At 64.4% G+C, this 57671-nt stretch carries 49 protein-coding genes and 1 tRNA gene (2 of these 50 cut by a window edge); 32 read left to right on the top strand and 18 right to left on the bottom strand.

The window, feature by feature from the left end; genetic code table 11:
* Together moaA and moeA are read left to right on the top strand one after the other, a co-directional pair.
* Positions 1-476: the final stretch of a GTP 3',8-cyclase MoaA gene (moaA, locus tag AC1RMD_RS21455; protein WP_492929185.1), read on the top strand. It extends 646 nt beyond the left edge of the window; the window shows 476 of its 1122 coding nt (coding positions 647-1122); its start codon lies beyond the left edge, outside the window; its stop codon occupies positions 474-476.
* A 1-nt stretch (position 477) separates the two neighbouring features.
* Positions 478-2364 carry a molybdopterin molybdotransferase MoeA gene (gene moeA, locus AC1RMD_RS21450; protein WP_492929183.1) on the top strand — a complete coding sequence of 629 codons (1887 nt, stop codon included), beginning with the start codon at positions 478-480 and terminating at the stop codon, positions 2362-2364.
* A 35-nt stretch (positions 2365-2399) separates the two neighbouring features.
* Here the strand turns inward: moeA and AC1RMD_RS21445 are convergent, their stop codons facing one another.
* From AC1RMD_RS21445 to cqsA, 6 genes are all read right to left on the bottom strand, one after another.
* Positions 2400-3563 carry an MFS transporter gene (locus AC1RMD_RS21445; RefSeq protein ID WP_492929180.1) on the bottom strand — a complete coding sequence of 388 codons (1164 nt, stop codon included), beginning with the start codon at positions 3561-3563 and terminating at the stop codon, positions 2400-2402.
* Positions 3563-4339, bottom strand: coding sequence for a DeoR/GlpR family DNA-binding transcription regulator (locus AC1RMD_RS21440; RefSeq protein WP_492929178.1), 777 nt, complete (start codon positions 4337-4339; stop codon positions 3563-3565). The genes AC1RMD_RS21445 and AC1RMD_RS21440 overlap by 1 nt, the downstream gene beginning before the upstream one ends.
* A 67-nt stretch (positions 4340-4406) precedes the next feature.
* The gene (locus AC1RMD_RS21435) at positions 4407-6365 is read right to left on the bottom strand and encodes an acyl CoA:acetate/3-ketoacid CoA transferase (protein WP_492929176.1); all 1959 of its coding nucleotides are present in this window, start codon (positions 6363-6365) and stop codon (positions 4407-4409) included.
* Between the two features lie 13 nt (positions 6366-6378).
* Positions 6379-7689, bottom strand: a complete 1311-nt coding sequence (locus AC1RMD_RS21430; protein ID WP_492929174.1) for a DNA recombination protein RmuC — start codon at positions 7687-7689, stop codon at positions 6379-6381.
* Between the two features lie 4 nt (positions 7690-7693).
* A complete protein-coding gene (locus AC1RMD_RS21425; RefSeq protein WP_492929172.1) occupies positions 7694-8092 on the bottom strand; it encodes a group II truncated hemoglobin in 399 nt (132 codons plus the stop codon).
* Positions 8093-8122: 30 nt separating this feature from the next.
* On the bottom strand, positions 8123-9382 hold the full coding sequence (cqsA, locus tag AC1RMD_RS21420) for an alpha-hydroxyketone-type quorum-sensing autoinducer synthase (RefSeq protein WP_492929169.1): 1260 nt from the start codon (positions 9380-9382) through the stop codon (positions 8123-8125).
* A 170-nt stretch (positions 9383-9552) separates the two neighbouring features.
* Between cqsA and AC1RMD_RS21415 the strand changes: the two genes are divergently transcribed.
* The gene (locus AC1RMD_RS21415; RefSeq protein WP_492929167.1) at positions 9553-10833 is read left to right on the top strand and encodes a sensor histidine kinase; all 1281 of its coding nucleotides are present in this window, start codon (positions 9553-9555) and stop codon (positions 10831-10833) included.
* A 4-nt stretch (positions 10834-10837) separates the two neighbouring features.
* Entirely contained in the window at positions 10838-11848 is a 1011-nt protein-coding gene (locus tag AC1RMD_RS21410; RefSeq protein WP_492929165.1) for a response regulator, read from the top strand.
* Positions 11849-11914: 66 nt separating this feature from the next.
* Here AC1RMD_RS21410 and AC1RMD_RS21405 read toward each other — a convergent pair whose 3' ends face one another.
* Genes AC1RMD_RS21405 through AC1RMD_RS21395 form a run of 3 tightly spaced genes read right to left on the bottom strand, consistent with a single transcriptional unit; the run spans position 11915 to position 15960 of the window.
* Positions 11915-14452 carry an ABC transporter permease gene (locus AC1RMD_RS21405; protein ID WP_492929163.1) on the bottom strand — a complete coding sequence of 846 codons (2538 nt, stop codon included), beginning with the start codon at positions 14450-14452 and terminating at the stop codon, positions 11915-11917.
* 9 nt (positions 14453-14461) lie between these two features.
* Complete coding sequence (locus AC1RMD_RS21400; protein ID WP_492929161.1) at positions 14462-15469, bottom strand: adenosine deaminase; 1008 nt, start codon at positions 15467-15469, stop codon at positions 14462-14464.
* Positions 15469-15960 carry a hypothetical protein gene (locus AC1RMD_RS21395; RefSeq protein WP_492929159.1) on the bottom strand — a complete coding sequence of 164 codons (492 nt, stop codon included), beginning with the start codon at positions 15958-15960 and terminating at the stop codon, positions 15469-15471. Before AC1RMD_RS21395 ends, AC1RMD_RS21400 begins: the two co-directional genes overlap by 1 nt.
* Before the next feature lie 4 nt (positions 15961-15964).
* Here AC1RMD_RS21395 and AC1RMD_RS21390 point away from each other — a divergent pair, with 4 nt between their 5' ends.
* The 15 genes from AC1RMD_RS21390 to AC1RMD_RS21320 all read left to right on the top strand — a co-directional run bounded on the left by AC1RMD_RS21390 (position 15965) and on the right by AC1RMD_RS21320 (position 33040).
* Positions 15965-17887 carry a PrkA family serine protein kinase gene (locus AC1RMD_RS21390; RefSeq protein WP_492929157.1) on the top strand — a complete coding sequence of 641 codons (1923 nt, stop codon included), beginning with the start codon at positions 15965-15967 and terminating at the stop codon, positions 17885-17887.
* Positions 17888-17957: 70 nt separating this feature from the next.
* Positions 17958-19226 carry a YeaH/YhbH family protein gene (locus AC1RMD_RS21385; protein ID WP_492929155.1) on the top strand — a complete coding sequence of 423 codons (1269 nt, stop codon included), beginning with the start codon at positions 17958-17960 and terminating at the stop codon, positions 19224-19226.
* Between the two features lie 13 nt (positions 19227-19239).
* Complete coding sequence (locus tag AC1RMD_RS21380) at positions 19240-20790, top strand: SpoVR family protein (protein WP_492929153.1); 1551 nt, start codon at positions 19240-19242, stop codon at positions 20788-20790.
* 506 nt (positions 20791-21296) lie between these two features.
* Positions 21297-21956, top strand: a complete 660-nt coding sequence (locus tag AC1RMD_RS21375) for an energy transducer TonB (RefSeq protein ID WP_492929152.1) — start codon at positions 21297-21299, stop codon at positions 21954-21956.
* Positions 21957-22039: 83 nt separating this feature from the next.
* Positions 22040-22942, top strand: a complete 903-nt coding sequence (locus AC1RMD_RS21370) for a MotA/TolQ/ExbB proton channel family protein (RefSeq protein WP_492929151.1) — start codon at positions 22040-22042, stop codon at positions 22940-22942.
* Positions 22943-22948: 6 nt separating this feature from the next.
* The gene (locus tag AC1RMD_RS21365; RefSeq protein ID WP_492929149.1) at positions 22949-23377 is read left to right on the top strand and encodes an ExbD/TolR family protein; all 429 of its coding nucleotides are present in this window, start codon (positions 22949-22951) and stop codon (positions 23375-23377) included.
* A 60-nt stretch (positions 23378-23437) separates the two neighbouring features.
* The gene (locus AC1RMD_RS21360; RefSeq protein ID WP_492929147.1) at positions 23438-23866 is read left to right on the top strand and encodes an ExbD/TolR family protein; all 429 of its coding nucleotides are present in this window, start codon (positions 23438-23440) and stop codon (positions 23864-23866) included.
* A gap of 71 nt (positions 23867-23937) precedes the next feature.
* Positions 23938-25161 carry a tetratricopeptide repeat protein gene (locus AC1RMD_RS21355; RefSeq protein ID WP_492929145.1) on the top strand — a complete coding sequence of 408 codons (1224 nt, stop codon included), beginning with the start codon at positions 23938-23940 and terminating at the stop codon, positions 25159-25161.
* A 164-nt stretch (positions 25162-25325) separates the two neighbouring features.
* Positions 25326-26309, top strand: coding sequence for a bifunctional riboflavin kinase/FAD synthetase (locus AC1RMD_RS21350; RefSeq protein WP_492929144.1), 984 nt, complete (start codon positions 25326-25328; stop codon positions 26307-26309).
* 65 nt (positions 26310-26374) lie between these two features.
* Complete coding sequence (ileS, locus tag AC1RMD_RS21345) at positions 26375-29242, top strand: isoleucine--tRNA ligase (protein ID WP_492929142.1); 2868 nt, start codon at positions 26375-26377, stop codon at positions 29240-29242.
* 63 nt (positions 29243-29305) lie between these two features.
* Positions 29306-29809, top strand: coding sequence for a signal peptidase II (gene lspA, locus AC1RMD_RS21340; protein ID WP_492929140.1), 504 nt, complete (start codon positions 29306-29308; stop codon positions 29807-29809).
* Positions 29810-29835: 26 nt separating this feature from the next.
* Positions 29836-31059, top strand: a complete 1224-nt coding sequence (coaBC, locus tag AC1RMD_RS21335) for a bifunctional phosphopantothenoylcysteine decarboxylase/phosphopantothenate--cysteine ligase CoaBC (RefSeq protein WP_492929255.1) — start codon at positions 29836-29838, stop codon at positions 31057-31059.
* On the top strand, positions 31060-31509 hold the full coding sequence (gene dut, locus AC1RMD_RS21330) for a dUTP diphosphatase (RefSeq protein ID WP_445232716.1): 450 nt from the start codon (positions 31060-31062) through the stop codon (positions 31507-31509).
* Between the two features lie 22 nt (positions 31510-31531).
* Positions 31532-32632, top strand: a complete 1101-nt coding sequence (locus AC1RMD_RS21325; RefSeq protein ID WP_492929138.1) for a M48 family metalloprotease — start codon at positions 31532-31534, stop codon at positions 32630-32632.
* A 15-nt stretch (positions 32633-32647) separates the two neighbouring features.
* Entirely contained in the window at positions 32648-33040 is a 393-nt protein-coding gene (locus tag AC1RMD_RS21320) for a surface-adhesin E family protein (protein ID WP_492929136.1), read from the top strand.
* A gap of 14 nt (positions 33041-33054) precedes the next feature.
* On the opposite strand, the gene AC1RMD_RS21315 is transcribed toward AC1RMD_RS21320, so the two are convergent.
* Positions 33055-33186: a hypothetical protein gene (locus AC1RMD_RS21315; RefSeq protein WP_020701555.1), complete on the bottom strand. Its 132-nt coding sequence runs from the start codon at positions 33184-33186 to the stop codon at positions 33055-33057.
* Between the two features lie 43 nt (positions 33187-33229).
* On the opposite strand from AC1RMD_RS21315, the gene AC1RMD_RS21310 reads away from it, so the two are divergent.
* The 3 genes from AC1RMD_RS21310 (at position 33230) to AC1RMD_RS21300 (ending at position 36153) form a co-directional block, all read left to right on the top strand.
* Positions 33230-34252 carry an XdhC family protein gene (locus AC1RMD_RS21310; RefSeq protein WP_492929134.1) on the top strand — a complete coding sequence of 341 codons (1023 nt, stop codon included), beginning with the start codon at positions 33230-33232 and terminating at the stop codon, positions 34250-34252.
* A gap of 96 nt (positions 34253-34348) precedes the next feature.
* Positions 34349-35239: a DMT family transporter gene (locus tag AC1RMD_RS21305; protein ID WP_492929132.1), complete on the top strand. Its 891-nt coding sequence runs from the start codon at positions 34349-34351 to the stop codon at positions 35237-35239.
* A complete protein-coding gene (locus AC1RMD_RS21300; protein WP_492929130.1) occupies positions 35236-36153 on the top strand; it encodes a DNA-3-methyladenine glycosylase family protein in 918 nt (305 codons plus the stop codon). Before AC1RMD_RS21305 ends, AC1RMD_RS21300 begins: the two co-directional genes overlap by 4 nt.
* Here the strand turns inward: AC1RMD_RS21300 and AC1RMD_RS21295 are convergent.
* A complete protein-coding gene (locus AC1RMD_RS21295; protein ID WP_492929129.1) occupies positions 36150-38387 on the bottom strand; it encodes a putative bifunctional diguanylate cyclase/phosphodiesterase in 2238 nt (745 codons plus the stop codon). The two genes, AC1RMD_RS21300 and AC1RMD_RS21295, sit on opposite strands and share 4 nt — an antisense overlap.
* Before the next feature lie 275 nt (positions 38388-38662).
* On the opposite strand from AC1RMD_RS21295, the gene accD reads away from it, so the two are divergent.
* The 4 genes from accD (at position 38663) to pepA (ending at position 44592) form a co-directional block, all read left to right on the top strand.
* A complete protein-coding gene (gene accD / locus AC1RMD_RS21290; protein ID WP_492929127.1) occupies positions 38663-39532 on the top strand; it encodes an acetyl-CoA carboxylase, carboxyltransferase subunit beta in 870 nt (289 codons plus the stop codon).
* Between the two features lie 29 nt (positions 39533-39561).
* Positions 39562-40602, top strand: coding sequence for a MerR family transcriptional regulator (locus AC1RMD_RS21285; RefSeq protein WP_492929125.1), 1041 nt, complete (start codon positions 39562-39564; stop codon positions 40600-40602).
* A 70-nt stretch (positions 40603-40672) separates the two neighbouring features.
* A complete protein-coding gene (prsT, locus tag AC1RMD_RS21280; protein ID WP_492929123.1) occupies positions 40673-43462 on the top strand; it encodes an XrtA/PEP-CTERM system TPR-repeat protein PrsT in 2790 nt (929 codons plus the stop codon).
* A gap of 221 nt (positions 43463-43683) precedes the next feature.
* A complete protein-coding gene (gene pepA, locus AC1RMD_RS21275) occupies positions 43684-44592 on the top strand; it encodes a flocculation-associated PEP-CTERM protein PepA (protein ID WP_492929121.1) in 909 nt (302 codons plus the stop codon).
* 71 nt (positions 44593-44663) lie between these two features.
* On the opposite strand, the gene AC1RMD_RS21270 is transcribed toward pepA, so the two are convergent.
* Together AC1RMD_RS21270 and AC1RMD_RS21265 are read right to left on the bottom strand one after the other, a co-directional pair.
* On the bottom strand, positions 44664-45323 hold the full coding sequence (locus tag AC1RMD_RS21270) for an acyltransferase (protein WP_492929119.1): 660 nt from the start codon (positions 45321-45323) through the stop codon (positions 44664-44666).
* Between the two features lie 104 nt (positions 45324-45427).
* A tRNA-Met gene (locus tag AC1RMD_RS21265) sits at positions 45428-45504 on the bottom strand.
* Positions 45505-45675: 171 nt separating this feature from the next.
* Between AC1RMD_RS21265 and AC1RMD_RS21260 the strand changes: the two genes are divergently transcribed.
* The 3 genes from AC1RMD_RS21260 (at position 45676) to AC1RMD_RS21250 (ending at position 47801) form a co-directional block, all read left to right on the top strand.
* Positions 45676-46248, top strand: a complete 573-nt coding sequence (locus AC1RMD_RS21260; protein ID WP_492929117.1) for an NUDIX hydrolase — start codon at positions 45676-45678, stop codon at positions 46246-46248.
* Between the two features lie 18 nt (positions 46249-46266).
* Positions 46267-46995, top strand: coding sequence for a leucyl/phenylalanyl-tRNA--protein transferase (gene aat, locus AC1RMD_RS21255; protein WP_492929114.1), 729 nt, complete (start codon positions 46267-46269; stop codon positions 46993-46995).
* A gap of 74 nt (positions 46996-47069) precedes the next feature.
* The gene (locus AC1RMD_RS21250) at positions 47070-47801 is read left to right on the top strand and encodes an arginyltransferase (RefSeq protein WP_492929112.1); all 732 of its coding nucleotides are present in this window, start codon (positions 47070-47072) and stop codon (positions 47799-47801) included.
* Between the two features lie 117 nt (positions 47802-47918).
* On the opposite strand, the gene AC1RMD_RS21245 is transcribed toward AC1RMD_RS21250, so the two are convergent.
* Entirely contained in the window at positions 47919-49082 is a 1164-nt protein-coding gene (locus AC1RMD_RS21245; RefSeq protein WP_492929110.1) for an RNA-guided endonuclease InsQ/TnpB family protein, read from the bottom strand.
* A 150-nt stretch (positions 49083-49232) separates the two neighbouring features.
* Between AC1RMD_RS21245 and AC1RMD_RS21240 the strand changes: the two genes are divergently transcribed.
* From AC1RMD_RS21240 to AC1RMD_RS21230, 3 genes are all read left to right on the top strand, one after another.
* Positions 49233-50273 carry a quinone-dependent dihydroorotate dehydrogenase gene (locus AC1RMD_RS21240; protein WP_492929108.1) on the top strand — a complete coding sequence of 347 codons (1041 nt, stop codon included), beginning with the start codon at positions 49233-49235 and terminating at the stop codon, positions 50271-50273.
* A 10-nt stretch (positions 50274-50283) separates the two neighbouring features.
* Complete coding sequence (locus tag AC1RMD_RS21235) at positions 50284-51330, top strand: aldo/keto reductase (protein WP_492929106.1); 1047 nt, start codon at positions 50284-50286, stop codon at positions 51328-51330.
* 219 nt (positions 51331-51549) lie between these two features.
* Complete coding sequence (locus AC1RMD_RS21230) at positions 51550-53931, top strand: TonB-dependent receptor plug domain-containing protein (protein ID WP_492929105.1); 2382 nt, start codon at positions 51550-51552, stop codon at positions 53929-53931.
* Positions 53932-53980: 49 nt separating this feature from the next.
* On the opposite strand, the gene AC1RMD_RS21225 is transcribed toward AC1RMD_RS21230, so the two are convergent.
* The 4 genes in view from AC1RMD_RS21225 to cysT are tightly spaced (at most 4 nt apart) and all read right to left on the bottom strand, a layout consistent with a single transcriptional unit that may run on beyond the window.
* Positions 53981-54913 carry a CysB family HTH-type transcriptional regulator gene (locus AC1RMD_RS21225; RefSeq protein WP_492929103.1) on the bottom strand — a complete coding sequence of 311 codons (933 nt, stop codon included), beginning with the start codon at positions 54911-54913 and terminating at the stop codon, positions 53981-53983.
* Positions 54910-55980, bottom strand: coding sequence for a sulfate/molybdate ABC transporter ATP-binding protein (locus AC1RMD_RS21220; RefSeq protein WP_492929101.1), 1071 nt, complete (start codon positions 55978-55980; stop codon positions 54910-54912). The genes AC1RMD_RS21225 and AC1RMD_RS21220 overlap by 4 nt, the downstream gene beginning before the upstream one ends.
* Before the next feature lie 4 nt (positions 55981-55984).
* The gene (gene cysW / locus AC1RMD_RS21215) at positions 55985-56875 is read right to left on the bottom strand and encodes a sulfate ABC transporter permease subunit CysW (RefSeq protein ID WP_492929099.1); all 891 of its coding nucleotides are present in this window, start codon (positions 56873-56875) and stop codon (positions 55985-55987) included.
* Positions 56875-57671, bottom strand: partial view of a sulfate ABC transporter permease subunit CysT gene (cysT, locus tag AC1RMD_RS21210; RefSeq protein ID WP_492929253.1) — the 3' portion only. 10 nt of this gene lie beyond the right edge of the window; 797 of the gene's 807 nt are visible here — the last part of the coding sequence; the start codon falls outside the window, past its right edge; the stop codon is at positions 56875-56877. Before cysT ends, cysW begins: the two co-directional genes overlap by 1 nt.

Below are 57671 nucleotides of genomic sequence, written 5' to 3'. Positions count from 1 at the left end.
CGCCCTACATCCTGCGCTTCATCGAATACATGGACGTCGGCGCCTCCAACGGCTGGAAGATGGACGAGGTGATCCCGTCGGCCGAAGTGGTGCGCCGCATCCACGCCGAGATGCCGCTCGAGCCGCTGTCCGCCAACTACACCGGCGAAACCGCCGCCCGCTGGCGCTATATCGACAACGACGGCGACGGCAGCGGCGAGATCGGCCTGATCTCCAGCGTATCCCACGCATTCTGCGGCGACTGTACCCGCGCGCGCCTGTCGACCGAGGGCAAGCTGTACACCTGCCTGTTCGCCAGCAGCGGCCACGATCTGCGCGCCCTGCTGCGCGACGGCCGCAGCGACGCGGAAATCAGCACCGTGCTGGCGCAGCTGTGGCGCGCGCGCACGGACCGTTACTCGGAACTGCGCACCAATCACACCGACGGCCTGCAACGCCGCGCCAACAAAGTAGAAATGTCTTACATCGGAGGGTAGTTTGTCTTTGAAGAACAAGGTCACCGGACTGATACTGGCGGGCGGGCGCGGCACGCGCATGGGCCGCGTCGACAAGGGTTTGCAGCCGTTCCGCGGCGCCACGCTGGTGGAGCACGTGATGCGCCGGCTGGCGCCGCAAGCGGCCAGCGTCGTCATCAACGCCAACCGCAACCTGCCGCAGTACCAGGCCGTGGCGGGCCAGGCGCCGGTGCTGCCGGACTACCTGGACGGCTTCGAAGGTCCGCTGGCCGGCCTGCAGATCGGCCTCCAGTACTGCCCCACCGAACTGCTGCTGACCGCCCCCTGCGACTCGCCCTTCCTGCCTGAAGACCTGGCCGAACGCCTGTACGCGGCGATGCAGGCGCAGGACGCCGACGTCGCGCTGGCCGTGACCATGGAATCCGAGGCCGGCGCCGAACCGCATCGCCAGCCGCATCCCGTGTTCGCGCTGCTCAAAGCCAGCCTGCTGCCGCAGCTGGACGCCTACCTGGACACCGGCGCGCGCCGCATGGAAAGCTGGTTCAAATCGCTGCGCGTGGCCGAGGTGATGTTCGACCACGCCGACGCCTTCCGCAACATCAACACGCTGGCCGAGCTGCAGCAGCACGAACGCGCACCCGCGCCCGCCGCCACTGTCCGCGCGGCCGATCCCGGCGCACTACCCGTATCCGAAGCCCAGCGCATCATCTGCGAACGCGTGACGCCGGTCGCCGCCACCGAGCGGCTCGCGCTGCGCGACGCCCTCGACCGCGTGCTGGCCGAAGACATCGTCTCGCCGATCAACGTGCCGGCCTACGACAACTCGGCGATGGACGGCTACGCGCTGCGCGGCGCCGACCTGCCCCCGGCCGGCGCGCCCGACGCCACGTTCAAGGTGATCGGCATCGCCTACGCCGGCCGCCCGTGCGCGCAAGCGCCGCAGGCCGGCGAGTGCATCCGCATCATGACCGGCGCCGCCATCCCGCCCGGCTGCAACAGCGTGCTGCCGCAGGAACTGGCCGCGCACATCGGCGACGACACGGTCACCATCGGCCACGGCGCCATCCGCACCGGCGCCAACCGCCGCTTCGCCGGCGAAGACCTGAAGGCCGGCGGCGTCGCGCTGGCCCAGGGCAAGATCATGCGCCCCGCCGACCTGGGCCTGGTGGCCTCGCTCGGCATCGGCGAAGTCGCCGTGCGGCGCAAGCTGCGCGTGGCCTTCTTCTCCACCGGCGACGAACTGCGCTCGCTGGGCGAGCCGCTCGACGACGGCTGCGTCTACGACAGCAACCGCTACACGCTGTTCGGCATGCTGACGCGGCTGGGCTGCGACGTCATCGACATGGGCATCGTGCGCGACGATCCGGCCGCGCTGGAAGCGGCGCTGCTCGACGCCTGCGCCAACGCCGACGCCATCCTCACCTCCGGCGGCGTCTCCGAGGGCGCGGCCGACTACACCCGCGACATCCTCGGCCGCATCGGCGAGGTCGCCTTCTGGAAGCTGGCGATGCGCCCGGGCCGCCCGCTCGCCTTCGGCCAGATCCGCAGCGAGGCAGACAGCGCCTGGCTGTTTGGCCTGCCCGGCAATCCGGTGGCGGTGATGGTGTCGTTCTACATGTTCGCCCGGCCGGCGCTGCTGCGCATGATGGGCACGCAGGCGACGCAACAGGCGATGCAGGCCCGCACCACCGAAGCGATCCGCAAACGCCCCGGCCGCACCGAATACCAGCGCGCCATCGTCAGCGCCGGCGCCGACGGCGCGCCGCAAGTACGCCTCACCGGCGCGCAGGGCTCCGGCATCCTGAGTTCGATGACGGAGGCGAACTGCATCGTCGTGCTGCACGAGGCGCAGGCGGACATCGCCGCCGGCGAGATGGTCGAGGTGCTGCCGTTCGATGGCTTGATCTGAGCAGATGATCCAGCCCGACGGAACCTGGCCAGCCGCTAGCTGGCGCTCCGCAGCGAGGCCACACCCATGCGGGCGCTGGCCGCCACCAGCAGCATGCCGCAGGCCAGTCCGGCGAAAGCCAGCTGCAATCCGAACGCGTGGGCCACAAACCCTATCAGCCCCGGGCCGGCCAAAATACCAGCATAACCGATGGTGGTGATGGCGCTGATGGCCAGGCTAGCTGGCATGTCCTTCTGGCTTCCGGCTGCGCTGAACAGCACCGGCACGATGTTCGATGCACCAGTGCCGATCAACGCAAAACCGGCCAGCGCGATCCACGGCGACGGTGCCAGCACCACGCTCAGGAATCCCAGCGCTGCGCACAAACCACCAATTAGCAGCAGTCGCGCGCCTCCCCAGCGCTGCACCAGTTTGTCGCCATTGAGCCGTCCCACCGTCATCGCAATGGCGAAGGCAGCATAACCAAGTCCGCCCTGCCCGGCCGTGAAGCCGCCGCCGCTGGTCAGGAACACCGCGCTCCAGTCCAGCACCGCACCTTCGGCAAGGAACACCAGCGAGCATAAGGCGCCGATCAATATCACCGCGCCGCGCGGCATGGCGAACAAGGGTGCATCGCGTTCCGACGGCGCCGGGTCGCGCAGCAAGTGCGGGCCGGCGTAGACCAGCACCAGCCCAACGGCGCCCGCCAGCACCAGCGACGATGCGACCAGCTCCAGTCCCGCCCACAGCATCAGCGTCATGCCGCCGGCGCCGACGATGCCGCCCACGCTGAACAACCCATGAAAGCCCGACATCAGCGCGCCGTCGTATTCCTTCTCGACGATCACGGCCTGGATATTCATCGCCACATCCAGCGTGCCTATCGTCGCACCGAACAGGAACAGCACCAGCGCCAGCAACCACGCCGTCGGCGCGATCGCCAGGAAGGGGAACACCAGGCAGCATCCTAGGCCGGACAGCAGGATGATGCGGCGGCAGCCGAAGCGCGCGGCCAGCACGCCGGTCACCGGCATCGCCAGCAGCGAGCCGATGCCCAGGCAAAGCAGCAGCAAACCAAGCTGGCCTGGCGCCACGCCGGTGCGCGCCTGCGCAAACGGCACCAGCGGCGCCCAGGCCGACATCGCCATGCCCGCCGCCAGGAAGGCCAGGCGGGTTGAAACACGTTGTTGCAAGCCGGTGCTCACAGCGTCCGCTTTCATTATTCGGCGCGCAGCAGGCGGGTGCCGGCTGCGGAATAGGTATCCATCAACTGCGCATCGGTATCCTGTTCGACCACCAGATGGGTCAATTGGGCAATCGGCAGCACCAGGAAGGACGCGACCGCGCCCAGTTTCTCGGCGGTAGCGACGACGGCGGTGGCCTTGCTGTGCGCGGCCAGGCGGCGCTTGAATTCGGCCTCCTCGAAATCGACGGCGGTGATGCCGGCATGCAGATCGACGCCGCAGGCGCCGATGAAATACAGGTCGGGCCGCAGCAGCTCCACCTCGCGCAGCGCGGTCGCGCCAACGCTGCCGCCCAGGCCCTGCTTGACGCGGCCGCCGATCATGATCAGTTCAACGTGGGGATTATCCAGCAGCCGCGCCGCAATCGTTGGCGCGTTGGTCAGCACCGTCAGCGGAACCTCCGGCAAAGCCTCGGCGATGGCCAGGTTGCTGGAGCCGGCATCGAGGAAGATCACGCTGCCCGGCTTCACCAGCATGGCGGCGGCGACAGCCAGGCGCGATTTGCCGGACTGCTGGCGGCCAAGACGCTGGGTCAGCGTGCCGGAGTCCGGCGCGGCGGCGATGCGCACGGCGCCGCCATACACTTTCTGGCACAAGCCGGCGGCGGCCAAGTCGCGCAGGTCGCGCCGTATCGTGTCTTCGGTGACGTTAAGGTCCAGGGCCAGCACGGCGGCAATCACGCGGCCGTCGGTCTCCAATTGCTTCAATATCAGGTCATGGCGCTCTTGCAGCAGGAGGTTTTCACGTTTCATGCGCAAAAGTCTACACACTCAAGCACAAAGTGTAAACAAATACGCATAAACAAGCACAAGTACGTAATCAAGGTTCCTGCAAACGCAGCAGCGCCTCGGCCGAGTTGGCGAACAGCGCCGCGTCCTTCTCGATGCGGCGGAAGGCGCGCCCCAGGCTGGCGCGCATGAAGGTGCTGTGCGCATAGCGCGTGACCTTGCTGTAGTAGCGCTCCGCCAGCTGGTCCACCGCCGCCACGTATTGGTCCATCAAATCCGGCGCGATCGAGAAGTTGTCGTAGTTGATCACCGCCGGCACCTTGCGGCCCAGCGGCGCCAGCCGTTCCGCCACCATCGCGCAGATGGTGGCGATGGTCTCGGCGTCGCTGATTTCGAAGCCTTCGAAGTTGACGAAGAAAAGCTGCTGCTGCGCGTCGTACACCAGCCGCTGCTCCAGCGGCAGCGCCAGGAAGTCGGCGCGCCAGTTCATTGCCAGCGGCGCGAAGATGCGCGCGTCCATCAGCTTCAGCTGCGCGCTGATCGCCGGCTTGAAATCCATGTGCGCCAGGATGTCGCGCTCGAGGTCCAGGCCGGGCGCGATCTCGATCAGCTCCAGCCCGGACATGCCGCCGTCCAGCACCAGCCGCATCACGCAGCGCTCGGTGATGAACAAGGCTTCCTGTCCGCGCCGCGCCGCATACTCGCCGCTGTAGGTGCGGTGCTCGACCTCGTTGATGAACTTGCGGGTCGCGCCCTTGTCGGCCGTGAAGGTGCCGACAAACACCACCTTGCGCGCGTTCTGGCTGATGTTGATGAAGCCGCCGGCGCCGGCCAGCTTGCTGCCGAATTTGCTGACGTTCAGATTGCCGTGGCGGTCGGCCTGCGCCAGCCCGAGCACCGCCACATCCAGCCCGCCGCCGTCGTAGAAGTCGAACTGGTAGGGCTGGTCGATGACCGCGTCGGCGTTGGTGGCGGCGCCGAAGTTCAAGCCGCCGGCCGGCATGCCGCCGATCACGCCCGGCTCCGCCGTCAGCGTCACCAGATCCAGCAGCTTCTCTTCCGCCGCCACCGCCGCCACGCCTTCCGGCATGCCGATGCCGAGGTTGACGACGTGGTTCGGCCGCAGCTCCATCAGCGCGCGGCGGGCGATGATCTTCCGCTCCGACATGGCCATCGGCGCCACCGCCGACAAGGGCACGCGCAGCTCGCCCGAGTAGGCCGGGTTGTACGGCTCGGCGAAAGTCTGCATATGGTATTCGGGCTTCTCCGCCACCACCACGCAATCGACCAGGATGCCGGGGATCTTGACCTGGCGCGGATTGAGCGTGCCGCGCTCGGCGATGCGCTCGACCTGCACGATGACGATGCCGCCCGAATTGTGCGCGGCCATCGCGATCGCCAGCGCCTCCAAGGTCAGCGCCTCGCGCTCCATGGTGATATTGCCCAGCGCGTCCGCCGTGGTGCCGCGGATGATCCCCACGTGCACCGGCTGCGATTTGTAGAACAGGTATTCCTTGCCGCCCAGCGTCAGCAGCTCGACCAGCTCCTCGGTGGTGCGGGCGTTGATCTTGCCGCCGCCGTGGCGCGGATCGACAAAGGTGCCGAGGCCGACGTGCGTGATCAAGCCGGGCTTGCCGGCGGCGGTGTCGCGGAACAGCTGGCTGATCACGCCTTGCGGCAGGTTGTAGGCTTCGATCTTGCCGCTCATGGCCAGCTGCTGCAGCTTGGGCACCAGGCTCCAGTGGCCGCCGATCACGCGCTTGAGCAGGCCCTCGTGGCCGAAGTGATTCAGGCCGCGCTCCTTGCCGTCGCCCTGCCCCGCCGCGTAGAGCAGGGTCAGGTCGCGCGGATGGCCGCCGCTGTCGGCCGACAGGAAGCGCCGCTCCAGCGCCACCGCGATATTCTCCGCGAAGCCGACGCCGACAAAGCCGCCGGTGGCGATGGTGTCGCCGTCGCGTATCAGGCCGACCGCGTCGGCCGCGCTGACGATCTTGTTGCGCTGGACGGCGGTGGCGCCGACCGTGGAAAAATCGGGCGTGCGAGCGGGCATGGCGGTCTCCGTTCTATTCTAAGTCGAGATCATTCTTGTCGATTTCAGGCCCCAGCAACAGCTGCGCCGCTTCGCTCGGCAGCGCCTCCACCGACTTCAGCTTGCGCGCCATCTGGCGGCTGCGGGTCTCGGCCGATTCGATATTCTTGGCGGCCCGCTCCAGCGCCAGCTTGGTGGCCGACAGCACGTCGCCGAACTTGCCGAACTCCGTCTTCACCGCGCCCAGCACCTGCCACACTTCCGACGAGCGCTGCTCCAGCGCCAGCGTGCGGAAGCCCATCTGCAAACTGTTGAGCAGCGCCGACAAGGTCGACGGCCCGGCGATGCTGATGCGGTGCAGGCGTTGCAGCTCGTCGGCCAGGCCGGGACGCCGCATCACTTCCGCGTACAGGCCTTCGGTCGGCAGGAACAGGATGGCGAAATCGGTGGTGTGCGGCGGCGACACGTACTTCTCCGAGATGGTCTTGGCCTCGCCGCGCACCGCGCGTTCCAGCTCGCGGCCGGCCAGCGCCACGCCTTCCGCGTCGGCGCGGTCGGCGGCGTCCAGCAGGCGCTCGTACTGCTCCTTGGGGAACTTGGCGTCGATCGGCATCCACACCGGCGCCCCGCCCTCGACCTGGCCCGGCAGCTTGAGCGCGAACTCCACCCGCGCGCCGCTGCCGGCGATGGTCTCGACGTTCTTGGCATACTGCTCCGGCGTCAGCACCTGCTCCAGCAGCATCTCCAGCTGCACCTCGCCCCAGGTGCCGCGCGTCTTCACATTGGTCAGCACCCGTTTCAGGTCGCCCACGCCCAGCGCCAGCTGCTGCATCTCGCCCAACCCCTGGTGCACCCGCTCCAGCCGCTCGGACACCTGCTGGAACGAGGCGCTCAGGCGCGCCTCCAGCGTCGCGTGCAGTTTTTCGTCGACGGTCTTGCGCATCTCTTCCAGCCGGGCGCCGTTGTCCGCTTGCAGATCCTTGATCTTGGCCTCCAGCGTGGCGCGCACTTCCTGCATGCGCGCGGCGTTCGATTCGGTCAGCCGCGCCAGCGTTTGATTCATGCTGTCGGCGAACTGCTTCAGGCTGCGGCCCTGCTCGTCGCGGCCGACCAGCCCTTGCGCCTCCAGCTGGCGACGCAAGGCCTCGAACTGCTGCACGCTGGCCGCGTGCGTGGCTTGCGCCGTGGTCTGCAACTGCATCCGCACTTCGCGCTCGACGCGCTCGATGCGTTCGGCCAGGCCGTCGCCGCCGGCCGGGCCGCGCGCGCGCAGCAGCGCCAGCGCCTGCAAGGCCAGCACCACCACCAGCGCGGCCAGCAGCACATAGAATTCGATCTGGTTCATGGGTTCAATCCGGCTTGTTGCGCATCCAGTCGGCGGTTTGATAGAAGGACTCCATCAACCGCAAGCGCAGCGCCTCGGCGATGCCGACATCCTCCATCGCCCACGCCATCGCGCGCAGCCACTGGTCGCGCTCCTGGGTGCCGATGGCGAACGGCATGTGCCGCATGCGCAGGCGCGGATGGCCGTGCGCTTCGATGTACAGGTCCGGCCCGCCCATCCAGCCGCTCAGGAACATGAACAGGCGCTCGCGCGCGTTGTCCAGCGTGGGCGGATGGGCGGCGCGCAGCAGCGCAAACTCCGGCTCCAGTTCCATCAGGTCATAAAAACGGTCGACCATGTCGCGCACGCGCACTTCGCCGCCGATCACTTCGTAGAGAGTTTGGGATTCAGTCATAAGCTCCATGATAGCGTACCGGGCGGCGAAGCGCGGGGCTCACACCAACGCCAGCCGGCGCATGCGCCGGGTCGAGGACCAGTTCTCCAGGTCGGCCTGGTCGCGGATGTCGTCGCAGGCCTGGATGATGCGCGACAACTGCGTCCGGTCCAGGCCCGAGTTCAGCGTCAGCCGCACCAGCGAGCGGTTCTTCGGCGTGGCCGGCGCGCAAAACATGGCGCCGTAGACGCCGTGCCGCTCCAGCAGCTTGCGCAGCGCCAGCGTCTTCGGCTCCGGGCCGGGCTCGAGCGCGATGATCTGCTCGCTGCCGTCGCTGACGTTGTAACCCAGCGCGCTCAACTCCTCGCGCACCTCGACCGCATGCGCGCGCAACGCGGCGCGGCGGTCGTCGGCGGCGGCGACAAAATCGATGGCGGCGTCGAACCACGCCAGCTCATGCCCCAGCAGGCAGGAGCTGAAGATGGCCGGACGCGACTCCGACAGGAAGTAACCCTTGAACTTGCTGGAACAGGTGATGAAGCCGGCGCGCCCGGCAAACGCCTTGGCCAGCGACGCCGTGCGGAAATGCACCCGCTCGCTCAAGCCCAGCGCCGCCACCAGCCCGGCGCCGCGCGGGCCGTGCGTGCCCAGCGAATGCGACTCGTCGACGATCAGCAGGCAGCCGCCACGCTCGGCGATCTCCACCAGCTGGCGCAACGGCGCCACGCTGCCGTTGGTGCTGTACAAGGCATCGACCACGATCAGGCCGCGTCCGTGGCGCGCCAGCTGCTTTTGCAGATGCTCCAGGTCGTTGTGCAGGAAGGGCACCGGCAGCGCGCCGGCCGACTGCACCCCTTCCCACAGCGAGGCGTGGGCCTGCATGTCGAGGTAGACCGGAATGCCGGGCGCCGCCAGCGTCTGCACCAGGCCGACGTTGGCGGCCCAGCCGGACTGCGCCAGGATGCCGTCCTGCGCCCCCATGAAGCGGGCGAACTTGCGCTCCAGCCGGTGCTGCGCGCTGCCCTCCTGCAAGTACACGGCCGACATCAGCAGCTCGCCCTGGCTGTGCGCCAGCGCCGCCATCTGCGCCTGCATCAGCGACGGCTCGCCGGCCAGGCACAGATAGTCATTACCGGCCAGAAACACCGCGCCGGCCGGCGTCGGTTGCCAGGCGTGCGGATGCTCGCCGCCCAACAGTAGCTCGATGCGGGTGACGTAGTGTTCATCCATGCGCCGGGTGACAAAATCGGGCATGTGCTGTTCGGCCGGCAAGCCATGAATCCGGGGCTGGGCATGATCCAGAGCAATCGCGTTGGACATTTTTTGACTCCTTTCGTTGTATCGGAATGGTTGTTTTTTTATGAATCCGATGCCAACCTTGAGGCCAAAAAAACAAGAGGTGATTGATGCCGATCAATTAATGAATTGATATGCGTGAGCGCGTTGCAATTTAAGGCGATCATGGCACCTTGATAAAAGTCAATTTGCCTATGACGCCACCACTGCAAGAACGTTGGAAACACTGGCAGCACGGCAAAGTCCAGTCGCTGTTGCTCTACCATGGCCGCGAGGACCATGCGACGGTGCGCGTGCTATTGCTGGCCAGCATAGGCACGGTGGGCATGCCGCTGTACTACGTGATCTGGCAGAACTTCTTTCCGCAAGAATACGAAAGTCTGCCGCTGCGCCTGCTTGGCATCCTGCTGTGCGCGCTGGGCCTGTTCGCCCGCCAGTTCAGCCGCCGCATGCTGCATGTATACCTGCTGATCACGCTCAGCTACATCTTCCCGTTCTTCTTCACCTTCATGTTCCTGATGAACCACGGTTCGGGCGTGTGGAGCGAGTCGCTGCTGATCGGTCTGGTGGTGTTGTTCCACTTCGACACCAGCCTGGCCGTCAAGGCCTACCTGGCCGGCACCACCGCGGCCTGCCTGGCCGCCGCCGCGCTGGGCGAAGGCGCGGCCCTGCTGAGCCGGCCGGTGCTGCTGCAACTGCCGATCCACCTGTTCACCATCGCCGCGCTGTCGGCCGCCAAGATCAGCCGCCACGTGCTGGCCCAGGAAAAACTGGCCGGCCTGGGCGCCGGCCTGGCCACCGTGGCGCACGAGCTGCGCACGCCGCTCACCAGCGTCGACGCCAACGTGCGCGGCCTGCTGCGCATGTACACCGACACCGGCAACCGCTCCAAGGAAGACCGCCTGAGCGCCGTCGACGCGCTGGCGCGCATCCAGTTCGAGGTGCGCCATATGAACCACATGATCGACCTGTTCCTGCTCAGCGCCACGGCGGTGCGGCAGAACCTGCGGCCGGTGGAACAGGTGGCGATGGAGGGCGTGGTGGAGGCGGTGCTCAGGCGCTACCCCTTCGCCAACGCCACCCAGCAAAAACTGGTGACGCTGGAAATGCGGCGCGACTTCAGCTTCGCCGGCCAGACCGAGTTGTCGGTGGTGATCCTGCTGAACCTGCTGCGCAACGCGCTCAAGGCGGTGCAGCGCGCCGGCAAGGGCCGGGTGCGCATCGTGGTCGACGGCGCGCACCGGCCGCCGCGCCTGCTGTTCATCGACACCGCCTGCGGCATCCCGGCGCAGCAGATGCCGCTGATCTTCCGCCGCTTTTATTCCCATCCGCCGCACAACGGCGCCGGCATCGGCCTGGCCTTGTGCGAGGAGATCATGCAGGCCTGGAACGCCAGCATCCGGTGCGTGTCGCGCGAGGGCGCCTACGCCATCTTTATCCTTGAATTCCCCCAGCAGCAGCCCATCCAGAGGTGACCCCATGCATTTGCCAGTCTATTCCCATCCCACACTGACCGTACTGGTCGACGACAGCGATTCCTTCCTGCGCAGCCTGTCGTTCCAGCTCGACCCCAGGCTGGCCAGCCAGACCTTCCACGACACCACCACCGCGCTGCAATGGCTGCGCAAGGAGCCGCAGTCGGGCTGCGTGCCGCTGCACGTCAACTTCGACACCCACAACCTGCCGGCCGACCAGTGCAACGTGGCGCTGGACCTGGAACGCATCTACCGCATCGGCGAGCAGCGCCATCGCTTCGCCACGCCGTCGGTGCTGGTGGTCGATTATTCGATGCCGCAGATGAATGGGCTGGAGTTCTGCGAAGCGGTGGCGCACCTGCCCTGCAAGAAGATCCTGTTCACCGGCACGGCCGACGAGAAGATCGCCGTCAGCGCCTTCAACCGCGGCCTGATCGACCGCTACATCAAGAAGAGCGACGACCACGCGCTCGACATCCTGGAGCTGGAAATCGCGGCGCTGCAACGCGACTACTTCGACACCCAGTCGGAAACGCTGCGCGAGCTGGTGCTGCTGCACAACTACAACTTCCTGGGCGATCCGGCGCTGGCGCGGCTGGTGCAGGAACTGAGCGCCAGCATGGGTTTTGTGGAGCACTACATCTTCCCGAATCCGACCGGCATCCTGTTCCTCGACAAGCACGGCAAGGCCAGCCTGATGATGATAGAAACCGAGCAGGGCATGTATGCGCAGTACGAGATCGCGCGCGACAGCGACGCGCCGCCGTCGTTGATGGACGCGCTGCTGGAGCGGCGGGTGCTGCCGTTCTTCTCCGATCCGGACGGCGACGGCATGTACTCGCGCCGGGTCGGCGACAACTGGCACCGCTACTGCGCGGCGCCGCGCGTGTGCCAGGGCCGCGAGACTTATTACTGGGCGCTGTTCGACCTGCCGCCGCACTATTTCGACCAGAAGCCGCATTCCTACGCCGACTTCCTCAAGGAGCGGGCGGCGCAGGAAAGCGTCGCCGCCTAGTGCGGCTGTTTCAAACCGCCCGCAGCGAGGCGCTGCAACGAAGCTGCGGGCGGTTTGAAGCGGCCGCTAGGCTTCGCGCAGCGTTTGCAGTGGCGGTTGGCGCAGCACGTTGCGCAGGCCAAGCCAGCCGCCGGCGATGGCGCACAGCGCGCCCGCCACCAGGCCGACCAGCCACACCACCGGGCTGAAACTCCAGGCGAACTTGAACTGGTAGGTGGCCAGCGCCCAGCCCATGCCCGCCGCGCCGGTCGCCGCCAGCACGCCGGACAAGGCGCCCACCAGCGAGAACTCGATCAGCTGCGCCTGCGACAGCTGCTTGCGGGTCGCGCCGAGCGCGCGCAGCAGGCCGGCTTCGCGGGTGCGCTCGTCCTGCGATCCCATCAGCGCCGCGTACAGCACCAGCACGCCGGAGGCCAGCGTGAACACGAACAGGAACTCCACCGCCGTCACCACCTGGTCCAGCACCGACTGCACCTGACGCAGCAGGCCGCCGACGTCGACGATGGTCAGGTTGGGATAGTCGCGCGTCAGCGCGTTCATCAACGCGCCCTGCCCTGGCGGCAGGTGGAAGGCGGTGATCCAGCTCTGCGACACTTCGGCCATCGCCGCCGGGTTGATGATGACGAAGAAGTTGACCCGCATCGAGCCCCATTCCAGCTTGCGCAGGCTGGTGATGGTGGCGTCCACCGGCGTGCCGGCGATATCGAAGCGCAGCTTGTCGCCCAGCTTCCATTTGAGCGTCTTGGCGATGCCCTCTTCCACCGAGGCTTCCGGCGCGCCCGGCTGGTTTGCGAACCACCGGCCGGCGCTGATCTTGTTCTCGGCCTGCATGCGCGCCATGGTCGACAGGTTGAATTCGCGGTCGGCCAGGCCCTTGGCGCGGTCGTCGGTGTAGGTCTCGGCGGTGACCGGCTTGCCGTTCACCGCGGTCAGGCGGCCGCGTATCATCGGATACTGCGGCGCGTAGCGCACGCCCGCCGCCTGCAGGCGCCGGCCGATGTCGGCCGCCTGCTCCGGCTGGATGTTGATGATGAAGCGGTTCGGCGCGTCCGGCGGCGTGGCGTTGCGCCAGGCCGTCATCAGGTCGCCGCGCACCACGGTCAACACCAGCAGCGCCATCATGCCCAGCGCCAGCGAGACGATCTGCACCACCGTCGCGCCGGGCCGCCGCTGCAAGGAGGTGATGGCGAAGCGCCAGCTTTGATGGTCGATCGCGCGCCGCAGCGGCTTGAGCGCGGCCAGCGCGCCCCAGCCCACCAGGCCAAACAGCGCGAAGGCGCCGAGGAAGCCGAGCGCCGTGTACAAGGCCAGCTGCGCGTCGCCCGCCTGCCACAGCAGCAGCGCGACAAAGCCGGCCAGGCCCAGGCCGTAGGTGGCCAGCGCGCTCACCTGCGGCGGCTCCTGCTCGCGGCGGATCACGCGGTTGTGCGGCACTTTGCGCAGCTGCAGTATCGGCGGCAGCGCGAAGGCAGCCAGCAGCAGCATGCCGGTGGCCACGCCTTGCAGCGCCGGGGAAATGGTCGGCGCCGGCAGGCTGGCCGAGACCAGCTTGCCCAGCACCTCCAGCAGCACGTAATGGCCGCCGAAGCCGACCGCCACGCCCATCAGGCTACCGGCCAGGCCGACCATCAGGAATTCGATCAGGTACATCAGCGTGACTTCGTTCTGCGTCAGGCCCAGGCAGCGCAGCATGGCGCAGGCGTCCAGGTGGCGCTGCATGAAGCGGCGCGCCGCCATCGCCACGGCCACCGCCGCCAGCATCGCCGACAGCAGGCCGACCAGCGACAGGAAACGGTCGGCGCGGTCCAGCGTGGCGCGCATTTCGGGCCGGCCGTTTTCCAGCGACTCGACCCGCACGCCCTTGATATTGTTTTGCTTGATCTGCGCCTGCAGCCATTGTTCGTAGGCGCTGGCGACCGCCGCGCCGTTGGCCAGCGACGCCGGCGCCGCCAGCAGCAGGCGGTAGGACACGCGCGAGCCGGGCTGGATCAGATTGGTGGCCTCGACGTCGCCCAGCGCGAACATCACGCGCGGCGCGAAGGCCAGGAAGTTGGCGCCGCGGTCAGGCTCGGAGGCGATCAGCTGCGCCACCGTGAAACTCTGGTCGCCCAGCTTGATCTGGCCGCCGATGGCAGTCTTCAGGCTGCCCAGCAGGCCGGCGTCGATCCACACGGTGCCGGGCGCGGGCACGCTGTTGGCGGCCGTGCCGTAGCTTTGCTCGGCCTGTTCCGGATGGGTGGTGATCTTCAGCTGGCCGCGCAGCGGATAGCCGGGGCCGACCGCCTTCAACGACGCCAGCAACGACGTCGATTGCTCGCCCTCGCCCGCCTGCGCCATGCTGGGGAAGCTGACGGTGTCGGTCATCAGCAGGCCGCGCTTGGCGGCCTCCGCGCGCCAGGCCGGGTTGACCGGCAGGTCGGCGCTGACGACGACGTCGGCGCCCAGCAGCTGGTGGGCGTCGCGATCGAGCCCGCTGCGCAAGCGGTCGATGAAGAAACCGGTGGCGGACAAGGCGGCCACCGCCACCGTCAGCGCGATCAGCAGAAAGCGCAACTGGCCGGCGCGCCAGTCGCGCGCCGTCATCTTCAAGGCGAGTTTGAGCATGGGGATTTTCTAGAGTGCGGCGAAATACGCGTCGACTTCATCGAGGAACTTCTGCTTCTGCGCCGCCGGCAGGAAGGCCGCCGAGAAGCTGTTGCGCGCCAGCCGCTGCGCGTGCGACAGGCCCAGTGGCAAAGCCTCGAAGGTGGCGACGAAGTTGGCGTTCATGTAGCCGCCGAAGTAGGCCGGATCGTCCGAGTTGACGGTGGCGACGATGCCGGCGTCCAGCAGCTCCAGCAGATTGTGCTGCTCCATGCGCTCGAACACGCACAGCTTGACGTTCGACAGCGGACACACCGTCAGCGCGATCTGCTCGCGCGCCAGGCGCTGCGTCAGCGCCGCGTCTTCCAGGCAGCGCACGCCGTGGTCGATGCGCTCGACCTTCAGCACATCGAGCGCGGTTTCGATATACGCCGGCGGGCCTTCCTCGCCCGCATGCGCGACCAGGTGGAAGCCCAGCTCGCGGCATTTGGCGAACACGCGCGCGAACTTCTCCGGCGGATTGCCGACCTCCGACGAATCGAGTCCGATGCCCATGAATTTGTCGCGGTAAGGCAGCGCCTGTTCCAGCGTGGCGAAGGCGTCTTCTTCCGACAGGTGGCGCAGGAAGCTGAGGATCAGCGTGGCGCTGACCGGGCTGTCCTGGCAGGCGCGGTGGATGCCGTCGATCACGGTCTTGATCGGCACGCCGCGCGCGGTGTGCGTCTGCGGATCGAAGAAGATCTCGGTGTGGCGCACATGGTCTTGCTCGGCGCGCTTGAGGTAGGCGGCGGTCATGTCGTAGAAGTCCTGCTCCTGCAACAGCACGCTGGCGCCGGCGTAGTAGATGTCGAGGAAGGATTGCAGGTCGGTGAACGCGTACGCCGCGCGCAACTCTTCCACCGAAGCGTAGGCCAGCTTGACCTGGTTGCGCTGGGCCAGCGCGAAGATCAGTTCCGGCTCCAACGAGCCTTCGATGTGGATGTGCAGTTCGGCTTTGGGCATCTGCTGCACCACCGTGCGCAATTGTTCGTTCAACATTATTCTTTTTTCCTGTGACAGTTGGCTGGATCATCGCATCTTAGCGCATGCTGCGAGAGTGCGACAGCGGCGGCCAAGTTGCGGCAAAATTTATCTGTTTGAGGCACGATCAGCACAGCGCTGACAGGCGTGATACTGTGGCATAAAGCAGCGCGAAAAAATGCCCGGAAACCCACGAAAAATACACAAAATTTCTCAAATTTAATCTTATTAATCAATAAGTTACGAAAGAGTATTAACCATATTACGACATATCTTTTGACTTCCGGCACCAATAGCGCAATAATCAATTTCATAGACGTAAGAAGCGTTACGACCAACACATAAAAGCCGCCAACCGGCCATAAAGCCAGCTCACCGGCACGGGCAATCCGTGCCACCAAAAGAAGCTGGACATAAGAAGAAAAACAGAGAAGGGGTATGCACGGACCAGGGCCAGGGCAGGCGAACTGCCGGTGACCCGTGACAAGCAGGTTTACATTAAAGGACATCCAAATGACCATTTTTGACAACTACGCCGCACGGTACGAACGGACCAAAGAAGAAGAGATGTCCATGAAGGAATATCTCGAACTTTGCAAAAAAGATCGACTCACCTACGCCAGCGCCCCAGAGCGCATGTTGGCCGCCATCGGCGAACCGACGTTGGTCGATACCCGCAACGACACCCGGCTGTCACGCATCTTCGCGAACAAGGTCATCAAGTTGTATCCGGCATTCCGCGAGTTCTACGGCACCGAGGAAGTGATCGAACAGGTGGTCTCCTACTTCCGCCACGCCGCGCAGGGGCTGGAGGAACGCAAGCAGATCCTGTATCTGCTGGGTCCGGTGGGCGGCGGCAAATCGTCGATCGCCGAGAAGCTCAAGTCGCTGATGGAGCACGTGCCCTTCTATTGCCTGAAGGGCTCGCCGGTCAACGAATCGCCGCTCGGCCTGTTCAACGAGGAAGAGGACGGCGTAATCCTGGAAGAGGATTACGGCATCCCGCGCCGCTATCTGCGCAACATCCCCAGCCCATGGGCGGTCAAGCGCCTGCACGAGTTCAACGGCGACATCAACCAGTTCCGCGTGGTCAAGCGCTACCCGTCGGTGCTCAAGCAGGTCGCCATCTCCAAGACCGAGCCGGGCGACGAGAACAATCAGGATATTTCCTCGCTGGTCGGCAAGGTCGACATCCGCAAGCTGGAGGATTATTCGCAGGACGATCCGGACGCCTACAGCTATTCGGGCGGCCTGTGCCTGGCCAACCAGGGCTTGATGGAATTCGTCGAGATGTTCAAGGCGCCGATCAAGGTGCTGCACCCGCTGCTGACCGCCACGCAGGAAGGCAACTACAAGGGCACCGAGGGCTTCGGCGCGATCCCGTTCGACGGCATCATCCTGGCCCACTCGAACGAGTCGGAGTGGAAGACCTTCAAGAACAACCGCAACAACGAGGCTTTCCTCGATCGTATCTACATCGTCAAGGTGCCGTACTGCCTGCGCGTGACCGACGAGATCAAGATCTACGACAAGCTGGTGGCCAACTCCTCGCTGTACCAGGCCCCGTGCGCGCCCGGAACCCTGAAGATGATGGCGCAGTTCGCGATCCTGTCGCGCCTGAAGGATCCGGAGAACTCCAGCATCTTCAGCAAGATGCTGGTCTACGATGGCGAGAACCTGAAGGACACCGATCCCAAGGCCAAGTCCATGCACGAGTACGTCGACTACGCGGGCGTCGACGAGGGCATGAACGGACTGTCCACGCGCTTCGCCTTCAAGATCCTGTCCAAGGTGTTCAACTTCGACAACACCGAAGTGGCGGCCAATCCAGTGCACCTGTTGTATGTGCTGGAGCAGCAGGTCGAGCGCGAGCAGTTCCCGCCTGAAACCGAACAGAAGTACTTCTCGTATATCAAGGAACACCTGGCGCAGAAGTACGTCGAGTTCATCGGCAAGGAAATCCAGACCGCCTACCTGGAATCGTATTCGGAATACGGCCAGAACATTTTCGACCGCTACGTGACCTTTGCCGACTTCTGGATCCAGGACCAGGAATACCGCGATCCGGACACCGGCGAGAGCTTCGACCGCGAGTCGCTGAACAACGAGCTGGAAAAGATCGAGAAGCCGGCCGGGATTTCCAATCCCAAGGATTTCCGCAACGAGATCGTCAACTTCGGTCTGCGCGCGCGCGCCAACAACGGCGGCAAGAATCCGGCCTGGACCAGCTACGAGAAGTTCCGCACCGTGATCGAGAAGAAGATGTTCTCCAACACCGAGGAACTGCTGCCGGTGATTTCGTTCAACGCCAAGGCCAGCGCCGAAGACGCCAACAAGCACGCCGACTTCGTCGCCCGCATGGTGGAGAAAGGCTATACGGCCAAGCAGGTCCGCTTGCTGTGCGAATGGTATTTGCGTGTGAGGAAGTCGTCTTAGTAGTATTGCGCGCCGCCCCGCATCAGGCGGTGGCGGCGCGGCGCCGACCAATTGCAGCAGGAGGCATCTTTTGACTTACCTCATCGACCGACGTTTGCAGGGCAAGAACAAGTCTGCGGTCAACCGCGAGCGCTTCTTGCGGCGCTACAAGGCCCAGATCAAGGACGCGGTGGGACGTGCCATCAAGGGCCGCTCCATCACCGACATTGAGAATGGCGAAAAAGTCTCGATCCCGGTCAAGGACGTGGGCGAGCCCTCGTTCGGCCACGCCCATGGCGGCGTGTGGGAAACCATCAACCCCGGCAACCAGGAATACCTCAAGGGCGACCTGATCAATCGTCCCAAGGGCGGCGGCGGGGCCGGCCGCGGCAAGGCCGGCAATAGCGACCAGATGACCGAGGACGATTTCATCTTCGAGCTGTCGCGCGAAGAATTCATGAACTACTTCTTCGAGGACCTGGAGCTGCCCAACCTGGTCAAGACCCAGCTGACCGCCACCACCGAGTTCAAGAACCAGCGCGCCGGCTACAATATGTCGGGCACGCCGTCCAACATCCACGTGCTGCGCTCCTTGCGCGGCGCGCTGGGACGGCGCATCGCGGTCGGCGGCAGCTCGCGCAAGCGCGTCATCGAAGCCGAGCGCGAGCTGGAGGAACTGCTGCTGGACGGCGCGCCGCTGGACGCGCCGCGCGTGGTGGAGCTGAAAAAGCTGATCCACCATCTGCACACGCGGCTGCTGGCCATCCCCTTCATCGACCCGTTCGACCTGCGCTACAGCAACCGCATCAAGGTGCCCAAGCCGATGACGCAGGCGGTGATGTTCTGCATCATGGACGTCTCCGGCTCGATGGACGAAACCCGCAAGGACACGGCCAAGCGCTTCTTCATCCTGCTGTACCTGTTCCTCAAGCGCGCCTACGACAAGATCGAGGTGGTGTTCATCCGCCACCACACCGCCGCGGCCGAGGTCAGCGAGGAGGAATTCTTCCACTCGCGCGAGTCGGGCGGCACCGTGGTGTCGTCGGCGCTGCACCTGCTGGACAAGATCATCGACGAGCGCTACGGCGCCGGCAGCTGGAACAGCTATGTCGCCCAGGCTTCCGACGGCGACAACTGGGACAACGATTCGGTGCTGTGCCGGCAACTGCTGGTCAACACCATCATGCCCAAGGTGCAGTACTACACCTACGTCGAGATCACCGACGGGCCGCCGCAAAACCTGTGGGAGCAATACTCGCAGATCCCCGACCACCACCCGCATTTCGCCATGCAAAAAATAGTCACGCCGGCCGATATCTATCCGGTGTTCCGCGAACTGTTCAAGAAACAGCCTAAATAGGCGGGCCGAAATAATGAACGATATGACGCATGCCCCTGCCCCCAAGCCGCGCCATCCGCGCGCCCTGCCCGAACAGTCCGAGTGGACGTTTGAACTGATCGAGCAGGCCCACCAGGAAATCCGCCGCGTCGCCGAAGCCTTCGGGCTCGATACGTATCCGAATCAACTGGAGATCATCACCGCCGAGCAGATGATGGACGCCTACACCTCGGTCGGCATGCCGGTGTCCTACAACCACTGGTCGTTCGGCAAGCATTTCCTGTCGACCGAAAAAGGCTACAAGCGCGGCCAGATGGGCCTGGCCTACGAGATCGTCATCAACTCCAATCCCTGCATCGCCTACCTGATGGAGGAGAACAGCCTGACCATGCAGGCGCTGGTGATCGCGCACGCGGCCTACGGCCACAACTCCTTCTTCAAGGGCAACTACCTGTTCCGCACCTGGACCGACGCCGACGCCATCGTCGACTACATGGTGTTCGCCAAGAACTACATCGCCGAGTGCGAGCAGCGCCACGGCATCGACGCGGTCGAGCTGCTGCTCGATTCCTGCCACGCGATCCAGAACTACGGCGTCGACCGCTACAAGCGGCCGGCCAAGCTGTCGATGATGGAAGAGCGCGCGCGGCAGAAGGAACGCGAGGCCTATGTGCAGTCGCAGATCAACGACCTGTGGCGCACCCTGCCGCGGCGCGAGGAAGAGGAAGAGGAAAAGGCCGCGCCGCGCTTCCCGCCCGAGCCGGAAGAGAACCTGCTGTACTTCATCGAGAAGTACGCGCCGCTGCTGGAGCCGTGGCAGCGCGAGATGGTGCGCATCGTGCGCAAGATTTCGCAGTACTTCTACCCGCAGCGCCAGACCCAGGTGATGAACGAGGGCTGGGCCACGTTCTGGCACTACACCATCCTCAACCAGTTGTACGACGAGGGCGTGGTGGCCGACGGCTTCATGATGGAGTTTTTGAAGAGCCACACCAACGTGGTCTACCAGCCGCCGGTCAACAGCCCGTATTACAGCGGCATCAATCCGTACGCGCTGGGCTTCGCCATGATGACCGACATCCGCCGCATCTGCGAACATCCGACCGACGAGGACCGCGAATGGTTCCCCGACATCGCCGGCAGCGACTGGCGCAAGACCCTGGACTTCGCGATGCGCAATTTCAAGGACGAAAGCTTCATCGCCCAGTACCTGTCGCCCAAGCTGATCCGCGAATTTCATTTCTTTGCTGTACTGGACGACGACAATAACGAAAAGCTGGCAATCTCCGCCATACACGACGACCTGGGCTACCGCTACGTCCGCCAGCAGCTGGCCGAGCAGTACAACCTGGGCAACCGCGAACCGAACATCCAGGTGTGGTCGGTCAACACCCGCGACGACCGCGCGCTGACCCTGCGCCACACGCAGTTCCAGCGGCGGCCGCTGAACCAGCAGGCCGGCGAGGTGCTCAAGCATGTGGCGCGGCTGTGGGGCTTCGACGTGCACCTGGAAACCGTGGGCCCGAACGGCGAAATCATCAGTTCGCTGGAGGTGAAACGGGAGAAACGGGCGCGCGGCAGTTGAGCGATATATATATAGAGCTTTTTCCGATCCCGGGCATGGCTCTTGCAAGGGATAGATCGGGGTCAGAGGCATTGCTCTGGCCCCGGTTTTTTTGGCCAAGGCATGCCGCCAGGCAGAAGTCAACAGCTTTCGTCACCTGGCGGCTAAGTGTTTCCCGCAAGAATTTCGTAAAAGAAACTTTTGCGGCCAAATTATCAACTGTACGTAGTAAAATTACGCGCATAATATTCCGTTTTTGGGCTTAAGGGAAAACTAAGTAATGTCGTGGTGCGTTCCGCCCCAAAATTGCGCCGGAGAAGCTTGCAAATTGAGCTAGAACGGTGCAAAGAGAGCGCTATCACATAGGAAAACCCTATGAAATTTAACCGGTTTTAGGGATGAAAATTCTATGTAAAATCAAGAATTCGTATGTATAATTCGCCGACGTCCCGGATGCGGCTGTTGTTTTGTGTCGCCATTTTGGGGTTTAGTAGCAACAAAAAGAGTTGGTATTGGAGAAAGCAGGCATGAATTTCACGCACAACGAGAAAAGCACCGGGAAGAACTTTACAGGCATTACCATTGTCGTTTTGTTGCACCTCCTGGTTGCTTATGGGATCGTGACGGGCTTGGGTAAACGTCTGGTGAGCAAGATGATCGCACCAGTGGAGACCAAGATCATCGAGGAGGTAAAACCTCCTCCACCGAAAGAACTCCCCCCGCCACCACCTCCGCCAGAGATGAAAGCGCCACCGCCGCCTTTCATCCCCCCAGTTGAGGTGAATGTGCAGCAGCCTCCGCCGCCGCAAAACACGATCGCTAACGCGACCAACGTGAAACCTGCGACGACTGAGATCCAGAGAACGCCACCGGCTCCGCCGGCAGCGACTCCAGGTCCGGCAAAGTCGGTGCATACGCCAGCCGTTGCTGACATGAGCACCTGCGCCAAGCCTGATTATCCGAAAACCTCGCTGCGCAATGAAGAAACCGGTGTCACCACCGTATCGTTCCTGATTGGCATCGATGGTTCTGTGATGGATTCCAAGGTCACGAAGTCTTCGGGCTTCCGCGACTTGGACAAGGCGGCTCAAAATGCCTTGGGTAAGTGCCGGTTCAAGCCAGCCATGATCGATGGCAAGCCGGAACAGCAGTGGCAGCCAGTGCAATATGTCTGGTCGCTGGATTAAACCGAGACCGAGTCTTCAGTCTCATATTTGTGATTTCGTTGTCAAATAGTTCAGCGATCTTATTTTATCAATTTGGAGGAAGCATGTTTAAGAATACCCGTTTGTCCGCTGTACTGGCCGCTGTGCTGTTTTCCGTGACCGCAGCCACCGCCCTGGTTAGCGCCCCAGCTTTCGCTGACGCGCCAGCCTCGGCCGCCGCTTCGGCACCAGCAGCCGCTCCAGCAGCGGATGCGGCAGCCGCACCAGCAGCAGCAGAAGCTCCAGCTGCCAAAGGCGGCAAAGAAGAAGTGGACAATCCTTACGGCTTCGAAGCTGTCTGGAACGGTGGTTTCGTCTCGCGCGGCACCCTGATCATCCTGTCGCTGATGTCCATGGGTTCGTGGTACATCATCGTCACCAAGCTGATCGACCAGATGAAAATCTTCAAGCAGTCGAAAGAAACCTCGGCCAAGTTCTGGAAAGCATCGTCGATCGCTGCCGGTTCGGCAGCCCTGAAAGAAGGTTCGCCTTTCCGTTTCATCGCTGAAACCGGCACCAAGGCCACCGTGCACCACGACGGCGCCCTGCTGGAACAAATCGACCTGTCGACCTGGGTGACGATGTCGATCCAGCGCGCTGTCGATAAAGTTCAATCGCGTCTGCAAGACGGCCTGTCGTTCCTGGCGACCGTTGGTTCGACCGCACCGTTCATCGGTCTGTTCGGTACCGTTTGGGGTATTTACAATGCACTGATCGCCATCGGCATGTCGGGTAACGCATCGATCGACAAGGTTGCAGGTCCAGTCGGTGAAGCGCTGATCATGACCGCTTTCGGTCTGTTCGTCGCGGTTCCTGCCGTTCTGGGTTACAACTGGCTGGTACGTCGTAACAAGGCCGCAATGGAAGACGTGCGTTCGTTCTCCGCCGACGTGCACTCGGTACTGATCTCGGGCGCCATGTCCACCAGCGAAGCTGGCCGTGCCGCCGGCGCTAAAAAGATTGGATAATTAATCATGTCGATGTCCGTAGGCTCCGATAGCGGAGACGAAGATCAAGTCATGTCAGAAATCAACACGACGCCCCTGGTGGACATCATGTTGGTTCTGCTGATTATCTTCCTGATCACGAGCCCGGTTGTTCTGAAGCTGATCAAGATCAAGCTGCCAGAAGAAACCAACCAGGTTATTCAGACCAAGCCGGAAGATGTCAACATCGTTGTAAGCAAGGATGGCGACATCTACTGGAATCAGAAGAAAATGCGCGACGCGAATGAGTTGTTCGATTTTCTGAAGGTGGAAGCAGTGAAGTTGCCTCAGCCAGAAGTGCATGTTCGTGGCGACCAAGAAACTCGCTACGAGGCAATCGGCAAGGTTATTTACACTACCCAGCGCGCTGGTATTCAGAAGGTCGGCTTCATCACCGAACCGCCTGATAAGGGTTAATCCCCGAATAGTGCATCGCAGGCCTGGAATCCGGGCCTGCCCTTCTTAAAAGGAAACACCATGAGTATGAATGTCGGCTCCCCAAGCGGTGGCGCGGATCCGGAACCAATGATGGAAATGAACATGACGCCCCTCATCGATGTGATGCTGGTGCTGATTATCATGATGATCATTACGATTCCAAGGGCCAACCACTCGGTCAACCTGAACATGCCGGTCGGCACCCCGCCTCCGCCTGTGAAGGAACCTGTGGTGATCACGATTGACGTCGACTTCGACGGTACGATTCTGTGGGATAACGCTGTCGTTGCTGACCGCGGTACCCTGGAAGCGAAACTGACCGATGTCGCAGCGCAAGCTGACCAGCCGGAAGTGCATCTGCGTCCGAACAAGCTGGTATCGTACAAAGTCGTGGCAGGCGTGATGGCTGCGGCCCAACGTCTGGGCGTGACCAAGATTGGCCTGGTCGGCAACGAGCAGTTCCAATAATCAGTTCTATGTTCAACGATAGGCAGGACCGTTCCTGCCTATTTCGCATTTTGAAGAAAGAAAACTTACCCATGACCAAGTTTCGTCTCGCTCATCTCGGCCTGGTAATGGCCGCTATTGGTTTCACAGCAGCAGCTCCTCTGGCAGGTTTTTCCTCGGTTGCCCACGCGGCCGACGCGGTGCGCGCTGAGATCGGCAAGCCATTGCAGGAAGCACAGAAACTGGCTGCGGCAGGCAAGAACAAAGAAGCACTGGCCAAACTGAAAGAAGCCGACGCCGTCGGTGGCAAGACCCCGAATGAAACGTATCTGATCGAACGCACCCGCGCTTCGGCCGCTACCGCCGCCGGCGATAACGACACCGCCGCCCACGCCTTCGAAGCCGTCATCAATTCCGGCAAGCTGTCGCCTGCCGAAGCCCCGAAATTCTCGGAAGCCCTGGCCGGCATTTACTACCGCGCCAAGGACTATCCCAAAGCGATCACCTGGTTCCAGCGCGTGCTGAAGGACAATCCAGGCAACACCCAGGCGCATGAATACCTGACCCAGATCTACTACACCTCCGGCAAGTACGCCGAAGCCGCCAAGGAACTGCAAGGCTCGAAAAACCTGAGCGAAGCACAACTGGGCATGCTGGCCAATATCCAGCTCAAGCAAAACGACAAGGAAGGCTACGTCCAGACCCTGGAAAAACTGGCCGGTTCCTATCCCAAGTCCAACTACTGGGCCGACCTGCTGAACCGCGTATCGGGCAAGCCAGGCTTCGCTTCGTCGTTGTCGCTGGACGTGCTGCGCCTGCGCCTGGCCAACGGCCTGTTGACCAAGCCGAGCGACTACATGGAAATGTCCCAGTTGGCGCTGCAAGCGGGCAACCCTGCCGAAGCGACCAAGATCATCGACCAGGGCTACAAGAAAGGCGCGCTGGGCACCGGCGCCGACGCCGCCCGCCACCAGCGTCTGAAAGACCTGGCCGCCAAGACCCAGGCCGAGTTCGACACCAAGCAAGCCGCGCTGGAAGCGGAAGCCGTCAAGAACAAGGACGCCGACACGCTGGCCAATATGGGCTACGCGCTGGTTTCGGCCGGCAAGGCCGACAAGGGCCTGGCGCTGCTGGACCAGGCCGTGAAGATGGGCACCGCGAAAAATCCTGACGCCGTCAAGCTGCACCAGGGTATCGCCCAGTTCAACGCCGGCAAGAAGCCTGCCGCGCTGGCCACCCTGAAATCGGTCAAAGGCAAGGACGGCACCGCCGACCTGGCCCGCTACTGGACGCTGAACATCAACCACCCGATGTAATCCGGCGGTTTTGATGCGCGCAAGCGCTGTCCGGCCCCGCGCCGGACAGCGCTTTTTTTATGCTGTATCGCCGCATTTGCCGCCGCATTTCCGTCGATAACTGTCGGCCACCGCAAACAAACCGTATAATCCCCCATTTAGCGACAGTTTCCCCCCAGATTCCCATGAAGGTATTTCGAGGTCTACCCAATGCAGCGGCGCGCGCGCCCTGCGCGCTCACGATAGGCAACTTTGACGGTGTCCACCTCGGCCACCAGGCATTGCTGGGCCGCGTGCGCGCCGCCGCCACCGGCCTCGGGCTGGAAGCGGCCGTGATGACCTTCGAACCGCACCCGCGCGAATTCTTCGCGCACAAGGCCGGCGACCTGTCGAAGGCGCCGCCGCGCATCGCCAACCTGCGCGACAAGCTGCAATCGCTGTCCGACAACGGCATCGACCGCGTCATCGTCGAGCACTTCTCGGCGCCGTTCGCCGCCTTGAGCCCGCAGGAATTCACCGAACAAGTACTGGTCGAAGGCCTGCACGTCAAGTGGCTGATGGTCGGCGACGACTTCTGCTATGGCGCCCGCCGCGCCGGCAACGTCCAGATGCTGCTGGCAGCGGGCCGGCACTACGGCTTCCACGTCGAGACCCTGCCGACCGTGATGAACGGCAGCAACCGCATCTCCTCCTCCGCCGTGCGCGCCGCGCTGGCCGGGGGCGACTTCGTGCACGCCGAGGCGCTGCTGGGCCACCCGTACGCCATCTCCGGCCACGTGGTCCACGGCCAGAAGCTGGGCCGCACGCTGGGCTTCCCCACGCTGAACCTGCGCGTGCCGCACCGCCCCGCGCTGGCCGGCATCTTCATCGTGCAGGTGCACGGCCTGGCCGAACAGCCGCTGCCGGCCGTCGCCAGCCTGGGCGTGCGCCCGACCGTCGACGACAGCGGCCGCGTGCTGCTGGAAGTGCATGTGTTCGACTTCGCCCAGAACTGCTACGGCAAGCAGGTGCGCATCGAGTTCCTGCACAAGATCCGCGACGAGGAAAAATACGTCGACCTGCCGACCCTGACCGCCGCCATCGAGCGCGACGCCACCGTCGCCCGCGAGTATTTTGCACAATGCGTCAAAGAACGCGACGGCGCCATCACCGCCACCGACCGAATTTAACCGCGCGACCAGCCACGCGCGCCGGCTACACCGAACTCCCCGAATAAAAATCACTGAAGATAACCATGTCCGACAACAAATCCGCAAAGAAGCCTGAAAGCAAGTACCCGGTCAACATGACCGAAACCCCGTTCCCGATGCGCGGCGATATGGCCAAGCGCGAGCCGAACTGGGTCAAGCAATGGCAAGACAAGAAGATCTACGAGCGCGTGCGCAAGGCCGCCGCCGGCCGGCCGAAATTCATCCTGCACGACGGTCCTCCGTACGCCAACGGCGACATCCACATCGGCCACGCCGTCAACAAGATCCTGAAGGACATGGTGGTCAAGGCGCGCGGCATGGCCGGCTACGACGCGCCCTACGTGCCGGGCTGGGATTGCCACGGCATGCCGATCGAGATCCAGATCGAAAAACAATACGGCAAGAACCTGCCGACCGCCGAAGTGCTGACCAAGGCCCGCGCCTACGCGCTGGAACAGGTCGACCGCCAGCGCAAGGACTTCATCCGCCTGGGCGTGCTGGGCGAATGGCAGAACCCTTACCTGACCATGAACTACTCGAACGAGGCCGACGAGCTGCGCGCCCTCGGCCAGCTGCTGGAGAAAGGCTACGTCTACCGCGGCCTGAAGCCGGTCAACTGGTGCTTCGACTGCCAGTCCGCCTTGGCGGAAGCGGAAGTGGAATACCAGGACAAGCGCGATCCGGCGATCGACGTCGGCTTCAAGTTCGCCCAATTCGAGCAGCTGGCCACGGCCTTCAGCCTCGCTAAGCTGCCGACCGAGAACGGCTTCATCGTCATCTGGACCACCACCCCCTGGACCATCCCGTCCAACCAGGCGCTGAACGTCAACGCCGAAGTGATCTACTCGCTGGTGCAGACCGAGCGTGACGGCCAGCCTTTGCTGCTGATCCTGGCGCAGGACCTGGTCGAAGCCTGCCTGGCGCGCTACAAGCTCGAAGGCACCACCATCGCCACCTGCCACGGCGCGGCGCTGGCCGGCATCGGCTTCCGCCACCCGCTGCACGCGTCGGACGCCTTCTTCGACCGCCTGTCGCCGATGTACCTGGCCGAATACGTGACCACCGAAAGCGGCACCGGCGTGGTGCACTCGGCGCCGGCCTACGGCCTGGACGACTTTATCTCCTGCCGCGCGCATGGCATGAAGGACGAGAACATCCTGACCCCGGTCATGGGCGACGGCAAATACGCGTCGACGCTGCCGCTGTTCGGCGGCATGACGATCTGGGAAGCCTCCAAGCCGATCTGCAACGCGCTGAAGGAAGCTGGCGCGCTGTTCGAAGTGAAGATGTTCGACCACAGCTACATGCACTGCTGGCGCCACAAGACGCCGATCATCTACCGCGCCACCTCGCAGTGGTTCGCCGGCATGGATGTCAAGCCCAAGGACGGCGGCCACACGCTGCGCGAAACCGCGCTCAAAGGCATCGACGAGACCAAGTTCTTCCCGGACTGGGGCAAGGCGCGCCTGCACGGCATGATCGCCAACCGTCCCGACTGGACGCTGTCGCGTCAACGCCAGTGGGGCGTGCCGATGGCCTTCATCGTCCACAAGGAAACCGGCGCGCTGCATCCGCGCACCCCGGAACTGCTGGAACAAGTGGCCAAGCTGATCGAGCAGAGCGGCATCGACGCCTGGCTGGCGCTGGACCTGAAGGACCTGCTCGGCGACGAGGCGGCGGCCTATGAAAAGAACAAGGACACGCTGGACGTCTGGTTCGATTCCGGCTCGACCCACCAGACCGTGCTGCGCGGCTCGCACCAGCAGCAGTCGGCGTTCCCGGCCGACCTGTACCTCGAAGGTTCGGACCAGCACCGCGGCTGGTTCCACTCGTCGCTGCTGACCTCCTCGATGCTGAACGGCGCGCCGCCCTACAAGGCGCTGCTGACCCACGGCTTCGTGGTCGACGGCGAAGGCAAGAAGATGTCCAAATCGGTCGGCAACACCGTCGCCCCGCAGGACGTCTGGAACAAGCTGGGCGCCGACATGCTGCGCCTGTGGGTCGCCACCACCGACTACACCGGCGAGCTGTCGATCTCCGACGAGATCCTCAAGCGCGTCACCGAAGCCTATCGCCGCATCCGCAACACGCTGCGCTTCCTGCTGGCCAACCTGTCGGACTTCGACGCCGCCAAGGACGCGGTGGCGATCGACGACATGCTGGAGATCGACCGCTACGCCGTCGCCAACATGGCGGCGCTGCAGGCGGAAATCGCCGAGCACTATCTGCAGTACGAGTTCCAGCCGATCTACTCCAAGCTGCAGAACTTCTGCTCGGAAGACCTGGGCGGCTTCTACCTGGACGTGCTCAAGGACCGCCTGTACACCAGCGCCGTCACCTCGCCCGCGCGCCGCTCGGCGCAGACCGCGCTGTGGCACATCACGCAAAGCCTGCTGCGCGTGATGGCGCCGGCGCTGTCGTTCACGGCGGAAGAAGCGTGGGCCATCTTCGCCGGCGCGCAGGCCTACCAGGCCAGCGACGAAACCATCTTCACGCAAACCTGGTGGAAGCTGCCGCAAGCGGCCGACGCGGCGGCGCTGCTGGCCAAGTACACGGCCCTGCGCGCGGTCCGCACCGACGTCACCAAGCAGCTCGAAGACGTGCGCACCTCGGGCGCGATCGGCTCCTCGCTGCAGGCGGAACTGACCATCAAGGCCGCCGGCGACAAGTACCAGCTGCTGGCCAGCCTGGACGACGACCTGAAATTCGTCTTCATCACCTCCGCCGCCAAGGCGGTGCAGGTTGAAAGCGAAGCGGATGAAGCGGTCGAAGTGAGCGCCTCCACGGCGGAAAAGTGCGAACGCTGCTGGCACTACCGCGCCGACGTCGGCTCGCACGCGGACCACCCTACCCTGTGCGGCCGTTGCCACAGCAATCTGTTCGGTGCGGGCGAAAAACGCAAGTTCGCTTAACATGAGGGCCGCCGTTCCCACCGGGAGCGGCGGCGCCGTCGCCACGAACCCACTTGAAATCTTATGGCCACCAAAAAAATCTTCCCGACCAAATCCTCGGCCAGCCTGACGCCATGGCTGGGCATTGCCGCCATCATCGTCCTGTTCGACCAGCTGTCCAAGATCACCATCACCAAGACCTTCCATCTCGGTGAAGAGAAAATCATCACCTCCTTTTTCAACCTGGTGCTGGCCTATAACAAGGGCGCGGCGTTCAGCTTCCTGCAGAACAGCGGCGGCTGGCAGCGTTACTTCTTCACCGCCATCGCGCTGGGCGCGGCGGCCTGGATCATCGTGCTGCTGAAAAAGCACGGCAGCCAGCGCATGTTCTCGTGGGCGCTGTCGCTGATCCTGGGCGGCGCCATCGGCAACGTCATCGACCGCATCCTGTACGGCCACGTGGTCGACTTCCTCGATTTCCACTGGAGCGGCATCGGCCACTTCCCGGCGTTCAACGTCGCCGACTCGGCCATCTGCATCGGCGCGGCGCTGTTCATCCTCGATGAACTGCGCCGGGTGAACAAATAAACTCGCACCAACCGGAGTAGACCATGATGGAATTGACCGGCAAGAAAATCGTCCTCGGCCTGACCGGCGGCGTGGCCTGCTACAAGGCGGCGGAACTGTGCCGCGCGCTGACCAAGGCCGGCGCCTCGGTGCAGGTCGTGATGACCGACGCCGCCGCCCACTTCATCACCGCCGTCACCATGCAGGCGCTGTCCGGCAACAAGGTGTTCAGCAGCCAGTGGGATCCGCGCGTCGACAACAACATGGCCCACATCGACGTCACCCGCGACGCCGACGCCATCCTGGTCGTGCCCTGCTCGGCGGACTTCATGTACAAGCTGGCGCATGGCGTCTGCGACGACCTGCTGTCGACCATGTGCCTGGCGCGTCCGCGCCTGGTGCCGCTGCTGCTGGCGCCGGCCATGAACGTCGAGATGTGGCAAAACCCCGCCACCCAGCGCAACGCGCAGCAGCTGCGCGACGACGGCATCGTATTGTTCGGCCCCGCCGCCGGCGACCAGGCCTGCGGTGAAGTCGGCATGGGCCGCATGCTGGAACCGGCGCAGCTGCTCGAAGAGCTGATCGCCTCGTTCCAGCCGAAAGTCCTGGCGGGCAAGCGCATCCTGATCACCGCCGGCCCGACCTTCGAGCCGATCGACCCGGTGCGCGGCATCACCAATCTGTCATCGGGCAAGATGGGTTACGCCGTGGCGCGCGCCGCGCGCGAAGCCGGCGCCGAGGTGGTGCTGGTGTCCGGCCCGACGGCGCTGCCGGCGCCGTTCGGCGTCCAGCGCATCAACGTCCAGAGCGCGCTGCAGATGCACGACGCGGTGATGGCCAATGTCGACCACCAGCACATCTTCATCGCGGTGGCGGCGGTGGCCGACTGGCGCGTGTCCAACTCCAGCGAGCAGAAACTGAAGAAGAACCCGGACGGCTCGGTGCCGGACCTGAAGTTCGAGCAGAACCCGGACATTCTCGCCGGCGTCGCCGCGCGCACCACGCTGGCCGGCTATCCGTACTGCGTGGGCTTCGCCGCCGAATCGGAAAACCTGGTGCAGTTCGGGGCCGACAAGCGCGAGAAAAAAGGCATCCCCCTGCTAGTAGGGAATATCGGCCACCACACCTTCGGCCAGGACGACAACACCATCATCCTGTTCGATGAAAACGGCCACACCATACTGCCGCGCGCCGACAAGCTGACGCTGGCGCGCCAACTGATTTCGGAGATCTCGAAACGGATCTCCCAGCACTCCTTATTCGCCAAATAAATGAAAAACATCGACGTCAAAATCCTCGATCCGCGCATGAAAGACCAGATGCCGGCCTACGCCACCCCGGGTTCCGCCGGCCTCGATCTGCGCGCCTGCATCGATGCGCCCATGGTCATCGAAGCGGGACAGACCGTGCTGATACCAACCGGCCTGGCGATCCACGTCGCCGATCCCGGCTACGCCGCCATGATCCTGCCGCGCAGCGGCATGGGCCACAAAAACGGCATCGTGCTGGGTAATCTGGTAGGCTTGATCGACTCCGACTACCAGGGCCAGCTGATGATCTCGACCTGGAACCGCGGCCACGGCGCCTTCACGTTGAACCCGATGGAACGCCTGGCGCAGCTGATCATCGTACCGGTGCTGCAAGTGGGCTTCAACGTGGTCGAAGAATTCGGCGACAGCGAACGCGGCGAAGGCGGCTTTGGCAGCACCGGCAAACACTAACAAAAACAGACGGAGACCCTGGATGGTCCAGCAGACAAACAAGATCAATCAATACACCTCATTGTCCCTGATGGCGGCGGCATCGCTGCTGTCGGCCTGCTCGTCCTTCCAATCCAAGCCGGCGCCGGCGCCGGCCGAACCGGTGGTGGCCCGCGTCATCACCGAGCAAGCGCCGGTAATCACCGCCAAGATGGCCGCCGCGCGCGATTCCCTGAGCCAGATGGTGGCCCTGCAGGACCGCCTGTACCGCATCGCCGGCCCGCTGTTGATCAACAACGCGGACCTGTGCCGCACCCAGGCGCGCAACCTGCTCGGCTTCACCGCCAAGAACAAATACTCCTACACCGGCGAATTCGTCGACGCCGCGCAAGCGGTGCTGAACTACGGCGACCGCCTGGAAGTGGCCAGCGTGCTGGCCGGCAGCGGCGGCGCGCGCGCCGGCCTGCGCAAGGGCGACGGCCTGGTCGCCGCCGAGGGCAAGACCCTGCCGACCGGCCAGAATGCCGAAACCCAGGCCGCCGGCATCCTCGGCCCGCTGGTGTCCGGCCACCAGTCGCTCAACCTGATCATCGCCCGCGATGGCCGCAACCAGGCGCTCAACGTGCCGGTCACGCGCGCCTGCGCCTTCAAGATCGACATCGGCAACGCCGACAATATCAACTCCTACTCGGACGGCCAGCGGGTGATGATCACGCGCGGCATGGTCAACTTCGCGCAGAGCGACGAAGCCATCGCCTACGTGCTGGCCAAGGACATCGCCCACAATGTGCTGGGCCACGCGGCCACCACCCGTTCGGCCTACACGGTCGGCAGCATCATCGACAATCTGGTGTCCGTGCGGCCCGACCTGTCGATGTTGATCGGCACCGCCGGGGTCAAGCCCATGCCGCAGGAACTCGATGCGGCGGCCGACTACCTGTCGCTGTACATGGTGGCCCGCGCCGGCTACAGCCTGGACCACGCGCACGCCTTCTGGCAGCGCATGGCGGGGCAATATCCCGCCACGGTGCTAAACGGGTATACTGCCATCCACCCCGCCGTAAACTATCGCCTGTCGGTGATCGACAAGACCATCGCCGAGATCAAGGGCAAGCAGGCGGCCAAGAAGCCACTGGTGCCGTAACACGGAGAGACCGCCATGAACAAGCCTGGCCTGTTAGCAATCGCCTTGATACTGATGTGTAGCCGGGTCCACGCGGCGCAGTGGGCCAAAGTCAAGGGCGACGGCGCCGGCGTCTTCTACATCGACAAGGCCAGCATCATCAAGGTCGACCAGACGCGCAAGGTCTGGTCGATGCGCAGCTTCGGCAAGCCGCAAACCACGCCCGAGGGCAAGCCTTACCGTTCGCTCAAGGCGCTGCACCTGTACTCCTGCGCCGACCGCACCACCGTGCTGCTGTCGCAGGTGTTCTACCCCGAAGCCATGGGCAAGGGCGAGCCGGTCGAAAACTACAAATACGAGAAGTTCAACCCGGAAGACATCGTGCCGGACAGCCCGTTCGACAACGCGCTGGCCGTGGTCTGCAAATAGCTTGGTTGGGGAACTTAGCCGGGGAAATTCGGGAACACGTTCCCCATCAGCCAGGTCAGGCCGGCGCACAGCAGCACGGCGAGTATCAGCACGATCAGCAGGCGGCCGAATTTGGGCGAGCCGTCGTCTTCTTTGGGAGTGGTCATGGCAGTTCCTGCAAGCTTTAGAGAGCCGTAGTATATTCCATCCATGGACAGCATCGACCTCGAAGTACTCAAAACCAGCGCCGCCTGGATCGCCGCCGGGCGCCGCTGCGAACTGATCACCGTCATCAAGACCTGGGGCTCCAGTCCGCGTCCGATCGGCGCCACGCTGGCCATCCGCGACGACGGCACCGTGATCGGCTCGGTCTCCGGCGGCTGCATCGAGGACGACCTGATCGCCCGCGTGCGCGACCAGGGCATGCGCCGCACCGCGCCGGAGATCGTCAGCTACGGCATCACCGCCGACGAGGCCCACCGTTTCGGCCTGCCCTGCGGCGGCACCATCGAACTGGCGATCGAACCGCTGGCGGCGCGCAGCCGCGTGGCCGAGCTGCTGGAACGGCTGGAACGGCACGAGCTGGTGCAGCGCCGGCTGGACCTGCTCAGCGGCGAGGTGGAACTGTCCAGGGCCGCGCCGGGCGCGCAGATGCAGGTCAGCGAACGCGCCATGGTCAGCCTGCACGGCCCGCGCTGGCGGCTGCTGATCATCGGCGCCGGCCAGCTGTCGCGCTTCCTGGCGCAGATCGCCACCGCGATGGACTACCACGTCGTCGTCTGCGACCCGCGCGAGGAATACCGCGCCGGCTGGCAGGTCGACGGCGTGCGGCTGGTGCACGACATGCCGGACGACACGGTGCTGGCCATGCAGCTGGACCGCCGCAGCGCCGTCGTCGCGCTGACCCACGATCCCAAGCTGGACGACTTGGCGCTGATGGAGGCGTTGAAGTCGGACGCGTTCTACGTCGGCGCCATCGGCTCGCGCCTGAACAACAGCAAGCGCCGCGAGCGGCTGCTGGAATTCGACCTGACGCCGGAACAGCTGGCGCGCCTGCACGGGCCGATCGGCCTGTACATCGGCAGCAAGACCCCGTCCGAGATCGCGATCTCCATCCTGGCCGAAATGACCGCGATTAAGAACGGCGTGCCGACCGCGCTGCTGATCCCGCACGCGGCCACGCCGACCGCGCCCGGCGAACATGCCTGCGTGGTGGACATCGGCGCCGCGTAAAAAGCGCAAGCACGGACAATTCAAAAGCAAGAACCGGCTAGCCCGCGGCCCGCGGCTACGGGACAATAGCGCCACCGTACAACGACTGGAATCCGCATGAGCACCGCCAACCTGTTACGCCTGATCTTCCTCGCCGCCATCTGGGGCGGCTCCTTCCTGTTCATGCGCATCGCCGCGCCGGTGCTGGGCGCCGCCGTGCTGATCGAATACCGCGTGCTGTTTGCCTCGCTGTTCCTGGCGATCATCGCGCTGGCGCTGAAAAAACCGCTGAACCTGCGCCAGAACTGGCGGCACTACCTGATCCTCGGCCTGTTCAATTCCGCGCTGCCGTTCCTGCTGTTCGCCTTCGCCGCGCGCACGCTGTCGGCCTCGCTGCTGGCGGTGCTGAACGCCACCACGCCGCTGTGGGGCACGCTGATCGCCGCCGTCTGGACCCGCCAGATGGTCGGCGCCAAGGTGATGCTGGGCCTGCTGCTGGGCGCCTGCGGCGTGGCGCTGCTGGTCGGCTTCGACCATGTCACCACCAAGCCGGGCGCCGGCATCGCCATCGCGGCGGTGCTGTTCGCCTCCTTCAACTACGGCATCGCCAGCAACTACGCCAAGCAGGCCAAGGCGGTCGAACCGTTCGCCAACGCGCACGGCTCGATGTGGGCATCGACGCTGCTGGTGCTGCCGGCGCTGCCGTTCTTCCCGGCGCCGGGCGAGCCGACCATCGGCATCATGGGCGCGGTGCTGGCGCTCGGCGTGTTGTGCAGCGGCGTGGCCTACCTGATCTACTTCCGCCTGATCCAGGACGTCGGCCCGTCGTCGGCGCTGACGGTGACCTTCCTCAGCCCCCTGTTCGGCATCCTGTGGGGCATGCTGTTCCTCGGCGAGAGCGTCGGCTGGTACACCTTCGTCGGCGCCGCCATCGTCATCGCCGGCACCGCGCTGGTGACCGGCTTCCGTCCCGGCTTCGGCTTGCTGAACAAGGCCAAGCCGGCGTGAAGCCCTTTACCCTGGACCTGCCGGCCAACTACCGGCTGCACGACATACTGGCCTTCCACCGCCGCGACGCCGAGAGCGTGGCCGAGCAAGTCAGCCCCGAACGCCTGCGCAAGGGCATGCTGGTCGCCGGCGTGCCGGTGGTGCTGGAGATCGTGCCCGACCATGCCGCCGCGCCCACCAGCGCCGGCTGCACCGTGCACGCCGACGGCCCGCTGTCCAAGGCCGCGCAAGAGCAGGTGCGCGAGGCGGCGCTCAGCATCCTCGGCCTGCGCATCGATCCCGAACCCTTCACCGCCTTCGCCGCAAAGGACAAGATGTTCGGGCCGTTGACGCGCGCGCAGCCCGGCCTGCGCATCGTCCAGTCGGCCACCGTGTTCGAGGCGCTGACGTGGGCCATCATCGGCCAGCAGATCAACCTGTCGTTCGCGATCGCGCTGCGCCGCACCTTCATCCTGCAGGCCGGCCGCCAGCACAGCAGCGGCTTGTGGTGCTACCCCGCCGCCGCCGACGCGGCCAGGCTGGAAGTGGACGACCTGACCAGCCGCAAATTCTCGCGCGCGAAGGCGGAAACGCTGCTGCGCCTGGCCGGCCTGGTGGCCGGCGGCGAGCTGCCGCTGGAGCTGTCGCCGTCGAACAGCGTCGAACAGGTGTCGGCCGCGCTGCTGGCGGTCAAAGGCATCGGCCCGTGGACCGTCAACTACGGCCTGCTGCGCGGCTACGGCTACGCCGACTGTTCGCTGCACGGCGACGTCGCGATCCGCGCCGCGCTGCAGCACCTGCTGGGCGAAGAAACCAAGCCGGACATGCCGCGCACCGAAAAAATCCTGGCGCGATACAGTCCCCACCGCACCATGGCCGCCGCCCATCTGTGGGCCAGCCTGCACCCGCGCGCGGACGAGGACAGCCCGGCCTAGGCGACGCACAGGCGCCGTTCGCTGACATAGGCTTCGAACTGGACGGCGGACAGCGGCCGGCTGTAGTAGAAGCCCTGGATCTCGTCGCAACCCTGCTCCCGCAAATACTCCAGCTGTGCCGGATGCTCGACGCCCTCGGCGATGGTGTGCAAACCCAGGCTGCGCGACAGGTTGATGATGGCGGCGACTATCGCGCGGTCGTCCGGATCGGTGCTGATGTCGCGGACAAAGGATTGGTCGATCTTCAGCTTGTAGATCTTGAATTTCTTCAGATAGCTCAGCGACGAATAGGCAATGCCGAAGTCGTCGATCGCCATCCGCACGCCCAGCTCGTGCAACTTGTCCATCACGGCGATCGCCGCCTGTGGGTCGTGCATGGCCGTGCCTTCGGTCAGCTCCAGTTCCAGGTATTGCGGTTCCAGCTGCTCCTGCGCCAGGATGCCGCTGACCAGTTGCGGCAGGTCGGGATGACGGAACTGCGTGGTCGACAGATTCACCGCCATCATGAACGGCGCCATGCCCTGGTCCAGCCAGGCCCGCATCTGCCGCACCGCCTGGCGCAACACCCATTCGCCGATCGAAAGCATCAGGCCGCTGTCCTCGGCGGCCGGGATGAACTCGGCCGGCGACACCGCGCCCAGCGTCGGATGGTTCCAGCGCAGCAAGGCCTCGGCGCCGACGATACGGCCGTCGCGCGCATCGACCTGCGGCTGGTAGTGGACGCAGAGTTCGCGATTTTCCAAGGCGTGCCTGAGCGCGCCGACGATCTGCATCCGCCGCACGGCGGCGTCCTCCAGATCGCTGGTGAAAAAACAGTAGCCGTTGCGGCCATTCTGCTTGGCCCGGTACATGGCGGAATCGGCGCAGCGCACCAGCGTCTCCAGGTCGTGGCCGTCCTGCGGATAGATGGCCACGCCGATCGACGCACTGACCGACAGCTCGTGCTGCTCGACGGCGAACGGCTCCAACACCGTGTCGAGAATTTTCTGCGCCACGCGCGGCAGCGCCTCGACGTCGTCGCCCCGCAGCAGGAAAATGAATTCATCACCGCCCAGCCGCGCCACCATGTCCTCCGCGCGCAGCGTCAGCCGCAGGCGCCGCGCCAGCCGCACCAGCAGCGCGTCGCCGACGCTGTGCCCCAGGCTGTCGTTGATGTCCTTGAAGCGGTCCACGTCCAGGAACAGCACCGCCAGCCTGCGCCCCGCGCACTGCGCCTTCAGGATCGCGTGGCGCGCGCTCTCGTCCAGTTGCACGCGATTGGGCAGCCCGGTCAGCACGTCGAAGTGCGCCAGACGTTCGATCCGTTCCTCGGCCAGTTTGCGCTCGGTGACGTCGCGCGAAATGCCGAACATGCCCACCACTTCGCCGGACGGATCGAACAGCGGTCCCTTGGTCGACAGGAACAGCGCATGGCGGCCGTCCGGCAAGGTAACGTCTTCCTCAAAGGTCTGGGTATGGCCGGCCTGCATCACCAGCCGGTCTTGCCGGGCCACCTTGGCCGCTGTCTGCGCGGAAAACAGCTGCGCGTCGCTGCATCCCAGGATCTGCTCGGCAGATTTTTCAAGAAACGCGGCGGTCGCGTGATTCACCAGCAGGTAGCGGCCCTGCAAATCCTTGACGAAGACGGCATCCGAGGTGCCGCCGATAACGCCGCTCAACAGGCCGCGATCGGACTCGCCCTTGCGCAGGGCGCTGCGCATGAATTCGCTCAGCACGCTGACCACCGCGCCATTCACGATCAGCAACAGCCATTGCAGCGATTCTCGCGGATCCGCGAAATGCAGGCTGTACAACGGATGCAGGACCAGCAATTTGACGCCCAGCGCCGCCGTCGCCGTCGCCAGCAAGCCCGGCCCCAGGCCGCCCACCAGGCCACTGACCAAGATCGGCAACATGAACAGTATCATCACCGGATGCGGCTCAAAGGCGCTGCCCAAATGGGTGCGCACCACCAGCATGGTGCCGACCAGGATCAGCGCCAGCGCGTAGTGATACCAGCCGCTGCCGGCGGGGCTCAACAGACCGCGGGCCGCGACGTCGAACAGGGGTTGGCGGCGCTCGGCGGACGTTGACACGGCCCGCATCGCCAGCGCATAGCCGACCGCGCTGCACAGCACAAAGAACACCCCCTTGGCGCTGGACAGCCAGACCATGACGCCCGGTTCGTACAAGGGCAACATCTGGTCCGACAACAACACCCAGGCCGAGCCCAAGACCAGATAAATAATTGTCACAGATGCAATAAATCGAGTGTGGTTGCTGACCATAGGGGGCACCAAGATCGTAGGAATTTCTCGAGAGTAGCATCGGAAACGGGCGGCTCCCAGCGATGTTGCGGGCCGGCGGGCGGTAGATCGCACGTCCTTGATGTGGGTCAAATTTGCAATATGTGGTTGTGCTAATTCGTCACAGCCGGAAAGTCCGTCCATGGGCGCGGCGCCCACTTTTTGCTTGAGCCTGACGCTGCGTCAGGCTTTACGCTGCATGCATAACCGTGAAGGAGCATGCAATGAGCTGGATAGAAAAACTCCTCCCGCCGCGCATCAAGCGCGGCGCCGAACAGCGCCTGTCCATACCTGCGGGGCTGTGGATCAAATGCGCCGCCTGCGAGGCGGTGCTGTACCGCGCCGACCTGGAGGCCAACCTGCAAGTCTGCCCCAAGTGCAGCCACCACATGCGCATCCGCGCCCGCACCCGCCTGGACGCGCTGCTCGATGCCGGCGGCCGGCACGAGATCGGCCAGGAAGTACTGCCGGTCGACACGCTCAAGTTCAAGGGCAGCAAGAGCTATCCCGAACGCCTGAAGGCGGCGATGGCGGCCAGCGGCGAAACCGACGCCATGATCGTCATCGGCGGCGCCATCCTGTCGGTGCCGGTGGTGGTGGCCTGCTTCGAGTTCGATTTCATGGGCGGTTCGATGGGATCGGTGGTGGGCGAACGTTTTGTGCGCGGCGTGCAGGCGGCGATCGACCAGCATGTGCCCTTCATCTGCATTACCGCCAGCGGCGGCGCGCGCATGCAGGAGGGCCTGCTGTCGCTGATGCAGATGGCGAAGACCACCGCCATGCTGGCCAGGCTGGCGGAAAAGAAGCTGCCTTTCGTGTCGGTGCTGACCGATCCCACCTCGGGCGGCATCTCGGCCTCGTTCTGCTTCCTCGGCGACCTGGTGCTGGCCGAACCGAAGGCGCTGATCGCCTTCACCGGCGCGCGCGTCATCAAGAGCACCTTGGGCGTGACCTTGCCGGAGGGCTATCAACGGCCGGAGTTCCTGCTCGAGCGCGGCGCCATCGACATGATCGTCGACCGCCGCGAGATGCGCGCCGAGCTGGCCTCGCTGCTGGCCTTGCTGCTGAAGCTGCCGAAGGATGCGCTGGCCTGACACTGCGCGCCTGACGTACACTGTCGCGCATGAACGAACATCGCGACCGCACGGTACTGAAAATCGGCGAACTGGCCGCGCGCTCCGGCCTGACGGTGCGCGCGCTGCACCACTACGACAACATCGGCCTGTTGACGCCGTCGGGCCGCGCCGATTCCGGCTACCGCCTGTACCACCGCGACGACGTCGCGCGCCTGCATCGGATCCAGACGCTGCGCCGCTTCGGCATGTCGCTGGGCGACATCGCCACCTTCCTGGCCAGCCCGGACGCGCCGTTCGCCGACATCGTCGCGCAGCAGATCGCCGCGCTGGGCAAACAGATCGAGCAGGCGGCGGCGCTGCGCGAACAACTGGTGCAACTGCAGCACGTGCTGGGCAGCGGCCGCAGTCCCGAGCTGTCCGACTGGCTGGAAACGCTGGAGCGGATGGACCTGTACGACAAGTATTTCAGCCGCGAGGAGTTGAAGCGCCTGCCCTTCTGGCAGCAGAACGCGCGCAGCCGCGCCGCCTGGGCCGCGCTGGTGGGCGAGCTGGAAGCGCTGATGGCGCAAGGCGCGCCGCCGGACGACGTGCGCGCCGGCGAGCTGGCGGAGCGCTGGATGCGGACCCTGCAACAAGATACCGACGCCCATCCCGGACTCGCGCTGCGCATCACCGACATGCTGGACCAGGAGGTCACGGTGCAGCGGCAAACCCGCATCACGCCGGCGATGAAGGAATATGTGTCGACGGCGCTGGGCGCGCGCAAGCTGGGCATCTACGCGCGCTATCTGGATCCCGATGAAATGCGCGCCATGCGCGAACACAGCGGCAAGAACCAGTACCAGTGGATGACGCTGATCGCCGCCGCGCATCAACATCTGGCAGACGGCATCGCACACGACGCGCCGTCGGCGCAGGCGCTGGCGCGCCAATGGATGACGCTCTACCTGGCGCAGGTCGGCGGCGACCCCGCCACGCTGGTCAAGATCCGCGCCGCGCACCGGCAGGAACCCGCGCTGCTGAGCGGGACCTGGATCACCCCCGCCATGCTGGACTACATCAGGACCGCCCACGCCACGCTGGCTTGATCAAGCGTAAGGCCGTGGCCCATATTGCGACCTAAGATCGCGGAGGTACCCCCACGTCCAGGAGACCTCCATGATACGATTCGGCAAAAATTCTGCCGGCCGGCGCCGTCGCCCGCCGCGCCTGGCCCTGATGCTGCTGACGCTGACGCTGGGCGCCTGCAACACCGCGCGCGACACCGACAGCCTGATGGCCCAGGCGCGGCAGTATCGCGTCAAGGGCGAAACCAGGGCGGCCATCATCGAGCTGAAAAACGCGCTGCAAAAAGCGCCCGACAACGGGACCGCCCGCCTGCTGCTGGGCGAGGTCTATATCGAAGCGGGCGATATCGCATCGGCCGAGAAAGAAGTGCGCAAGGCCCAGGCGCTGGGCATCGCCGCGGCGGAAGTCATGCCGCGCCTGGGCAAGGTCATGCTGATGCAGGGGCAATTCAAGAAACTGCTCGACGACGTCAAGCCCGACCCGTCCAGCCCCCACCAGACGGAGCTGCTCATATTGCGTGCCAACGCCCACCTGGGCCTGGGCGACACGGCGCAGGCCCGGCGGCTGTTCGACGATCTGCTGGCGAAAAACCCGGACCTGGCCGAGGCGATGTTGGGCCAGGCCAGGATCGCCGCCCTGTCGCAACGCCTGGACCTTGCCTCGCAACACATCGAACACGCGCTGGCCAAGCATCCCGGCAATATCGAGTGCCTGCGCTTCAAGGGCGACCTGTTGCGCCAGCAAGGAAAAACCGCGGCGGCCCTGCAGGCATACCAGCAGATCCTGACCCTCCAGCCCAACAACGCCCAAGCCCATATCGATAGCGCCGCCCTGCTGATCCAGGACAAGAAGCTGGCCGAAGCCCGATCCGAAATCGACGCCGCCCGCAAGATCTCGTCCAACAGCCTGCAAGTGATCTACACCCAGGCCTTGCTCGAGTTTCAGGAGGCGAAATATCCGGCGGCGCGCGATGCCTTGCAGCTGATCTTGAGGGTGATGCCGGATCACATGCCCAGCCTGCTCCTGATGGGTTCCGTGCAAATGGCGCTGGGCTCGTATCTGGAGGCCGAGCTGTCCTTGCGCAAATTTCTCGACGCCAACCCACGCCATGTCTACGCCAGCAAGCGCCTGGCCGGTCTCCTTCTGAAGAGCGGCAAGACCGACGACGCCATCGCCGCGCTGGCTCCGGTGCTGGAGGCGAATCAGACGGATGTGGAGTTGCTGGCCCTGGCGGGACAGGCGCAGATGCAGGGCCGGCACTTCGCCAAGGCGGCCGAGTATTTCCAGGCCGCCAGCGACCTGGCGCCGCACACGGCCAGCTTGCATACCTCGCTGGGATTGAGCCGGCTGGGCGCCGGCGAATCGGCAAGCGCGGTGGCCGAACTGGAACAGGCGACCGCCCTGGATGACAAGAGCGGCAAGGCCGGCATCCTGCTGGCGATGACCCACTTGCGCAACAAGGAATACGACAAGGCGCTGCTGGCGGTGGCGGCCATGGAAAAGCGCGACGGCAAGAATCCGCTGCTGCAGAACCTGAAAGGCGGCATCCTGCTGTCCAGGCACGACCTGGCCGGCGCGCGCGCCGGCTTCGAGCAGGCCTTGGCGCTCGATCCATCCTACCTGTCGGCCCTCGACAACCTGGCGCAAATGGACCTGATGGAGAAAAAACCGGAACGTGCGCGCCTGCGCTACGAAGCGGCGCTCGCCAAGGACCAGAAAAACGTCGGCCTGACGACGGGCCTGGCCAAGCTGGCCCTGGCACAAAACAACACTGCGGAAGCGGTGCGCTGGCTGGAACGCGCCAGCGCCGACCATCCCGAGGCCTTGACCCCGGCATTGCAATTGGCGGCGCTTTACCAGCGCACCGGCGCCAAGCAGAAATCGCTGAAGCTGGCGCAAGCCGCACAGGCCAGCCATCCCAGCGATCCCGAGGCGCTGGCGCTGTTGGCGCAGATCCAGACTGCGAACGGCAACCACGAAGCGGGGCTGGAAAACTATACCAAGCTGGCCGCATTGCAACCGGCGTCAGCCGCGGTGCAGCTGCGCATCGCCTATGCCAAGGTCGCGCTCAAGGACAATGACGGCGCCCTCGATTCGGTCAAGAAAGCCTTGCGCTTGAAAGAAGACTGGTTCGAAGCCCAGGTCCTGGCGGCGACCTTGCTGGTGGACGGCAAGAACTACGCGGAAGCGCTGGCGATCGCGCAAACCGTACAGCGCCAGCGGCCCGAGCTGCCAGCGGGGCTGACGCTGGAGGGCGACATCTGGATGGCCCAGCGCAAACCGCAAGACGCGCTGCGCTGCTACGAGCGGGCATACAAGATGAGCCAACTGCCGCCGCTGGCGATCAAGATCCACCAGGCGCTGCTGTTGGCGGGCAAAACCAGGGAAGCGAGCCTGCATGCCGCCCAGTGGTTGCAGCAATTCCCAACCGAGCCCAGCTTCCGCTTCTACCAGGCCAGCGCCGACCTGGCGGCCGGGCGCTACAAGCCGGCGATCAGCTCGTTCGAGGCCATCGTCCGGCAAGATCCGAAAAATGCCGTGGCGCTCAACAACCTGGCCTGGGCCTACCAGCAGGAGAAGGACCAGCGCGCCCTGGCGACCGCCGAACGGGCCTACCAGCTGGCCGGCGCCAATCCCGCCATCCTCGACACCCTGGGCTGGATCCTGCTGGAGAAAGGCGAAACGGGCCGCGCCCTGACCTTGCTCAAACAAGCCAGGACCCTGACGCCCGACGTGCCCGACATCGGCTACCACCTCGGCATGGCGCTGATGAAGTCCGGCGACAGGCGCGCCGCGCGGCTCCAGTTCGAACAACTGCTGGCCGCCAACAAAGACTTCCCGCAACGCGCCGAGGTGAAGGCGATGCTGGAGTCCTGGTAGGCGCGGAGCGGGTCGCAGGACTGTCGATATTCTTTACATGCCATCCCACCACGCCGAATACGTTGAAAAAATATACTTTAAAAACAAATACTTGGCATCTCCTTCAAGCATGGCTTGGCATTTGCTTAGTAGTGGGTAGCCGACTGGCTCCAAGCGGTCGGCAAGGTATTGAAACCCCAACCTAGCGTAGCGATACTCCAATCATCAAGGAAGGAAACAAAATGAAAAAATCACGCATACTAGGCGCTCTGCTGGGAGCGCTATTTGCCGCCGGCGCAGCTCAGGCGACCACGCTGAACACCACCAGCGCCGCCAATGTGCTGTTTGCAGGCAATCCGGGGGAACCGGCCGCCCCTTCGGCGGCGGGCGGCGACGGCATCCTCCAGAACTTCTCGGGCATAGACTGGCACCAAAACGGCGCCGGACTGATTCAGGACTTTACCCTCACCCCCGCCAACAACACCGGCGATTTCGTCGATTTCACGCTGACGTATCAAGCCTTCGCCGCCGTCATCAACACCACCTCGCCCACGCCGGACCTGCGTGTAGCCCCACCCGGCCCCGCCGTCGGCACCTATGAGCTGACGACGGTCGCCACCCTGCACGAACGGGCAACTTGCCTCAACGTCGGTTGCACTGCGGTGGCGATCACCTTTACCCCCGCCACCAGCAGCACCTGGTCGATCTATTTCGATAGTGCGCCCAATGCCAATCAAGCGGCCGGCACCGGCTTTACCGACGGCGCGGTGATGCTTTCCGGCACCTGGGATACGGAACTGTCGACCTTCCTGGCAACCGGCACCTCCGGCACGCCCGGCGCCACCGGCGTTGGCTCGGCGACGTTGATCGGCACGGTCCTGTTCACCAACGCGGCCTACGTCTCGCCGGCCCTGGCCGGTACGCGCTTCGACACCACGCTCAACTTCCCCGGCCCCGCCGCGCCTGACTTCACGCGCCCGCTGCTGGTCAACGGCATCGCCACCGGTCCCAACACGGACTCGCAATTCGTGCTGAATATCGATGGCGCCCAGCAGTTCACGGCCGTACCTGAACCAGCCACCCTGGCGCTGGTTGCGGCAGGCATCTTCGGGATGGGTTCACTCGGCCGTCGCCGCGAGCAGAAGAAATAGTCCGTCGTCAGGACTGGCAATCGGTACCGGCCGGCGCTTCAGGGCGCCGGCCTTTTTTTCAGCGCCCGGTTTTACTTCAAGCGGCGCGCCGGGCTGCCGCCCCACACTTCGCCGCTGCCGATGCGCGTGCCCTTGGCCACCAGCGAATTGGCCGCCACGATCGCGTTATCGCCTATCGTCACGCCGGACAACACCACCGCATGGGCGCCTATCGTCACATGGTCGCCTATCGTGATGAAATAATGGCCCAAGGTATCACCCTCGATCACATGCGGCACCAGCAAGGCGGTTTCGCCGACCACGCTGTTGGCGCCGATCGTCACAAACGACGGATCGTAAATAATGCCCGAGCTGTAGGTATTGGCGCCCAGGCGGGCACCCAGCGCAAGATAGATCAGCCGCATGATGGGAATCGGAATAATTCCACCGCGTATCAAGGAATTGAACAGTATCAGGTAGAACAAGACATACACCTGATAGATGAACTCCTGCCTGGAACCGAATTCGATATTCCCGTCACGCAGGGGCAGCACCCACATGAATAGCCGGAATACCAGCAGGCCATACAGGTAGACCAGCAGCAGCGCCGCCGCGCTGACGGCCACGCCCCTGAAATCGCCCAGGCCGGGAATGGCGCCCACGCCGCAGTAAGCGCTCAGCACCGCCAGCAGCAAGACCAGCGCCAGCATGGATAAGAAAACGACAATGGACGACAGTCGGATTTTTCGCATGAAAACACTCCCCATAGGAACATCGATTATAGGGAAAGCGAGGTTTTGTAGTCGCGGAAACGAAAAAGCCGCTGATACCTGACGGTATCAACGGCTTTCAAATTTGGTTGCGGGGACAGGATTTGAACCTGTGACCTTCGGGTTATGAGCCCGACGAGCTGCCAGACTGCTCCACCCCGCGTCTGTATGTAGTTATTATAGGGCAGATCATTGGTTTAGGCAATATTAATCCTCAAATCGGCTGCGATAGTCCGGATATATACAGTTACCTATAGACATAGGCCATGCCGCACAGGCTTCAATCGGTGTAAAGTAGCCAAAGTGAGCCTACTTACCGACTGAGCTATCCCCTATGAAATTCTGTTCCGAATGCGCCTCCCCCGTCAGCCTGGCCGTCCCGGCCGGCGACAACCGTCCTCGCTATGTCTGCGGCAGCTGCGCCACCATCCATTACCAGAACCCGAAAATGGTGCTGGGCTCCATCCCCGTGTGGGAAGGCGACGGCGAACTGAAGGTATTGCTGTGCAAACGCGCGATCGAGCCGCGCCACGGCTTTTGGACGCTGCCGGCCGGCTTCATGGAAAACAATGAAACCACCGCCGAAGGCGCCATCCGCGAAACCCAGGAAGAAGCCGGCGCCAATATTGCGCTGGGTCAGCTGTTCTCGCTGCTGAACGTGGCGCGCGTGCACCAGGTGCACCTGTTCTATCTGGCCACGCTGCTCGACCTGGAGTTCGCCCCCGGCGAGGAAAGCCTGGAAGTGCAGCTGTTCAGCGAAGCGGAGATCCCGTGGGACGACTTGGCCTTCCCCACCATCCGCACCACGCTGGAACTGTTCTTCGCCGACCGCGCCAGAATGCGCGAGGGCGGCGACTACGGCTTCCACACCCAGGACATCACCCGCAACATGCGTTCCGACCTCTGATTACGTGACGCTGTCCCTATGATCCCATGGCTGGAAACCGATAGCCCCTTCCCCGACGTCGCCCAGGCGCTGACCACCGATGCGCCCGGCCTGCTGGCGGCCGGCGCCGACCTGTCGCCGCAGCGGCTGCTGATGGCCTACCGCAACGGCATCTTCCCCTGGTTTTCCGAAGGCCAGCCCATCCTGTGGTGGAGCACCGATCCGCGCATGGTGCTGATGACCGAGCAGTTCCGCATCTCGGACAGCCTGAAGAAAACCCTGCGCAAGGTCGAGCGCGAGATGGCCGCCGGCGGCCGCTGGCAGGTGCGTTTCGACAGCGCCTTCGAGCAGGTGATGCGGGCCTGCGCCGCGCCGCGCCGGGACGGCCCCGGCACCTGGATTTCGGAAGACATCATCGCCGGCTACAGCGGCCTGCACCGGCTGGGCTACGCCCACTCGTCCGAATTGTGGCTGGACGGCCAATTGGTCGGCGGCGCCTACGGCGTGTCGATCGGCCGCATGTTCTATGGCGAATCGATGTTCGCCCGCGTCACCGACGGTTCCAAGATCGCGCTGGCCTATCTGGTGCGCTTCCTGCGCCAGCACGGGGTAAAGATGATCGATTGCCAACAGGAGACCGGCCACCTGGCCTCGCTGGGCGCGGCGCCGATTCCCCGCGCGCAATTCCTGGCGCATCTGCGCAACAATATTGAATTGCCTCAGATCACCTTGTGGGAACCCATTGCACCGCTGGCTGCGGACAGTTAAGCTAAAGGTGACAAGCGCCTTGCGAGACTTGGCGCTATCATAGGTCTACCCCACCTGCCCTCGATAGGACGTGCATGACGCACCTGAACGATCTGCCTTTCGCGACGCTGCAGTTTTACACCACGGCGCCCTACCCTTGCAGCTATCTGGACGCGCGCCAGGCGCGCTCGCAGGTGGCGACTCCTTCGCACCTGATCAACGCCGACGTCTATTCCGAGCTGGTGAAAAACGGCTTCCGCCGCAGCGGCATCTTCACCTACCGCCCGTATTGCGACGGCTGCCAGGCCTGCATCCCGGTGCGGGTGGTGGCCGACCAGTTCGGCCCCAACCGCGGCCAGCGGCGCGCCTGGGCCAGGCACGGCGACCTGACGGCGGGCGTCGCCACGCTGTCGTTCTCGGACGAGCACTACGACCTCTACCTGCGCTACCAGAGCAAGCGCCACGCCGGCGGCGGCATGGACCAGGACAGCCGCGACCAGTACGCGCAATTCCTGCTGCAAAGCCGGGTCAACACGCGGCTGGTGGAGTTTCGCGAGCCCGACGGCACGCTGCGCATGGTCAGCATCATCGACGTGCTGTCGGACGGCCTGTCGTCGGTCTACACCTTCTTCGATCCCGATATCGAGGGCGCTTCCTACGGCACCTTCAACGTTTTGTGGCAGATCGCCCAGGCGCGCGAATTGAAGCTGCCCTATGTCTACCTGGGCTACTGGATCAAGGAAAGTCCGAAGATGTCCTACAAAACCAACTTCAAGCCGCTCGAGGCCCGCATCCGCGGCGTGTGGAGCGTGCTGGGCGCCTGTTGACATCCTCCCCTCCTCAGCCTGACGGCTGCCGCTAGTGCGGGAAGAAAGGGGATTCCGACAGCGCCGCGTGATGATTTACGCGGTCGCCTCGGCGGGTTCTTGCTTCATCGACTGGCCTTACTGCGCCAACTCTCCACAAGCTAAAACGCGATGCCCTCGCGCTAAGACATTGATCGCGCCGACCACATCGGCGTGATTCTCGTAGCCGCAAGCGACGCACAAGAATTTCGCCTGTGCAGCTCGACTCGCTTTCGAAACCTGACCACATATAGGGCACATCTGGCTGGTGTGATGTGCCGGAACGGCCAACAACATACCACCGCTCCATGTGAGCTTGTAGTCGAGCTGCCGCCTGAACTCGCCCCACCCTTGATCCAGGATGGCGCGGTTCAGGCTGCTTTTCTGGCGGACGCTCTTACCTGGCCACTCAACCGTACCTCTGGAAGACCTGGACATGTTCTGTACCTGTAAATCCTCGATGCAAACGAGCGCGTGGTTTTTGACGATCGTCGTTGTGATCTTGTGCAGGAAGTCCTTGCGGGCGTTGGCGATACGGGTATGAACTTTCTGGACGCGGGCCTTAGCCTTCTTCCAGTTGTTGCTGAATTTGACCTTGCGGCTCATGCGGCGCTGATAACGTGCCAGGTGTTGCTGATGCTGATTGAAGCTGTTGATGGGCACGATAAAGGTCCCGTCGCTCATGGTGGCGAACCGAGCCACGCCGACATCGATGCCGACGGCTGCCGTCGCGGTGGGCGACGGTGGTTCGACTTCACGTTGCGTCTGGATCGACGCGAACCACTTTCCACCAGACTGGCTCACGGTGACATTGCGAACCACTCCGAGCACATCCCGGCTGTTGCGGTAGCGTATCCAACCTAGCTTGGGCAGCAAGAGGCGACGGTTGCCCTGGTCGAGCTTGATCTGCTTCGGATCCGGATAGCGAAAGCTGTCGCCACTGCCTTTGCGCTTGAAGCGAGGGAAGGCGGCGCGCTGCTCGAAAAAGTTCTTGTATGCGCGCTCCAAGTCCTTCAATGCATGTTGTAGTGCCTGGGATGGCGCTTCTCGGAGCCACTCCGTGCCGATTTCGCACTTCCAGACCGGCAATTTTGCAGCCATCCTCACGTAGCCAATGAATTTCTCCCCGGTCGCGTGATTCTCCTTTTGTATCTCCAGCGCCTTGTTGTAGACGAACCGGCACGATCCGGCGAAGCGACGCATACTGCGCTGCTGTTCGCCGGTGGGCATCAGTTCGAATTTGAAGGCTTGGCGTCGGATCATACTGTGATTTTATACAGTTACCATGCCGTCGCCAACACTTAGCCGCGTACAGGAACGGCTGCGCCGTCGGCGCTTACATCACCGGCCTCAAGGCCGATGTTTTACGCGCAGGTCGGATAAAATATGGGGAACTACAACAAGAGCTCCCCCATGTCCGAAAAATTCCTGTACTCGCTGGCCCGTCCGATGCTGTTTTCGATGGACGCCGAAGCCGCCCACCATTTCACCCTTCCCGCACTCAAGCGCGCCGCCGCCCTGGGCTTGACCAAGCTGGTCAAGCAACCCGAGGCCGACCCGCGCACCGTGATGGGCATTACCTTCAAGAACCCGGTCGGCCTGGCCGCCGGCCTGGACAAGGACGGCGCCTACATCGACGCGCTGGCCGACCTGGGCTTCGGCTCGATCGAAGTGGGCACCGTGACGCCGCGCGCACAGCCGGGCAACCCCAAGCCGCGCATGTTCCGCCTGCCGGAGGCGCAAGCCATCATCAACCGCATGGGCTTCAACAACGGCGGCGTCGACGCCTTCGTCGCCAATGTGCAGTCGTCGCGCTTTTACCAGGACCAGGCCGGCGTGCTGGGCCTGAACATCGGCAAGAACGCCGACACCCCGATCGAACGCGCCACCGACGACTACCTGCACTGCCTGGAAAAAGTCTACCCATACGCCAGCTACGTGACGGTCAACATCTCGTCGCCGAACACCAAGAACCTGCGCCAGCTGCAAGGCGGCTCGGAACTGGACGGCCTGCTCGGCACGCTCAAGCAAGCCCAGCTGCGCCTGGCCGACCAGCACCGGCGCTACGTGCCGCTGGCGCTGAAGATCGCGCCGGACATGGACGGCGACCAGGTCAAGAACATCGCCGACGCGCTGCTGCGCCACAAGATCGACGGCGTGATCGCCACCAACACCACGCTGAACCGCGACGCCGTCACCGGCATGCTGCACGGCGCCGAAGCGGGCGGCCTGTCGGGCGCGCCGGTGTTCGAGTTTTCCAACACGGTGATCCGCCTGCTCAAGGCCGAGCTGGGCGATGCGCTGCCGATCATCGGCGTCGGCGGCATCATGCGCGGCGCCGATGCCCGGGTAAAGATGGAGTGCGGCGCGCAGCTGGTGCAGCTGTATAGTGGCCTGATCTACGCGGGCCCGGCGCTGGTGCGCGATTGCGCGGACGCCGTACGCGGCAAATAAAGGAGGCGGCATGCAGCAGACACAACTTGGCACGAGCGACCTGAACGTCAGCAAGATCTGCCTGGGCACGATGACCTTCGGCGAGCAGAACACCGAAGCCGACGCCCACAGCCAGCTGGACTACGCGCTGGAACGCGGCGTCAACTTCATCGACACTGCGGAAATGTATCCGGTGATGCCGCGCGCGGAAACCCAGGGCTCGACCGAGCGCTACATCGGCAGCTGGCTGAAGAAGAGCGGCGCGCGCGGCAAGGTGGTGCTGGCCACCAAGGCCGCCGGGCCCAGTCCGCACATCGGCTGGGTGCGCGGCGGCAAGCAGAACTTCGACGCCGCCAATCTGCGCGCGGCGGTCGAGACCAGCCTGCAGCGGCTGCAAACCGACCATATCGATTTATACCAATTGCACTGGCCCAGCCGCAACGTGCCGGTGTTCGGCTCCAACGCCTTCAATCCCAAGCTCGAGCGCGAATGCGTGGCGATCGAGGAAACGCTGGCCGCGCTGGGCGAGTTGATCAAGGAAGGCAAGATCGGCGCGATCGGCGTGTCCAATGAATCGTGCTGGGGCGTGAACGAGTTCGTCAAGCAGGCCGAGATGCAGGGCCTGCCGCGCATCGCCAGCATCCAGAACCTGTACAACCTGACCGCGCGCCATTTCGAGACCAGCCTGCTGGACGAGACCTGCTACCGCGAGAACGTCAGCCTGCTGGCCTACAGCCCGCTGGCCTTCGGCCAGCTGACGGCCAAGTACCACGACGACCCGAAAGCCAAGGGGCGCCTGACGCTGTTCCCGGTGACCTGGAGCCCGCGCTACCTGCGTCCGACGGTGCTGTCCGCCGTGGCGCAATACGCCGAGCTGGCGCGCGCCAACGGCATCACGCCGACCCAGCTGGCATTGGCATGGTGCTACTCGCGCTGGTTCGTGGCCTCGACCATCATCGGCGCCACCAATCTGGCGCAGCTGAAGGAAAACATCGACGCCTACGGCCTGCAACTGCCGCCCGAAGTGCTGGCGCAAGTGGACGCCATCCACGCCGCCATCCCCAATCCAGGCCAATAAAACCCGGGGGTCAAGTCTGACATTCGGACACGAGCTCTGCCGTACTGTGAGGTTACGACAGAGCTCGTGTCCGAATGTCAGACTTGACCCCCGGCGCTTTTAAACAACACTGCCCTGCACGTTATCCAATTCTTGAATATCATTAGACGTAACCATTCGTGTGCAGCAACTTTGCGCACTGGTAAGCTTTCCTCATCACCAACGTAGAAAGACCGTCACATGAGCACCCGCCATCTCGCCCGCCCGCTTGTCCGCCCGCTTCTGCTCAGCAGCCTGATCGCCACCGTCGTCATTCCCGCCTTCGCCCAGCAAGCCGTGGCCGACGGTGAATTGCAGTCCGTGGTCGTCACCGGCACCTATGCCAAGAACCGCCGCACCATCGATTCCGAATCGCCGGTCGATGTCATCAGCGCCAGGGAGTTGCAGGCGAGCGGTTCGAGCGAACTGGCCACCGTGCTGGGCCGTCTGCTGCCGTCGATGAACTTCCCGCGCCCGTCCGGCGCCGACGCCAGCGACGCCGTGCGCCCCGCGCAACTGCGCGGCCTGTCGCCGGACCAGACCCTGGTGCTGGTCAACGGCAAGCGCCGCCACACCACGGCGGTGGTCAACGTCAACGGCACCCAGGGCCGCGGCTCGGCGCCGGTGGACCTGAACGCGATTCCGCTGGCGGCTATCGACCACATCGAGGTGCTGCGCGATGGCGCGGCGGCCCAGTACGGCTCGGACGCGATTGCCGGCGTGATCAACATCATCCTGAAAAAAGGCGCGTCCGGCGGCGAGGCCGAAGTGGGCTTCGGCGAGTACCAGAAGCGCGACGGCAAGGCCATCACAGTGCGCGGCTCGACCGGCTTCAACCTGGGCGACCAGGGCTGGGTGCGGGTGGCGCTGGAAGCGTCCGACCGCGATCCGACCAACCGCGCCGGTCCCGACCTGCGCAACCCGGCCGAGCCGCGCTACGGCAAAGTCAACCAACGTTTCGGCGACCCGGAAACCCGTCCGCGCACAGTGTTCGTCAACAGCCAGTACCGCGTCAACGACGATATCGACTGGTACGCTTTCGCCAACTACGGCCAGCGCAACACCTCGGCCGCCGCCACCTGGCGCACCGCGCTGAACGGCACGGCGCAGCGCACGCCGCTGTACCCGGAAGGCTTCCTGCCGCTGGAAAACAGCGAATCGACCGATACCTCGCTGGTCACCGGCCTGCGCGGCGAAGCGGGCGGATGGCGTTGGGACGCCAGCCTGAACTACGGCAGCAATGAATTCCAGCTGGACCTGGACCACACCGTCAACCAGTCGCTGAACGCCGCCAGCCCGACCCATTTCTACGCCGGCAAGCTGAAGAACACGCAGCAGTTGTTCAACTTCGACGTCGCCAAGGAATATCCGGTGGCGGCCTTCAGCGGCCCGCTGACGGTGGCGCTGGGCGTCGAGGCGCGGCACGAGAAATACGAGATCGGCGCCGGCGACGAAGCGTCCTACATCGGCTCCGGCGCGCAGGGCTTCTCCGGCTTCCGTCCGATCAACGCCGGCAGCAACAGCCGCCACAACGAATCGATCTACGCCAACCTGGAAGCGGAGATCACCAGGCAGTTCTCGGCCTCGGGCGCGCTGCGCCACGAGCGCTACAGCGACTTCGGCAGCACCACCTCGGCCAAGGGCTCGGCGCGCTACGCGTTCACGCCGGACTTCTCGCTGCGCGGCACCGCCTCGTCGGGCTTCCGCGCGCCGTCGCTGGCGCAGCAGTTCTACACCATCACCACCACCAACTTCTCGGTGGTGAACAATGTCAACACGCCGATCGAAACCGGCACCTTCGCGGTCGGCAGCGCCGCCGCGTCGGCGCTGGGCGCGACCCCGCTGAAAGCCGAGAAAGCCCGCAACTACAGCCTCGGCGTGCAGTGGTCGCCGACCCGCAACTGGAACGCCTCGATCGACGCCTACCGCATCGACATCGACGACCGCGTGGCGCTGTCGGCCAACATGACCTTGTCGCCGGCCTTGCAGGCGGCGCTGGCCAAGCAAGGCATCCTGGTGGGCGCCGGCCGCTACTTCACCAACGCCATCGATACCCGCACCACCGGCGTCGACGTGGTCGGCACCTACCGTTGGGAAACGAGCGGCGCGGGCCGCTACGACTTCACCGCAGCCTACAACCACAACAAGAACTCGCTGGAGCACGTGAACGCCAACCCGGCCATCCTGACCACCAACGGCCTGACCCTGATCGACCGCCAGACCATCAACCGGCTGACCGTCGGCTCGCCGAAGGACAAGCTCAGCCTGGCGACCGACTGGACCATCGGCGCCTGGGGCGCGCGCGGCGTGGTGACGCGCTACGGCAGCTTCACCGTGCCGCAGAATAACGCGGCGCTGGACCAGGTCTACGATCCGCAGTGGGTGCTGGATTTGTCCGGCAGCGTCAAGCTGAACAAGAACTGGCGCCTGAGCGCGGGCATCGACAACGTGACCAATCGCTATCCCGACCAGGTCACGTCGGCGGGCAACCTCAACAACAACGGCATCAATCCGTACAGCGGCTTCGCGCCGAACGGCTTCAACGGCCGCTACTACTACGCCAAGGCCGGCTACAGCTGGTAAGGCGGCCCTGCAAAGGCTGGCGTCCGCCAATTGCGGAGCGCCAGCCGCATCAGCTTAGATCCCCGCCGTTCAAGGCCGCGTCGATATCGGCGCGGGTCAGGTCGGGGGCGAACTCCTGGATGAAGTGGTAGGCGTAGGAGCGCAGATAGGCGCCGCGCCGCACCGCCAGCCGCGTGGTGTTTTGCGCGAACAGGTGCGACGCTTCCACCGCGCGCATGCCCTTGTCGCGGCCGTGGTCGAAGGCCATCGAGGCGACGATGCCCACGCCCAGTCCCAGCGCCACATACTGCTTGATGACGTCCGAATCCATCGCCGTCAACACGATGTCGGGCTTGACGCCGGCGCGTTCGAACGCCGCGTCGATATGGCCGCGACCGGTGAAGCCGACGTCATAGGTGATCAGCGAGAACTCGGCCAGGTCTTCCAGCCGGATCGGCGAGCGCGCCAGCAGCGGGTGGCCGTCCGGCACCACGATCAAATGGCTCCAACGGTAGCAAGGGAAAGACACCAGGTCGGGAAATTGCGACAAGCCCTCGGTGGCGATGCCGATGTCGGTCTTGCCGGACAAAATCCATTCGGCGATGTGCTCAGGCGCGCTCTGCTGCAGGGCGATGCGCACGTCGGGATAGGCGGTGCGGAAACTCTGCACCACCTTGGGCAGCGCGTAGCGCGCCTGCGTGTGGGTGGCCGCCACGCTCAGGGTGCCGCTTTGCTGGCCGGTGTACTCCAGGCTGGCCTGCTGCAGGTTTTCCGCTTCGATCAGCAGGCGCTCGATGATCTTCAGGATACCCTTGCCGGGCTCGGTCATGCCGGTCAGGCGCTTGCCGTTGCGCTCGAAAATCACCACGCCCAGTTCGTCCTCCAGCTCGCGGATCTGGCGGCTGACGCCGGGCTGCGAGGTGAACAGCGCGTTCGCCACTTCGGTCAGGTTGTAGCCGCGTCGCGCGGCCTCGCGGATCGACCGCAGTTGTTGGAAATTCATATCGAGACTCCGCCATCGACAAATACACGCAGGCGCTTGGGACGCACCACCAGGGTTTCGCCTTCCTTCAATTGCAGTTGGCTGTAACGTTCGTTCGACATCACCGCTTCGATCAGCTCGGCGGTATCGCTGCGCTCCAGGTCCAGCTGGGCCAGCGGGCCGATCGCGTGCGCGCGACGCAGCTTGACGACGATGCCTTCCGCGCCCGGCGCGTAGCGGTCGATCTCCAGGTCGTGCGGCCGCACATAGGCGGTGCCCTTGCCGTCGGCCGACGGCTGGCCCGGCACGCTGAAGGAGGCGTCGCCGCTGGCCAGGATGCCGTCCTGCACGCGGCCGTGGAACATGTTCACATTGCCGAGGAAGCCGTACACGAACGGCGAGGCCGGATGGTTGTAGACCTCGTCCGGCGCGCCGATCTGCTCGACGTTACCCTTGTTCATCAGCACCACCTGGTCGGCCACTTCCAGCGCCTCTTCCTGGTCGTGGGTGACGAAGATCGACGTCACATGCAGGTCGTCGTGCAGGCGGCGCAGCCAGCGGCGCAGTTCCTTGCGCACCTTGGCGTCGAGCGCGCCGAACGGCTCGTCCAGCAACAGCACGCGCGGCTCGACCGCCAACGCGCGCGCCAACGCGATACGCTGACGCTGGCCGCCCGACAGCTGCGGCGGATAGCGCTCGGCCAGCCAGTCCAGCTGCACCAGCTCCAGCAACTCCTTGACCTTGCGGCGGATCTGGTCTTCCGACGGCCGCTGGGCGCGCGGCTTGACGCGCAGGCCGAAGGCGACATTCTCGAACACCGTCATGTGCTTGAACAGCGCGTAGTGCTGGAACACGAAGCCGACCTGGCGCTCGCGCACATGGCGCTGCGAGGCGTCGTTGGCGTCCAGCAGCACCTGGCCCGAATCCGGATGTTCGAGGCCGGCGATGATGCGCAGCAGCGTGGTCTTGCCGCAGCCGGACGGCCCCAGCAGCGCGGTCAGTTCGCCCTGCGGAAAATCCAGCGACACATTGTTGAGGGCGACGAAATCGCCGAAACGCTTGTTGATGTTCTTAACTTCGATAGTCATGGCATTACTCCGTTGTGCGCAGGTCGGCGGCGATCGATACCTTCAGGCGCCAAGAGATGAAAGATTTCAGGGCCAAGGTCACCAGCGCCAGCAGGGCCAGCAGCGAGGCCACGGCAAAGGCGGCGGCAAAGTTGTATTCGTTGTAGAGGATCTCGACCTGCAAGGGCACGGTGTTGGTCTCGCCGCGGATGTGGCCGGACACCACCGACACCGCGCCGAACTCGCCCATCGCCCGTGCGTTACACAGGATCACGCCGTACAGCAGGCCCCACTTGATGTTGGGCAGCGTGACGCGGCGGAAGGTGTCCCAGCCGGAGGCGCCCAGCACGATGGCGGCCTCTTCCTCTTCATTGCCCTGCGCCTGCATCAGCGGGATCAGCTCGCGCGCGACAAACGGGAAGGTGACGAAGATGGTGGCCAGCACGATGCCCGGCACCGCGAACAGGATCTTGACGTCGTGCTCCTGCAGCCACGGGCCGAACCAGCCCTGCGCGCCGAACAGCAGCACGTAGATCAGGCCGGAGATCACCGGCGACACCGAGAACGGCAGGTCGATCAGGGTCAGCAGGATGCTCTTGCCGCGGAACTCGAACTTGGCGATGCACCACGATGCGGCCACGCCGAACACCAGGTTCAGCGGCACGGCGATGAGCGCCGTGATCAGGGTCAGCTTGATGGCCGAGATCGCATCGTCCTCGATGATGGCGGCCAGGTAGGCTTGCCAGCCCTTGCGGAAGGCTTCGACAAACACCGCCACCAGCGGCACGAACAGGAACAGCGTGAGGAAGGTCAGCGCGACGGCGATCAGCGCGAGGCGCACCCAGCGCGGCTCCAGCGTTTGCGGGGCCGACGGCAGCTCGCCGCGCCGCACTGGCGTAGTAGGAAAGCCGCTCATTATTTGCCCGACTTTCCGCGGGCCCAGGCCTGCAACAGGTTGATGGTCAACAGCATGATGAAGGACACCACCAGCATCACCACCGCGATCGCGGTGGCGCCGGCGTAGTCGTACTGCTCCAGTTTGGTGATGATGAACAGCGGCGTGATTTCCGACACCATCGGCATATTGCCGGCGATGAAAATCACCGAACCGTACTCGCCGGTGGCGCGCGCGAAGGCCAGCGCGAAGCCGGTCATCAGCGACGGCAGGACGGTCGGGAACACCACGCGGCTAAAGGTTTGCCAGGCGTTGGCGCCCAGGCTGGCGGCGGCCTCCTCCAGTTCGCGCTCGGCGTCTTCCAGCACCGGTTGCACGGTGCGCACCACGAACGGCAAGCCGATGAAGGTCAGCGCAACGACCACGCCGACCGGCGTGAACGCCACCTTGAAACCCAGCGTGCCTTCGAGGAAGCGGCCGAACCAGCCGTTGGCCGAATACAAGGCCGTCAAGGTGATGCCGGCCACGGCGGTCGGCAGCGCAAACGGCAGGTCGACCAGGGCGTCGACGATGCGCTTGCCGGGGAATTCGTAGCGCACCAGCACCCAGGCGACGATGCCGCCGAAGATGACGTTGACGAAGGCGCCCAGCAGCGAGGCGCCGAAGGTCAGCTTATACGAGGCGATGACGCGCGCCGACGTCACCGCGCTCCAGAAGCCTTCCCAACTGAGCGTGAAGGTCTTCAGGAACACCGCCGACAGCGGGATCAGGACGATCAGCGTCAGGTAGAAAACGGTGAATCCCAGCGACAGCCGGA

This window comes from Duganella sp. GW822-FHT06D06, from assembly GCF_058799615.1.
The sequence above is the reverse complement of the archived record's forward strand: the minus strand, read 5'-3'. Positions and strand labels throughout refer to the sequence as shown.

Coding starts and splice junctions, on each gene's coding strand:
- AC1RMD_RS21445 (WP_492929180.1), bottom strand. CDS start 3,563: ATGAAAGCGGACGCTGTGAGCACCGGCTTGCAACAACGTGTTTCAACC.
- AC1RMD_RS21440 (WP_492929178.1), bottom strand. CDS start 4,339: ATGAAACGTGAAAACCTCCTGCTGCAAGAGCGCCATGACCTGATATTG.
- AC1RMD_RS21435 (WP_492929176.1), bottom strand. CDS start 6,365: ATGCCCGCTCGCACGCCCGATTTTTCCACGGTCGGCGCCACCGCCGTC.
- AC1RMD_RS21430 (WP_492929174.1), bottom strand. CDS start 7,689: ATGAACCAGATCGAATTCTATGTGCTGCTGGCCGCGCTGGTGGTGGTG.
- AC1RMD_RS21425 (WP_492929172.1), bottom strand. CDS start 8,092: ATGGAGCTTATGACTGAATCCCAAACTCTCTACGAAGTGATCGGCGGC.
- cqsA (WP_492929169.1), bottom strand. CDS start 9,382: ATGTCCAACGCGATTGCTCTGGATCATGCCCAGCCCCGGATTCATGGC.
- AC1RMD_RS21415 (WP_492929167.1), top strand. CDS start 9,553: ATGACGCCACCACTGCAAGAACGTTGGAAACACTGGCAGCACGGCAAA.
- AC1RMD_RS21410 (WP_492929165.1), top strand. CDS start 10,838: ATGCATTTGCCAGTCTATTCCCATCCCACACTGACCGTACTGGTCGAC.
- AC1RMD_RS21405 (WP_492929163.1), bottom strand. CDS start 14,452: ATGCTCAAACTCGCCTTGAAGATGACGGCGCGCGACTGGCGCGCCGGC.
- AC1RMD_RS21400 (WP_492929161.1), bottom strand. CDS start 15,469: ATGTTGAACGAACAATTGCGCACGGTGGTGCAGCAGATGCCCAAAGCC.
- AC1RMD_RS21395 (WP_492929159.1), bottom strand. CDS start 15,960: ATGTCCTTTAATGTAAACCTGCTTGTCACGGGTCACCGGCAGTTCGCC.
- AC1RMD_RS21390 (WP_492929157.1), top strand. CDS start 15,965: ATGACCATTTTTGACAACTACGCCGCACGGTACGAACGGACCAAAGAA.
- AC1RMD_RS21380 (WP_492929153.1), top strand. CDS start 19,240: ATGAACGATATGACGCATGCCCCTGCCCCCAAGCCGCGCCATCCGCGC.
- AC1RMD_RS21375 (WP_492929152.1), top strand. CDS start 21,297: ATGAATTTCACGCACAACGAGAAAAGCACCGGGAAGAACTTTACAGGC.
- AC1RMD_RS21370 (WP_492929151.1), top strand. CDS start 22,040: ATGTTTAAGAATACCCGTTTGTCCGCTGTACTGGCCGCTGTGCTGTTT.
- AC1RMD_RS21365 (WP_492929149.1), top strand. CDS start 22,949: ATGTCGATGTCCGTAGGCTCCGATAGCGGAGACGAAGATCAAGTCATG.
- AC1RMD_RS21360 (WP_492929147.1), top strand. CDS start 23,438: ATGAGTATGAATGTCGGCTCCCCAAGCGGTGGCGCGGATCCGGAACCA.
- AC1RMD_RS21355 (WP_492929145.1), top strand. CDS start 23,938: ATGACCAAGTTTCGTCTCGCTCATCTCGGCCTGGTAATGGCCGCTATT.
- AC1RMD_RS21350 (WP_492929144.1), top strand. CDS start 25,326: ATGAAGGTATTTCGAGGTCTACCCAATGCAGCGGCGCGCGCGCCCTGC.
- ileS (WP_492929142.1), top strand. CDS start 26,375: ATGTCCGACAACAAATCCGCAAAGAAGCCTGAAAGCAAGTACCCGGTC.
- lspA (WP_492929140.1), top strand. CDS start 29,306: ATGGCCACCAAAAAAATCTTCCCGACCAAATCCTCGGCCAGCCTGACG.
- coaBC (WP_492929255.1), top strand. CDS start 29,836: ATGGAATTGACCGGCAAGAAAATCGTCCTCGGCCTGACCGGCGGCGTG.
- dut (WP_445232716.1), top strand. CDS start 31,060: ATGAAAAACATCGACGTCAAAATCCTCGATCCGCGCATGAAAGACCAG.
- AC1RMD_RS21325 (WP_492929138.1), top strand. CDS start 31,532: ATGGTCCAGCAGACAAACAAGATCAATCAATACACCTCATTGTCCCTG.
- AC1RMD_RS21320 (WP_492929136.1), top strand. CDS start 32,648: ATGAACAAGCCTGGCCTGTTAGCAATCGCCTTGATACTGATGTGTAGC.
- AC1RMD_RS21315 (WP_020701555.1), bottom strand. CDS start 33,186: ATGACCACTCCCAAAGAAGACGACGGCTCGCCCAAATTCGGCCGCCTG.
- AC1RMD_RS21310 (WP_492929134.1), top strand. CDS start 33,230: ATGGACAGCATCGACCTCGAAGTACTCAAAACCAGCGCCGCCTGGATC.
- AC1RMD_RS21305 (WP_492929132.1), top strand. CDS start 34,349: ATGAGCACCGCCAACCTGTTACGCCTGATCTTCCTCGCCGCCATCTGG.
- accD (WP_492929127.1), top strand. CDS start 38,663: ATGAGCTGGATAGAAAAACTCCTCCCGCCGCGCATCAAGCGCGGCGCC.
- AC1RMD_RS21285 (WP_492929125.1), top strand. CDS start 39,562: ATGAACGAACATCGCGACCGCACGGTACTGAAAATCGGCGAACTGGCC.
- prsT (WP_492929123.1), top strand. CDS start 40,673: ATGATACGATTCGGCAAAAATTCTGCCGGCCGGCGCCGTCGCCCGCCG.
- pepA (WP_492929121.1), top strand. CDS start 43,684: ATGAAAAAATCACGCATACTAGGCGCTCTGCTGGGAGCGCTATTTGCC.
- AC1RMD_RS21270 (WP_492929119.1), bottom strand. CDS start 45,323: ATGCGAAAAATCCGACTGTCGTCCATTGTCGTTTTCTTATCCATGCTG.
- AC1RMD_RS21260 (WP_492929117.1), top strand. CDS start 45,676: ATGAAATTCTGTTCCGAATGCGCCTCCCCCGTCAGCCTGGCCGTCCCG.
- aat (WP_492929114.1), top strand. CDS start 46,267: ATGATCCCATGGCTGGAAACCGATAGCCCCTTCCCCGACGTCGCCCAG.
- AC1RMD_RS21250 (WP_492929112.1), top strand. CDS start 47,070: ATGACGCACCTGAACGATCTGCCTTTCGCGACGCTGCAGTTTTACACC.
- AC1RMD_RS21245 (WP_492929110.1), bottom strand. CDS start 49,082: ATGATCCGACGCCAAGCCTTCAAATTCGAACTGATGCCCACCGGCGAA.
- AC1RMD_RS21240 (WP_492929108.1), top strand. CDS start 49,233: ATGTCCGAAAAATTCCTGTACTCGCTGGCCCGTCCGATGCTGTTTTCG.
- AC1RMD_RS21235 (WP_492929106.1), top strand. CDS start 50,284: ATGCAGCAGACACAACTTGGCACGAGCGACCTGAACGTCAGCAAGATC.
- AC1RMD_RS21230 (WP_492929105.1), top strand. CDS start 51,550: ATGAGCACCCGCCATCTCGCCCGCCCGCTTGTCCGCCCGCTTCTGCTC.
- AC1RMD_RS21225 (WP_492929103.1), bottom strand. CDS start 54,913: ATGAATTTCCAACAACTGCGGTCGATCCGCGAGGCCGCGCGACGCGGC.
- AC1RMD_RS21220 (WP_492929101.1), bottom strand. CDS start 55,980: ATGACTATCGAAGTTAAGAACATCAACAAGCGTTTCGGCGATTTCGTC.
- cysW (WP_492929099.1), bottom strand. CDS start 56,875: ATGAGCGGCTTTCCTACTACGCCAGTGCGGCGCGGCGAGCTGCCGTCG.